The 56,005-nt window shown below is 41.9% G+C and carries 67 protein-coding genes and 1 tRNA gene (2 of these 68 only partly in view); 55 read left to right on the forward strand and 13 right to left on the reverse strand.

What is annotated here, in order from left to right; genetic code table 11:
- The 4 genes from accD to ACMHKH_RS05405 all read left to right on the forward strand — a co-directional run.
- On the forward strand, window positions 1–335 hold the final stretch of the coding sequence (gene accD / locus ACMHKH_RS05390; RefSeq protein ID WP_413519636.1) for an acetyl-CoA carboxylase, carboxyltransferase subunit beta. 583 nt of this gene lie to the left of the window's left edge; the window shows 335 of its 918 coding nt (coding positions 584–918); its start codon lies beyond the left edge, outside the window; its stop codon occupies window positions 333–335.
- Window positions 336–612: 277 nt separating this feature from the next.
- Complete coding sequence (folC, locus tag ACMHKH_RS05395) at window positions 613–1,974, forward strand: bifunctional tetrahydrofolate synthase/dihydrofolate synthase (RefSeq protein ID WP_413519637.1); 1,362 nt, start codon at window positions 613–615, stop codon at window positions 1,972–1,974.
- Between the two features lie 233 nt (window positions 1,975–2,207).
- Window positions 2,208–3,449: a LysM peptidoglycan-binding domain-containing protein gene (locus ACMHKH_RS05400; protein ID WP_413519638.1), complete on the forward strand. Its 1,242-nt coding sequence runs from the start codon at window positions 2,208–2,210 to the stop codon at window positions 3,447–3,449.
- A 304-nt stretch (window positions 3,450–3,753) separates the two neighbouring features.
- Window positions 3,754–4,284, forward strand: coding sequence for a DUF2726 domain-containing protein (locus tag ACMHKH_RS05405; protein ID WP_413519639.1), 531 nt, complete (start codon window positions 3,754–3,756; stop codon window positions 4,282–4,284).
- Window positions 4,285–4,286: 2 nt separating this feature from the next.
- Here the strand turns inward: ACMHKH_RS05405 and ACMHKH_RS05410 are convergent, their stop codons facing one another.
- From ACMHKH_RS05410 to gatC, 6 genes are all read right to left on the reverse strand, one after another.
- On the reverse strand, window positions 4,287–5,093 hold the full coding sequence (locus ACMHKH_RS05410; protein WP_413519679.1) for a DUF1853 family protein: 807 nt from the start codon (window positions 5,091–5,093) through the stop codon (window positions 4,287–4,289).
- 33 nt (window positions 5,094–5,126) lie between these two features.
- Window positions 5,127–5,252, reverse strand: coding sequence for a hypothetical protein (locus ACMHKH_RS05415; protein WP_413519640.1), 126 nt, complete (start codon window positions 5,250–5,252; stop codon window positions 5,127–5,129).
- 144 nt (window positions 5,253–5,396) lie between these two features.
- Window positions 5,397–5,473: transfer RNA gene (locus ACMHKH_RS05420), tRNA-Pro, on the reverse strand.
- Between the two features lie 114 nt (window positions 5,474–5,587).
- On the reverse strand, window positions 5,588–7,117 hold the full coding sequence (gene gatB, locus ACMHKH_RS05425) for an Asp-tRNA(Asn)/Glu-tRNA(Gln) amidotransferase subunit GatB (RefSeq protein ID WP_413519641.1): 1,530 nt from the start codon (window positions 7,115–7,117) through the stop codon (window positions 5,588–5,590).
- Window positions 7,117–8,613 (reverse strand): Asp-tRNA(Asn)/Glu-tRNA(Gln) amidotransferase subunit GatA, encoded by a 1,497-nt coding sequence (gene gatA, locus ACMHKH_RS05430; RefSeq protein WP_413519642.1) that lies wholly within the window; start codon window positions 8,611–8,613, stop codon window positions 7,117–7,119. Before gatA ends, gatB begins: the two co-directional genes overlap by 1 nt.
- A 69-nt stretch (window positions 8,614–8,682) precedes the next feature.
- Window positions 8,683–8,997 carry an Asp-tRNA(Asn)/Glu-tRNA(Gln) amidotransferase subunit GatC gene (gene gatC / locus ACMHKH_RS05435; RefSeq protein ID WP_413519643.1) on the reverse strand — a complete coding sequence of 105 codons (315 nt, stop codon included), beginning with the start codon at window positions 8,995–8,997 and terminating at the stop codon, window positions 8,683–8,685.
- A 647-nt stretch (window positions 8,998–9,644) separates the two neighbouring features.
- Here gatC and ACMHKH_RS05440 point away from each other — a divergent pair.
- From ACMHKH_RS05440 to rplQ, 33 genes are all read left to right on the forward strand, one after another.
- Window positions 9,645–10,673 carry a rod shape-determining protein gene (locus ACMHKH_RS05440; protein ID WP_079690985.1) on the forward strand — a complete coding sequence of 343 codons (1,029 nt, stop codon included), beginning with the start codon at window positions 9,645–9,647 and terminating at the stop codon, window positions 10,671–10,673.
- 304 nt (window positions 10,674–10,977) lie between these two features.
- Window positions 10,978–11,838: a rod shape-determining protein MreC gene (gene mreC / locus ACMHKH_RS05445; protein WP_413519644.1), complete on the forward strand. Its 861-nt coding sequence runs from the start codon at window positions 10,978–10,980 to the stop codon at window positions 11,836–11,838.
- 141 nt (window positions 11,839–11,979) lie between these two features.
- On the forward strand, window positions 11,980–12,465 hold the full coding sequence (mreD, locus tag ACMHKH_RS05450; protein WP_413519645.1) for a rod shape-determining protein MreD: 486 nt from the start codon (window positions 11,980–11,982) through the stop codon (window positions 12,463–12,465).
- 121 nt (window positions 12,466–12,586) lie between these two features.
- Window positions 12,587–13,267 (forward strand): Maf family protein, encoded by a 681-nt coding sequence (locus ACMHKH_RS05455; RefSeq protein WP_413519646.1) that lies wholly within the window; start codon window positions 12,587–12,589, stop codon window positions 13,265–13,267.
- A gap of 224 nt (window positions 13,268–13,491) precedes the next feature.
- The gene (locus tag ACMHKH_RS05460; protein WP_413519647.1) at window positions 13,492–15,078 is read left to right on the forward strand and encodes an Rne/Rng family ribonuclease; all 1,587 of its coding nucleotides are present in this window, start codon (window positions 13,492–13,494) and stop codon (window positions 15,076–15,078) included.
- A gap of 487 nt (window positions 15,079–15,565) precedes the next feature.
- Window positions 15,566–15,877 carry a 30S ribosomal protein S10 gene (gene rpsJ, locus ACMHKH_RS05465; RefSeq protein WP_010196670.1) on the forward strand — a complete coding sequence of 104 codons (312 nt, stop codon included), beginning with the start codon at window positions 15,566–15,568 and terminating at the stop codon, window positions 15,875–15,877.
- A 47-nt stretch (window positions 15,878–15,924) separates the two neighbouring features.
- A complete protein-coding gene (rplC, locus tag ACMHKH_RS05470) occupies window positions 15,925–16,563 on the forward strand; it encodes a 50S ribosomal protein L3 (protein WP_062533677.1) in 639 nt (212 codons plus the stop codon).
- 14 nt (window positions 16,564–16,577) lie between these two features.
- Window positions 16,578–17,180, forward strand: a complete 603-nt coding sequence (gene rplD, locus ACMHKH_RS05475; protein WP_413519648.1) for a 50S ribosomal protein L4 — start codon at window positions 16,578–16,580, stop codon at window positions 17,178–17,180.
- Complete coding sequence (gene rplW / locus ACMHKH_RS05480; RefSeq protein ID WP_011279789.1) at window positions 17,177–17,527, forward strand: 50S ribosomal protein L23; 351 nt, start codon at window positions 17,177–17,179, stop codon at window positions 17,525–17,527. Before rplD ends, rplW begins: the two co-directional genes overlap by 4 nt.
- A gap of 11 nt (window positions 17,528–17,538) precedes the next feature.
- Window positions 17,539–18,366: a 50S ribosomal protein L2 gene (rplB, locus tag ACMHKH_RS05485; protein WP_413519649.1), complete on the forward strand. Its 828-nt coding sequence runs from the start codon at window positions 17,539–17,541 to the stop codon at window positions 18,364–18,366.
- A 12-nt stretch (window positions 18,367–18,378) separates the two neighbouring features.
- Complete coding sequence (rpsS, locus tag ACMHKH_RS05490; protein ID WP_194365162.1) at window positions 18,379–18,654, forward strand: 30S ribosomal protein S19; 276 nt, start codon at window positions 18,379–18,381, stop codon at window positions 18,652–18,654.
- Window positions 18,655–18,664: 10 nt separating this feature from the next.
- Entirely contained in the window at window positions 18,665–18,994 is a 330-nt protein-coding gene (gene rplV / locus ACMHKH_RS05495) for a 50S ribosomal protein L22 (RefSeq protein ID WP_045446615.1), read from the forward strand.
- A gap of 3 nt (window positions 18,995–18,997) precedes the next feature.
- Window positions 18,998–19,726, forward strand: coding sequence for a 30S ribosomal protein S3 (gene rpsC / locus ACMHKH_RS05500; RefSeq protein WP_413519650.1), 729 nt, complete (start codon window positions 18,998–19,000; stop codon window positions 19,724–19,726).
- Between the two features lie 3 nt (window positions 19,727–19,729).
- Complete coding sequence (gene rplP, locus ACMHKH_RS05505) at window positions 19,730–20,143, forward strand: 50S ribosomal protein L16 (protein WP_079690995.1); 414 nt, start codon at window positions 19,730–19,732, stop codon at window positions 20,141–20,143.
- Window positions 20,143–20,340: a 50S ribosomal protein L29 gene (gene rpmC / locus ACMHKH_RS05510; protein ID WP_011279794.1), complete on the forward strand. Its 198-nt coding sequence runs from the start codon at window positions 20,143–20,145 to the stop codon at window positions 20,338–20,340. Before rplP ends, rpmC begins: the two co-directional genes overlap by 1 nt.
- Window positions 20,337–20,612, forward strand: a complete 276-nt coding sequence (gene rpsQ, locus ACMHKH_RS05515) for a 30S ribosomal protein S17 (protein ID WP_201546359.1) — start codon at window positions 20,337–20,339, stop codon at window positions 20,610–20,612. The genes rpmC and rpsQ overlap by 4 nt, the downstream gene beginning before the upstream one ends.
- Before the next feature lie 181 nt (window positions 20,613–20,793).
- The gene (gene rplN / locus ACMHKH_RS05520) at window positions 20,794–21,162 is read left to right on the forward strand and encodes a 50S ribosomal protein L14 (protein WP_010196702.1); all 369 of its coding nucleotides are present in this window, start codon (window positions 20,794–20,796) and stop codon (window positions 21,160–21,162) included.
- Window positions 21,163–21,170: 8 nt separating this feature from the next.
- Complete coding sequence (gene rplX, locus ACMHKH_RS05525) at window positions 21,171–21,488, forward strand: 50S ribosomal protein L24 (RefSeq protein WP_011279796.1); 318 nt, start codon at window positions 21,171–21,173, stop codon at window positions 21,486–21,488.
- A 21-nt stretch (window positions 21,489–21,509) separates the two neighbouring features.
- Window positions 21,510–22,046: a 50S ribosomal protein L5 gene (gene rplE, locus ACMHKH_RS05530; protein ID WP_062533668.1), complete on the forward strand. Its 537-nt coding sequence runs from the start codon at window positions 21,510–21,512 to the stop codon at window positions 22,044–22,046.
- 12 nt (window positions 22,047–22,058) lie between these two features.
- The gene (gene rpsN, locus ACMHKH_RS05535) at window positions 22,059–22,364 is read left to right on the forward strand and encodes a 30S ribosomal protein S14 (RefSeq protein ID WP_325243363.1); all 306 of its coding nucleotides are present in this window, start codon (window positions 22,059–22,061) and stop codon (window positions 22,362–22,364) included.
- Between the two features lie 11 nt (window positions 22,365–22,375).
- Window positions 22,376–22,774, forward strand: coding sequence for a 30S ribosomal protein S8 (gene rpsH / locus ACMHKH_RS05540; protein WP_413519651.1), 399 nt, complete (start codon window positions 22,376–22,378; stop codon window positions 22,772–22,774).
- Window positions 22,775–22,949: 175 nt separating this feature from the next.
- The gene (rplF, locus tag ACMHKH_RS05545) at window positions 22,950–23,483 is read left to right on the forward strand and encodes a 50S ribosomal protein L6 (protein WP_413519652.1); all 534 of its coding nucleotides are present in this window, start codon (window positions 22,950–22,952) and stop codon (window positions 23,481–23,483) included.
- Between the two features lie 11 nt (window positions 23,484–23,494).
- On the forward strand, window positions 23,495–23,845 hold the full coding sequence (rplR, locus tag ACMHKH_RS05550; protein ID WP_011279801.1) for a 50S ribosomal protein L18: 351 nt from the start codon (window positions 23,495–23,497) through the stop codon (window positions 23,843–23,845).
- Window positions 23,846–23,847: 2 nt separating this feature from the next.
- Complete coding sequence (rpsE, locus tag ACMHKH_RS05555; protein ID WP_010196711.1) at window positions 23,848–24,363, forward strand: 30S ribosomal protein S5; 516 nt, start codon at window positions 23,848–23,850, stop codon at window positions 24,361–24,363.
- 21 nt (window positions 24,364–24,384) lie between these two features.
- On the forward strand, window positions 24,385–24,564 hold the full coding sequence (rpmD, locus tag ACMHKH_RS05560; RefSeq protein ID WP_413519653.1) for a 50S ribosomal protein L30: 180 nt from the start codon (window positions 24,385–24,387) through the stop codon (window positions 24,562–24,564).
- Window positions 24,564–25,004, forward strand: a complete 441-nt coding sequence (gene rplO / locus ACMHKH_RS05565) for a 50S ribosomal protein L15 (RefSeq protein ID WP_413519654.1) — start codon at window positions 24,564–24,566, stop codon at window positions 25,002–25,004. The genes rpmD and rplO overlap by 1 nt, the downstream gene beginning before the upstream one ends.
- 19 nt (window positions 25,005–25,023) lie before the next feature.
- Window positions 25,024–26,355 carry a preprotein translocase subunit SecY gene (secY, locus tag ACMHKH_RS05570; RefSeq protein WP_413519680.1) on the forward strand — a complete coding sequence of 444 codons (1,332 nt, stop codon included), beginning with the start codon at window positions 25,024–25,026 and terminating at the stop codon, window positions 26,353–26,355.
- A 31-nt stretch (window positions 26,356–26,386) separates the two neighbouring features.
- A complete protein-coding gene (gene rpmJ, locus ACMHKH_RS05575) occupies window positions 26,387–26,503 on the forward strand; it encodes a 50S ribosomal protein L36 (protein ID WP_011279805.1) in 117 nt (38 codons plus the stop codon).
- 257 nt (window positions 26,504–26,760) lie between these two features.
- Window positions 26,761–27,117, forward strand: coding sequence for a 30S ribosomal protein S13 (gene rpsM / locus ACMHKH_RS05580; RefSeq protein WP_149490921.1), 357 nt, complete (start codon window positions 26,761–26,763; stop codon window positions 27,115–27,117).
- Between the two features lie 20 nt (window positions 27,118–27,137).
- The gene (rpsK, locus tag ACMHKH_RS05585; protein ID WP_010196728.1) at window positions 27,138–27,527 is read left to right on the forward strand and encodes a 30S ribosomal protein S11; all 390 of its coding nucleotides are present in this window, start codon (window positions 27,138–27,140) and stop codon (window positions 27,525–27,527) included.
- A gap of 48 nt (window positions 27,528–27,575) precedes the next feature.
- Window positions 27,576–28,217, forward strand: coding sequence for a 30S ribosomal protein S4 (gene rpsD / locus ACMHKH_RS05590; RefSeq protein WP_011512865.1), 642 nt, complete (start codon window positions 27,576–27,578; stop codon window positions 28,215–28,217).
- 81 nt (window positions 28,218–28,298) lie between these two features.
- Window positions 28,299–29,306: a DNA-directed RNA polymerase subunit alpha gene (locus ACMHKH_RS05595; RefSeq protein WP_011279808.1), complete on the forward strand. Its 1,008-nt coding sequence runs from the start codon at window positions 28,299–28,301 to the stop codon at window positions 29,304–29,306.
- 19 nt (window positions 29,307–29,325) lie between these two features.
- A complete protein-coding gene (gene rplQ / locus ACMHKH_RS05600) occupies window positions 29,326–29,685 on the forward strand; it encodes a 50S ribosomal protein L17 (RefSeq protein WP_021813387.1) in 360 nt (119 codons plus the stop codon).
- A 123-nt stretch (window positions 29,686–29,808) separates the two neighbouring features.
- Here the strand turns inward: rplQ and ACMHKH_RS05605 are convergent, their stop codons facing one another.
- Both ACMHKH_RS05605 and ACMHKH_RS05610 read right to left on the reverse strand, forming a co-directional pair.
- On the reverse strand, window positions 29,809–30,426 hold the full coding sequence (locus tag ACMHKH_RS05605; protein WP_413519655.1) for an L-threonylcarbamoyladenylate synthase: 618 nt from the start codon (window positions 30,424–30,426) through the stop codon (window positions 29,809–29,811).
- Window positions 30,427–30,618: 192 nt separating this feature from the next.
- Window positions 30,619–31,416, reverse strand: coding sequence for an elongation factor P hydroxylase (locus ACMHKH_RS05610; RefSeq protein WP_413519656.1), 798 nt, complete (start codon window positions 31,414–31,416; stop codon window positions 30,619–30,621).
- Between the two features lie 155 nt (window positions 31,417–31,571).
- On the opposite strand from ACMHKH_RS05610, the gene ACMHKH_RS05615 reads away from it, so the two are divergent.
- The 6 genes from ACMHKH_RS05615 (at window position 31,572) to lysM (ending at window position 36,229) form a co-directional block, all read left to right on the forward strand.
- On the forward strand, window positions 31,572–32,165 hold the full coding sequence (locus tag ACMHKH_RS05615; RefSeq protein ID WP_413519657.1) for a YceD family protein: 594 nt from the start codon (window positions 31,572–31,574) through the stop codon (window positions 32,163–32,165).
- Window positions 32,166–32,504: 339 nt separating this feature from the next.
- Window positions 32,505–32,687 carry a 50S ribosomal protein L32 gene (rpmF, locus tag ACMHKH_RS05620; RefSeq protein ID WP_011279813.1) on the forward strand — a complete coding sequence of 61 codons (183 nt, stop codon included), beginning with the start codon at window positions 32,505–32,507 and terminating at the stop codon, window positions 32,685–32,687.
- A 507-nt stretch (window positions 32,688–33,194) separates the two neighbouring features.
- On the forward strand, window positions 33,195–34,163 hold the full coding sequence (fabD, locus tag ACMHKH_RS05625; protein WP_413519658.1) for an ACP S-malonyltransferase: 969 nt from the start codon (window positions 33,195–33,197) through the stop codon (window positions 34,161–34,163).
- Window positions 34,154–34,888, forward strand: a complete 735-nt coding sequence (fabG, locus tag ACMHKH_RS05630; protein WP_413519681.1) for a 3-oxoacyl-ACP reductase FabG — start codon at window positions 34,154–34,156, stop codon at window positions 34,886–34,888. Before fabD ends, fabG begins: the two co-directional genes overlap by 10 nt.
- A 312-nt stretch (window positions 34,889–35,200) precedes the next feature.
- Complete coding sequence (gene acpP, locus ACMHKH_RS05635) at window positions 35,201–35,437, forward strand: acyl carrier protein (protein ID WP_011279816.1); 237 nt, start codon at window positions 35,201–35,203, stop codon at window positions 35,435–35,437.
- A gap of 285 nt (window positions 35,438–35,722) precedes the next feature.
- The gene (gene lysM / locus ACMHKH_RS05640) at window positions 35,723–36,229 is read left to right on the forward strand and encodes a peptidoglycan-binding protein LysM (protein ID WP_413519659.1); all 507 of its coding nucleotides are present in this window, start codon (window positions 35,723–35,725) and stop codon (window positions 36,227–36,229) included.
- 148 nt (window positions 36,230–36,377) lie between these two features.
- Here lysM and queG read toward each other — a convergent pair whose 3' ends face one another.
- Window positions 36,378–37,580: a tRNA epoxyqueuosine(34) reductase QueG gene (gene queG / locus ACMHKH_RS05645; RefSeq protein WP_413519660.1), complete on the reverse strand. Its 1,203-nt coding sequence runs from the start codon at window positions 37,578–37,580 to the stop codon at window positions 36,378–36,380.
- Between the two features lie 180 nt (window positions 37,581–37,760).
- On the opposite strand from queG, the gene ACMHKH_RS05650 reads away from it, so the two are divergent.
- A complete protein-coding gene (locus tag ACMHKH_RS05650; RefSeq protein ID WP_413519661.1) occupies window positions 37,761–39,539 on the forward strand; it encodes an NAD(P)H-hydrate dehydratase in 1,779 nt (592 codons plus the stop codon).
- 48 nt (window positions 39,540–39,587) lie between these two features.
- Here ACMHKH_RS05650 and ACMHKH_RS05655 read toward each other — a convergent pair whose 3' ends face one another.
- Entirely contained in the window at window positions 39,588–40,076 is a 489-nt protein-coding gene (locus ACMHKH_RS05655) for a DUF4124 domain-containing protein (protein ID WP_413519662.1), read from the reverse strand.
- A 903-nt stretch (window positions 40,077–40,979) separates the two neighbouring features.
- On the opposite strand from ACMHKH_RS05655, the gene ACMHKH_RS05660 reads away from it, so the two are divergent.
- The 8 genes from ACMHKH_RS05660 to ACMHKH_RS05695 all read left to right on the forward strand — a co-directional run bounded on the left by ACMHKH_RS05660 (window position 40,980) and on the right by ACMHKH_RS05695 (window position 49,714).
- Complete coding sequence (locus ACMHKH_RS05660) at window positions 40,980–42,692, forward strand: acetolactate synthase 3 large subunit (protein ID WP_413519682.1); 1,713 nt, start codon at window positions 40,980–40,982, stop codon at window positions 42,690–42,692.
- Entirely contained in the window at window positions 42,692–43,189 is a 498-nt protein-coding gene (gene ilvN, locus ACMHKH_RS05665) for an acetolactate synthase small subunit (protein WP_413519663.1), read from the forward strand. The genes ACMHKH_RS05660 and ilvN overlap by 1 nt, the downstream gene beginning before the upstream one ends.
- Before the next feature lie 147 nt (window positions 43,190–43,336).
- Window positions 43,337–44,353 (forward strand): ketol-acid reductoisomerase, encoded by a 1,017-nt coding sequence (ilvC, locus tag ACMHKH_RS05670; protein ID WP_413519664.1) that lies wholly within the window; start codon window positions 43,337–43,339, stop codon window positions 44,351–44,353.
- A gap of 274 nt (window positions 44,354–44,627) precedes the next feature.
- Window positions 44,628–45,053 carry a hypothetical protein gene (locus tag ACMHKH_RS05675; RefSeq protein WP_413519665.1) on the forward strand — a complete coding sequence of 142 codons (426 nt, stop codon included), beginning with the start codon at window positions 44,628–44,630 and terminating at the stop codon, window positions 45,051–45,053.
- Window positions 45,054–45,431: 378 nt separating this feature from the next.
- Complete coding sequence (locus tag ACMHKH_RS05680) at window positions 45,432–45,644, forward strand: cold-shock protein (protein ID WP_010196799.1); 213 nt, start codon at window positions 45,432–45,434, stop codon at window positions 45,642–45,644.
- 584 nt (window positions 45,645–46,228) lie between these two features.
- Window positions 46,229–46,978, forward strand: coding sequence for an electron transfer flavoprotein subunit beta/FixA family protein (locus ACMHKH_RS05685; RefSeq protein WP_413519666.1), 750 nt, complete (start codon window positions 46,229–46,231; stop codon window positions 46,976–46,978).
- 144 nt (window positions 46,979–47,122) lie between these two features.
- Window positions 47,123–48,055: an electron transfer flavoprotein subunit alpha/FixB family protein gene (locus ACMHKH_RS05690; RefSeq protein ID WP_413519667.1), complete on the forward strand. Its 933-nt coding sequence runs from the start codon at window positions 47,123–47,125 to the stop codon at window positions 48,053–48,055.
- Window positions 48,056–48,508: 453 nt separating this feature from the next.
- Window positions 48,509–49,714 (forward strand): cupin-like domain-containing protein, encoded by a 1,206-nt coding sequence (locus ACMHKH_RS05695; RefSeq protein WP_413519668.1) that lies wholly within the window; start codon window positions 48,509–48,511, stop codon window positions 49,712–49,714.
- A 201-nt stretch (window positions 49,715–49,915) separates the two neighbouring features.
- Here ACMHKH_RS05695 and ACMHKH_RS05700 read toward each other — a convergent pair whose 3' ends face one another.
- Together ACMHKH_RS05700 and ACMHKH_RS05705 are read right to left on the reverse strand one after the other, a co-directional pair.
- A complete protein-coding gene (locus ACMHKH_RS05700; protein WP_413519669.1) occupies window positions 49,916–50,710 on the reverse strand; it encodes a TrmH family RNA methyltransferase in 795 nt (264 codons plus the stop codon).
- Window positions 50,711–50,809: 99 nt separating this feature from the next.
- Window positions 50,810–51,793: a class 1 fructose-bisphosphatase gene (locus ACMHKH_RS05705; protein WP_413519670.1), complete on the reverse strand. Its 984-nt coding sequence runs from the start codon at window positions 51,791–51,793 to the stop codon at window positions 50,810–50,812.
- A 434-nt stretch (window positions 51,794–52,227) separates the two neighbouring features.
- On the opposite strand from ACMHKH_RS05705, the gene ACMHKH_RS05710 reads away from it, so the two are divergent.
- The 3 genes from ACMHKH_RS05710 to ACMHKH_RS05720 all read left to right on the forward strand — a co-directional run bounded on the left by ACMHKH_RS05710 (window position 52,228) and on the right by ACMHKH_RS05720 (window position 55,126).
- A complete protein-coding gene (locus tag ACMHKH_RS05710; protein ID WP_413519671.1) occupies window positions 52,228–53,301 on the forward strand; it encodes an aspartate carbamoyltransferase catalytic subunit in 1,074 nt (357 codons plus the stop codon).
- A 72-nt stretch (window positions 53,302–53,373) separates the two neighbouring features.
- Window positions 53,374–54,585, forward strand: coding sequence for a dihydroorotase (locus ACMHKH_RS05715; RefSeq protein WP_413519672.1), 1,212 nt, complete (start codon window positions 53,374–53,376; stop codon window positions 54,583–54,585).
- Window positions 54,578–55,126, forward strand: coding sequence for a DUF2127 domain-containing protein (locus ACMHKH_RS05720; RefSeq protein WP_413519673.1), 549 nt, complete (start codon window positions 54,578–54,580; stop codon window positions 55,124–55,126). Before ACMHKH_RS05715 ends, ACMHKH_RS05720 begins: the two co-directional genes overlap by 8 nt.
- 92 nt (window positions 55,127–55,218) lie before the next feature.
- Here the strand turns inward: ACMHKH_RS05720 and ACMHKH_RS05725 are convergent, their stop codons facing one another.
- Window positions 55,219–56,005 carry the 3' portion of a cation:proton antiporter gene (locus ACMHKH_RS05725; RefSeq protein ID WP_413519674.1) on the reverse strand. Its footprint extends 488 nt past the window's final position, so only the last 787 of its 1,275 coding nucleotides appear in the window; its start codon lies beyond the right edge, outside the window; its stop codon occupies window positions 55,219–55,221.

The raw sequence follows: 56,005 nt of genomic DNA on the forward strand, positions 1-56,005 counted from the left end.
AAATGGCAAGAACAGCCGCAGCAATCGAGCGTTTAAGAATTGCTGGCGTACCATATATTGTGGTACTGACCAATCCTGTTTATGGCGGTGTGACCGCATCTCTTGCCATGCTCGGTGATGTGCATTTAGCAGAACCGAAAGCCATGATTGGCTTTGCTGGCAAGCGCGTCATTGAGCAGACCGTACGTGAGACATTAGAAGAGCCGTTCCAGCGTGCAGAGTTTTTGCTTGAGCATGGTGTGGTCGATGAAGTGGTACATCGTCATCAAATGATTGATACCATTTATCGTTTATTGGCAAAAATGTGTAATGTGTCTAACATTAATGCTCAATAAACAATATTTGATATATTTAAATATTAGCAGCTCTTTAGTAATTTAGCCGTTTAACGATCGAGCCACGTGCTAATATCTGCCAAATATGTAAAACTAGCGAATAGCATTTATCGTGAATAACGGTAAATGCTATTTTTGCTTTATAGTAAGCCAGTTATAATGTCTTTATTTAAGCATTCATCATTTAAGCATTCATCATTTAAGCATTCATCATTTAAGCATTGATATTTATTTGCAGCGTTATCTTTTATTTCAAACTTCGATATAGGTTTTGTCCATGTCTGATTCTTTAGTGTCTCGTAGCCCTAGCAGTAGCTCTGATAACCAAGCCACCTTGACAGAATGGCTGAATTATATTCAGCAGATTCATGTCTCGGCGATAGATATGGGTCTATCACGCGTGCTGCCAGTCGCTGAAGCATTGGGAGTGGTACAATCAGCTAAAGATGACGCTTATGTATTTACGGTTGCAGGCACCAATGGTAAAGGCTCAACGACTGCGGTTATCGCCCAAATGTGCCAAGCCGCAGGATATAAAACTGCCTTATATCAATCACCGCATCTGAGTGTATTTAACGAGCGCGTGCGCATCGATGGCGAGATGGTCAGCGATGAGACATTAATTAATGCCTTTAATAAAGTAGAAGCCGCACGATTAAAGTGCGATTTAACCTTATCATTTTTTGAGATGACAACACTTGCGGCATTGTTGATATTCGCTGAAGCGGACTGCGATGTGTGGGTATTGGAAGTAGGGCTGGGCGGTCGTCTTGATGTAGTTAATATTATCGATCCTGATATAGCAGTGATTACCAATATCGCTATCGATCATGTTGATTGGTTGGGTGATAATATTGAAGCCATTGGTCGCGAGAAAGCAGGTATTTTACGTGATGGCATTAGCGTCATTTATGGTGCTACAGAGATGCCAAATAGCGTACAGCAGACGATAAATAAGTATCAAGCGGCTTGTTATCAAGTGAGCAAAGATTTCAGTTACCGTGAAAATGACGCCAGCACTTGGCAATATAGTAATGCCGCTGTGACTTTGCAATTACCACGCCCAGCACTGTCATTGACCAATACTGCCAATGCTCTGTCAGCGGTACTTACCAGTCCTTTAAAAGTGGATAGTAATGCTATCGAGCAAGCGCTACAGACGGTCAAGCTTGCCGGTCGCTTTGACTATCGTGAGATGCATGAGCGTCATTGGCTGTTTGATGTGGCACATAATGAACAAGGTGTTGAGTTTTTATTGGCGCAGTTATTACCACTATGGCAGCAGCATTTGGCAAAGCAAAATGTAGGTAGCAAAAATAGCAGTAAAACGCCAACTATCAAAATGCTGTTTTCAATGTTAGGTGATAAAGATATCAATAAAGTCGTACAGCGTTTAACGACAGCAGGTTTGCCTATTAGCGACTGGTTTATCGCTGAAATTGATTATCCACGTGCAGCCAGTACCGAGCAGTTGCAAGATATTTTGGTAAAATATATTAATAGTGACCAAGTCCATACATTTGCGCGCCTGACTGAAGCAACGAATGCTGTGATAGACGGTAGTCAGCCACAAGACTTGATTGTCGTCTGCGGTTCTTTTCATACCATAGGTGAAGCATTGGCTGCACTGAGTGAATAATCATTGAGGTGAAAGCAGAACTGTTTTAATGTTAATCTTAGCAAGCCTGTGATGGCAGACAGCACGAAAAATATGCTTTATACTCAAAGTGCTTGCAATAGACGGTATCACTGTTAAAAAAGATGAATGTCGCCGGCGTTAATGGTTTGCTGATTTAAGTTATCTATCATATAGTTTGAAATGATAACTGCGCCGCCCAATCAACCTTATTACCAACTAAGAGACGTAAACGGATGAATTTTTCGAGACAAGCCTTATTGGGCATTGGGATGATTATCGGTGGTAGTGTGATGCTATACGCCATGGTACAACAGATTGGTGATAGCAATAAATCACAGCCAGCGTCAGCCATGGTTGATAAGCCAAGTAATGAGCCGACATCTGCACAGCCATTAACGACAGATATCGAAACAGAAAAACGTATCTTGGCGCAAAAACAAAAAGAGAGGGCGGCTCGTGTTGCTGAGCAAGAGCGACGTGCTAAGCAGTTCTTAACCGAACAAGAAGCGGCAGAAGCGCAAGCGTTAGCAAAAGCACGCGCTGAAAGTGAGCAATATCTGGCGAGTAGTACAGCTAGTGCTGAAGACAATGTCAAAGACAATGTTAAAAACAGTGCTAAAGGCGCTACGACTGACAGTGTGAATAACAGCACGAATAAAGACGCGACAAAAAACACCCTTGCTACACCCACATCAAAGCCTGCTAAAGTAGAGACGTCTACTAATTCTACTGACAGCGCTGAAGCAAAGAAAAAAGTAATAGCAGAGCAGCAGGAAGCTAAAAAACAAACGGCTATTAAAGAGCAAGCCGCTGCTAAAAAATCAGCAGAAGCAAAACAACAAGCAGACGCTAAAAAACAGGCTGATGCTTTAGTGGCTGCACAAAAAAAGCGTGAGGCGGATGAAGCCGCAAAAAAAGCCACACCTAAGTCACCCTCTGACTACCAAGTCAAAAAAGGCGATGGCTTGATTAAACTGGCACGTCAGTACAATATGCCGGTAGAAGTCTTAGCTCAAGCGAATAATATCTCACCGTCGACAGCGCTACAGCTTGGTCAAAGTATTACTATCCCATCACGTAAACAGGTGCAGCGTTTAGCGCGTGAAGCCGCTAATGCTGAACAAGCGCGAGAAGCAAATCGCCAAAAAGAAGATGCGCTGGCGAAAAAATCAGCAGACGCGAAGCGTGACGCTCAGCAAAAACTTCAAGAGGCGCGTAAAGAAGTCAAAGAAACCGATGCCAAAGGTAGCTTTGGAGTACAAGTAGCGCTAGCAAACGACCAAGCCAAAGCAGATGAGATGGCAAAAAAATTCCAAGCGGCAGGTTATCAGGTCAGAACCAGCCCAACCAGTCGCGGTGTACGAGTCATTGTCGGTCCTGAGCGTGGCAAAGTTGCTGCACTCGCCCTAAAAGATAAAATTAATAGTGACCCTAAAGTGAATACCACCAGTGCTTGGGTATTATACTGGCGCTAGATATTGTTAAACTTCTAAACACATGATAACGAAATAACGCCTAAAATCTTAACAAGAGTTACTTCACTTATTATCACTTAATACCTTTATGATTAAAACACGACATGCATTGTCGTGTTTTTTGTTTTAGTGTTTGTCCATTCGCTCATATTTAGTTACCATGAGCGCCGATTTTTTGTTTCTCTGTATAAGCTATCAGCCCATAAGGGTCGATATGTTGCAGTTAAAGACAGCTCACTATATTTGCTAGGTTAGCATAATAGGCAGGCTATCTAACTGCTTTGATACTGTATAAGGTAAAACCATGTCATTTGGCGTTATATTTTTAATATTGGCAGTTGGCTTTTTGGGGCTGATAACGTTACCAAAACTATTTTCTAATAAACAAATCGTTGAACCAGATCCGCTGCCTGTACGTGGTGATGAGCTGGCTATTTGGCCGTTTGCGCCGATGCCAATCATGACCGCTACCGAAGTAATATTTTTTAATAAATTAAAAAATGCGCTGCCGGAATATCATATATTTGTGCAAGTGCAGCTATCACGTATTATCGAGGCGAATAGTAATGAGAACTCTGAGCGCAGCTTTTGGTTCAATCGAATCTGCCGTCAGAGTGTTGATTATGTGATTGTCGATGTCGATGCTCAAACTACTTTGGTTGCCATTGAGCTTGATGATTGGACGCATAGCAGCAAAGCACGGCAAAAAGCCGATGATAAAAAAGATAAAGCGCTTGCTAGTGCGGGCATAGCTATCGTGCGTTTTCATGCAGAGCGCATGCCAAGTGCTGATATGCTGAGATATGAGTTGATGCAGGTAATCGAGAGTTATTAAGATTATGATAAAATTTCAAGCTTATCTTCTACTCCGTCACGCAGCTTAGGATAAATGACGATAGGTCTATCACCTTCAAAGTATAATCCCGTTGGTATTAGATCGTTTGCCGTACAAATAAGTGACGGCTGACGCTTATCATAAAAGTCGCGTTTGCTAAACCATTCAATATAATGGGCGGCGCGCAATGCGCTTATATCAATCGTCGCAAGACTGGCACTATCAGCCTTATCACACCATTCATGTAGCGGGAAACTTGGCGTTAGCCAAGATGGATAATCAAAGTATTTAGTATTTATCGGTAAAAAGAAACGCCCTTTTATCACGCCATAGCGCTTATCAATTTTGACTTTTCCATGCTTTTCAGTGTCTACCCAAACTGTTCGAAATTGCTTGGTTTGCATATGGGTCATTTTGCGCTTTAGATTGTCATTAGAGTTAATCCCAACCCAATTTTCGGGAGCAAAAGGCGCTAAGCCCATAAAAAACTTAATCGCAAGTTCCCAATGTTCCGTTAAGCATTCTTTATGATTATACAAAATCAAATCAAGCTCGCCAGTAGTTTGTTTACCATTGTATAACTGCACATTACTAGCCAGTATCTCGTACGGATGCAACTTGCGCGCAAAGCCATCCTTTAGCCAAAATGACAGTAAGCCTTCAAAATGAAAGCCTAGACGATTCGGGCTAGGGCGCTTTAATAAATAACGGGTGAGATTTTGATAAACCTTAGTGTTATCCAGTTCTTCTAAACGCTGCTGATACGCCTCAAACTGCTTTTGCCAAAAGCTTGCGCTATGTACTGAGATAGCATGAGTGTTTTGGTGCGGTGCAACGTCTAGCTACTTGGTCAATACATTAGGGCAAGCAAGTATATACGCTAAATCACGCACATAAGGGCGCTTGTAAGTCTCCCAAGGTGCATAAGTTGCAGGAGTGGCATGGCATAGAGCGTTAAGCTCGGACATAGTTCAAACCATAGTAAAGATAAAGTATTTACCCTAATGGCTTGTTTGATAAAAGTCTATAGTTTTCATCGCTCATTTTTGATAGCAACAAGAAAAAGCCAACCATTGAAATCAATGATTGGCTTTTTCTTGTTGCTATATCTTTGGTCGGAACGGCAGGATTTGAACCTGCGACCCCTACACCCCCAGTGTAGTGCGCTACCAGACTGCGCTACGCCCCGAATGACTGACTATTTTACGCAAAATTATGTATATTGCAAGGGCTATTTATTTTAGCCAAACTCTGTAGCTCTCATTTACCTATAACAGTCAGCTTAAGCAAAGAGCGGTGAACCTTAACCCAATAATTCTTTTAAGATTTGGTTCACTTGTTGCGGGTTGGCACTACCGCGACTGGCTTTCATGACTTGCCCGACTAGACCGTTAAAGGCTTTTTCTTTACCGCCACGATACTCTTCAACCATCACTGCATTCTTAGCGATGACCTCTTCAACGATTGCTTTGATAGCACCTGTATCGGTCTCTTGTTTAAGCCCTTTTTCTTCGATGATTTTATCAGCTGCGTCATCAGTATCGCCGCCTTCGCGCTCATACAAAGCACCAAATACTTTCTTAGCTAATTTACCAGATAGCGTATCGTCTTTGATACGTTTCAACATGCCAGCCAATTGCTTAGCGCTGATAGGGGAGTCAGTAATTTCTTTGTCATCTTTATTCAGTGCGCCAAGTAAATCGCCCATAACCCAGTTAGCAGCCATTTTAGCATCTTGCTGGTCAATTTCAGCCACGACAGCTTCGAAATAATCGGCAATTTGACGGCTACCAGTCAAGATACGAGCGTCGTATTCTGAAAGACCAAGTGCTTCTTCAAAACGCGCGCGACGAGCAACCGGCAACTCAGGCATTGCTGCACGAATGCTATCAACCGTATGCTGCTCGATACGTACAGGTAGTAAGTCAGGATCAGGGAAGTAACGATAATCGTTGGCGTCTTCTTTAGTACGCATAACACGAGTTTCGTCGCGCTCCGGATCATAAAGCATGGTTGCCTGCAGAACTTTACCGCCATCTTCCAAAATATCGATTTGACGTTCGATTTCACGATTGATGGCGCGCTCGATAAAGCGGAATGAGTTTAGGTTTTTTAGCTCAGTACGAGTACCAAGTTCGGCGCCAGGCTTACGTATAGAAACGTTACAATCACAGCGGAATGAGCCTTCTGCCATAATCGCATCTGAGATACCAAGCCAAGTGACCAGCTGGTGAATGGCTTTAATATAAGCGAGCGCTTCATGAGCGGAGCGCATATCAGGCTCGGAGACGATTTCGATTAATGGTGTACCAGCACGGTTAAGATCGACGCCCGTCATACCATCGACAGCATCATGTACGGATTTGCCCGCATCTTCTTCTAAATGCGCACGAGTGATACCCATGCGTTTAGGGTATTCGTTTTTCTCGCCTTCATTAACCACAACGTCGATATAACCTTCACCAACGATAGGGTTGGCCATTTGGGTGATTTGATAGCCTTTTGGCAAATCTGGATAGAAGTAGTTTTTGCGGTCAAAGGTGTTAAATAAACCTAGCTCGGCATTGACGCCGATACCGAATTTTAGCGCACGCTCGACTACACCAGCATTTAGCACTGGCAAGACACCCGGTAGACCTAAGTCAACGATGCTGGCTTGTGTGTTTGGCTCATGACCGAAGTCAGTCGGCGCACTTGAAAATATTTTACTTTCGGTATTCAGCTGGCAGTGAATCTCAATACCGATGACTACTTCATAGCCATCAACGAACAGCTCTGGACGAACCTCATGTTTGCGAACGGCATTGTTATCAGTAGTAGTTGCTGTGTTCATTATACCGTCTCCTTCGCGATGGTAGAGTGTTGCAAATGATGATCTGTATGCTGTTGGAATAAATGCGCGGTAGTAAGCAATTGGCTCTCACACCAATGCTGACCAATCAGCTGTAAACCAATAGGTAAGCCTGCAGAGCTCAAGCCAACCGGTTGACTAAGCGCAGGTAGACCGGCTAAGTTAACACCAATGGTATAAACGTCACCCAAATACAGCGTCGCAGAGTCAAGGTCTTCACCAAGCTTATAAGCCGCTGTTGGTACGGTAGGACTAGCAATCACATCGCAATTGGCAAAAGCGTCTGCAAAGTCTTTGACGATTAGACGGCGTACTTTTTGTGCTTTGGTGTAATACGCATCAAAGTAACCCGCCGATAGTGCGTAAGTACCCGCCAAAATACGGCGCTGTACTTCAGGACCAAAACCTTCCGAGCGTGAGCGCGTATATAAGTCAATCAAGTCTTTTGAATCTTCACAGCGATAGCCAAAGCGTACACCATCGAAGCGTGATAGATTCGATGATGCTTCAGCTGGTGCCAGCATATAGTAAGTGGCAAGGGTAATCTCTGGATCAGTTATTGTCACCTCTACAATCGTCGCGCCCAGGTCTTCATATTTCTTTAACGCTGCACGAGCCGCTTGTTCGACTTCTGCATCAAGTCCTTTACCAAAATATTCTTTAGCAACGCCAATACGTAAGCCAGCAAATGGTTTTTCACCAGTGCTAGCTGCTGCGTCATTTAGGTCTTGTACATAGTTAGGCATATCGTATTTGATAGAAGTAGCGTCACGCGGGTCATGACCAATCATTGGTTGCAGCAAGTATGCGCAATCCATAGCGCTGCGACCCATACTACCTGCCTGATCAAGACTAGAAGCATAAGCAATCATGCCAAAGCGAGAGACGCGACCATAAGTCGGTTTGATACCCGTTAAGCCGCAAAATGATGCCGGCTGACGAATAGAGCCACCAGTATCACTACCAGTTGCGACTGGTACAAAGCCTGCTGCAACTGCAGCAGCACTACCACCTGATGAGCCACCAGGCACGTGGTCTAGATTCCAAGGGTTATGTACCGCACCATAGTATGAACTCTCGTTATCCGAGCCCATGGCAAACTCATCCATATTGAGTTTACCGAGGCTGATCATGCCTGCTTTATCGATGTTAGAGACAATGGTCGCATCATAAGGAGAAACAAAATTGTGCAGCATCTTAGAGCCGCAAGTAGTCAAGACGCCTTGAGTACAAAAAATATCTTTATGAGCCATCGGTACGCCAAGTAATGGGCGTGTGTCACCTTGAATGCGCATCTCATCTGCAGCTTGTGCTTGTGCTCGTGCTGTCTCAGAAGTATGAGTAATAAAACTGTTTATCTTGCCATCTAGCGCATTGATACGCTTGATATAGTGATCGGTCAGCTCAAGGCTGCTAAATTGTTTGTCTTGCAAGCCAGTAATAAGCTGCTGGGTACTTAATAGATGAAGTTCAGACATAAGGTGTCGTCCGTCAAAATGTGAATAGCATAAAATGAGAGGAGGTCAAAATAAAATAGCGACAGCGACTTATTCAATCACTTGGGGTACCAAATACAAGCCATCTTCGATAGCAGGCGCGACCGACTGATTGCGCTCACGATCGATATCATGTTTGGCAACATCAGCACGCAAGTCTTGGCAGGCTTCATGGATATTTGATAAAGGTTTAATATCGGTGGTATCGACATTACCGAGGATATCCATCATCTTTAATATTTTAGAGATATCAGCGGCGTAGCTATCGGCAGTATTTTCATCAACGCCCAAACGAGCAAGGTTGGCAACTTCTAAGATTTCTTCACGGCTGACTTGGTTGTCAGACGTTAACGGTTGCTGTGACATAGTGTCTCCAGTGACGGACAGTTTTTGTTAGAGTAAGGTAAGGCTAAAAAGATCGGCACTCAAATAAGTGCCTTAGCTCAAAATGTAAATATATAGTGATATAGTGCGGTTATTATAAAGCATCTAACCTAAGTTTACAGAGCCAAGTTTACAGAGCACGACGCGGGATTGCTGGACAATCTTTACTAAGATAAGACGTTTTGCAAATTTGACTGGCTAGTTAGGGCTTGATAAGTAATTGCTTACCATTCGCTTATGAAATACGTTACAGTGGGCAGCTGCTGAGCAAACGAGTAAGTTAGCTATTCATTAAAATCATCATATAACGCTTGCGTCTTGTTAGTTGTTGAATTAAAGGCTGTTTCATTAAAGGGCTGATATCGTCTGCCATTTCAAACTTTGTAACAACTTTTATGGCTTAAGCGCAAAATCCTAGCGTACTGATGCAAATTTCTGTGTTTTTTTTGAGCCAAGTCGGTATAATTTAGCTCAGTTTTTTCGTTTCATCATTATTGCCTCGGTTTGACTTGTTGCGATGATAAAATCTCGCGATGAGTGATACGACCTGCTCAACCCTGACGAGTCAATACTCGGTCAGCCTCATTCGCCTCATTCGCCTCATTTGTAATACGCTGGAAATATTAGTCATGAACCTGTTTGGATTTTTATCAAATAATATCGCAATCGACCTCGGTACTGCGAACACCCTTATTTTTATTCCTGGTAAAGGCGTGGTGCTCGATGAGCCTACAGTGGTTGCGCTTCGAAGTAATCGTACACAGAACCCTACCGTTGCTGCTGTTGGTGTTGATGCCAAGCAAATGCTAGGTCGTACGCCTGCCAATATTACTGCTATTCGTCCCTTAAAAGACGGCGTGATTGCTGACTTTGAAGTGACGCAAAAAATGCTTAAGCATTTTATCACTAAGGTAAAAGCCAAGCGTTTTATGGCGCAGCCTAACGTGGTAGTTTGCGTGCCTTGTAAATCTACCCTTGTTGAGCGTAAAGCGATTCGTGAAGCGGTTTCTTCAGCGGGCGCGAGCAAAGTATTGTTGTTAGAAGAACCGATGGCAGCAGCGATTGGTGCTGGCATGCCGGTTCATGAAGCCAGTGGTTCGATGGTCGTTGATATCGGTGGTGGCACCACTGAGATTGCGGTTATTGCTTTGTCAGGTTGCGTTTATGCCGAGTCGATTCGTATCGGTGGTGATATGTTTGATGATGCTATTATCACCCATGTACGCCGTACGCATGGCTGCGTGATTGGTGAAACCACGGCTGAGCGTATCAAACAAGAAGTGGGTTCTGCTTTAAATGAAGATAGTCAGTTAGAAGTAGAAGTACGCGGACGTAGCATGGCAGAAGGCGTGCCAAAAGCTTTTACTGTCAATTCAGAAGAAGTCCAAAAAGCCTTGAGCGATCCATTAAGTGGTATCGTGAGTGCGGTAAAAGCAGCACTTGAACAGACACCGCCTGAGTTGTCATCAGACATCGCTGAGCGTGGTATTGTCTTAACCGGTGGCGGCGCACTATTACGTGACCTAGATAAACTCATCTCAAGAGAGACGGGTCTACCAGTAACAGTCGCTGAAGATCCATTAACTTGTGTCAGTCGTGGCGGTGGTATTGCCCTTGATTTTATCAATAACAAAAGCTTAAACATGATTTTTGTATAATTCATGGTTTATAAAGCATTGTCATATTAGCAATGTTCAGATAAGGCTTAAGTTAAAGATAAAGTTGAATGAGAAGTCATAGATGAACAATATTAAAGGTAGCCAATAAGGTTACCTTTAATGTTATCAACAACGGCTACAATGCTTGACGATACCATTATTAATTTTTCAGTTATAAAAACTATTAATAAAATGCTGCATCAGAACATTTAATATACTTAGATATTTGCAATATTGTCACATTTATATAGCGCTATTCAGTGCCGGCTACTGCTCACATTAAAACCTCTACATTAGACCAACTATGATTCCAAGTATTTTTGCTCGCCAACCACTTGCACTGCGTATGACTGCTGTTTTATTGATAGTGGCATTAATACTGATGTGGTTTGATAGCAAAAATCCAGAATGGTTTAATCCTGTACGCTCGACCAGCCATGCCGCCATGCAGCCTATCTATGAGCTGTCATTATTACCCAGTTATGCCAAACACTGGTCAAGCGGTAGCTTGCAATCAAAAGAAGCGCTGCGCCGTGAAAATATGCAGCTCAAATCGCAACTGATCCACGCCCAAGCTAAATTACAACAGCAAGATTATATCTTGGCGCAAAATGCGCGCCTGCAAGGTATTCTATCGACCACGCGCCCTGAGCAGTTTGATTTAAATCTAGCGCAGGTAATTGGTACCGATACCAATCTTTTGCGTCAAATTGTGGTGTTGAATAAGGGGGCGCAAGATGGGGTACACGTCGGGCAAACGGTTATCGATGAAGACGGTATTTTAGGGCAGATTATTAATGTCTATCCCAATACCAGTCGTTTATTGCTGATTACTGATGAGCAGCAATCAGTTGCTGTGACCGTCAAGCGTACAGGTCAACGCGCTATTGTCACCGGTCAGGGCATACCTACCTCATTGAGCCTCGATTATGTCTTTAAAACCTCAGACGTCCGCGTCGGCGATGAGTTGGTATCATCAGGATTGGGCGGGCGTATACCAGCAGGTTATCGAGTTGGTCGTATTGCCCATATTGAAGATACGCAAGCGGATAATTTTAGAAGTATTGAAGTGACACCAGCGGCGAACTTTGTCGACAATGCTTATGTACTCGTACTACAAGATAAATTGACTAGTAAAAATAATGCTGGCATCACTGACCCTTGATAGTCATTGCTCAAAATGACAAGCATCTTATATTTAGCCGCTATCCAATCTAAGCATGCTTTTTATTCCTCTTTCTTTATTTCCTGCAATGCTGAATTCATTATTAAGTAGCTGCTAACCATTCGCTAAAGGTAAGTATTCATGGCATATCCTGATTCTGATCATGCAAACGGGCTATTGCATGCCGTGATTGTATTGAGCTTCATTATTGCCTCATCACTCAGCGTCTATCCATTAAGTCCTACTATGGCAACACTGCGTCCTATGGTCATGATCATGGTGCTTATTTTTTGGCTACTTTTTCAGCCGCGTTATGTGGGTATTTTTAGTGCCTTTGCCGTTGGTCTTATTGCTGATTTGCTGATGGATACCCATTTAGGACAACAAGCTTTTTCTGCTGTCCTAGTGGCATTAATGATAAAAGTTACCAGTATCTATATCAGACAACTAAACACCCTTAGTGCTTGGTTAGTCGCGAGTTTTGCATTGCTTGTTTTCCAGATAAGTTTATGGGTACTGCAGATGTTTATTCAAAACATCTTTGTTGCTCAATCGGCTTACTCTCTATTGATGAGTATCATTAGCTGGCCATTGGTACTATTAGCGTTACGAAAATTTACACGTTAATTAGGGTAGTTATTGCAACACCGAGTGACATCATTAATGAGTACTATATACCTACTGCAAGACTAGAAATTTTCTAACCACAACTATAAAAATCGTATTTCTATATCATAATAGGATAGTCATGGATATTATCTTAGCATCTGGCTCGCCGCGTCGTCGTGAATTACTAAGCCGAGCGCAACTAGAATTTACTATCATCAGCGTCGATATCGATGAAACACCTTATAGGGATGAATCGCCTAAAGACTACATCGTCCGTATGGTCGTCGCTAAAGCAGAGGCAGCAACTGCCAAACTAAATACACAATCAAAGAATAATGAAGCTCAAGCACCCAAGTCATTACCATCTCAGCCCATTATTTTATTGACCTCTGACACCATCGGCGTATTACCAGATGGCAAAACAGTCCTAGTCAAACCAAGCAATCGTGAAGATGCTTATCATATGTGGCAGCAGATGTCTGATAATACCCATGAAGTATGGACGGCGGTACAGGCAACTAAGCTATTATTACAGCCCAAACACCCTAATCAAGCTGATAGTGAACGAATATTAAAAGTCATTAATCAGCAGCAGATCCTTGAGCGTACAGAAGTCACCTTTGTCGCGCTTACTAAAGAGATGATGAGTGAGTATTGGGATAGCGGCGAGCCTGCAGACAAGGCAGGTGGTTATGGTATTCAAGGATTAGGTGCAGCTTGGGTTAGCCGTATCAATGGCAGCTATACCAACGTGGTCGGTTTACCACTGGCACAAACGCTGGCATTGATAAAAGATATGAATAATACTGCTACGCTTTAAGTTTCCGCTACCTAAACGATTGATGCATAAGAACGCTTAAATGGCTATCACTATAAGAGTAGGGCGCATGATTCAGCAATACTTGAAAGTGAAGTGTTATGTTGAACTATCTGCACATAATGACACGCTTGTGTCATGGGCAAAAGCAAGCTGCATTTGTTACACTATCAGGCTACCAAACTATGAATGCTTCACCAGAAAGCTGAGTGATAAGAGAAAATACTATGTCCGAAGAGCTGCTGATTAATATTAGTCCCATGGAATCGCGCGTCGCCGTATTAGATAACGGTATCTTAGGCGAGATTTATATTGAGCGTCATCATAAACTGGGTTTGGTTGGTAACATCTATCTAGGTACAGTGGTGCGCGTTCTACCGGGTATGCAAGCAGCCTTTGTTGATATTGGTCAATCACGTACTGCATTTTTACATGTCAATGATATGCAGCGCGAACCACGCCCAGCTCCCAAAAGCAGTAAAGTCGAAAAAATAGATGATGAACTTACGATTATAGAGGTAGCTGCTGAAAATTTAGTCGTCACGGCACCTCTAGTGAGCATACAGACTACAGAAGCAATCGCGGTTACTAAAACCCTTATCCAGCATCGTCTACACGAGAGCCAGCGTATTTTGGTACAGGTCACTAAGGATCAGCTAGGTAGTAAAGGCGCGCGTCTAACGACCAATATATCACTGCCATCACGTTACTTGGTCTACTTGCCATCGAGTGAGCATATCGGTATCTCGCAGCGTATTGATGGCGAAGAGGAACGTACGCGTCTCAAAACTGAGCTTACTAGTCTGATGCAGACGGTTAATCTTAAAGGTGGATTGATTGCGCGTACAGCCGCTGAGCGTGTCCCCGTTGATAAACTTGAAGAAGATATCTACTACTTATTGCAGCTATGGCGGACGATATGCGCCCGTCGCCAAGAAATGAAGTCTAATCAAAGCTCCGAGCTTATTTATCAAGAACTATCGTTACCGCTACGCTCTATTCGTGATTTGGTACACGCTGGTACCGAAAAAGTCGTTATTGATAATGCACAGATTTACGAGCAGGTGAGATACTTTGCCAAAGAATTCGTGCCGTTTGTCTATGATCGTATTGTACATTACACCGCTGAGCAATCACTGTTTGATGTGCATCGTGTCGAAGATGATTTACGTGATGCGCTCAAACGCCGCGTTGATTTAAAGTCGGGTGGCTATCTGATTATTGACCAAACCGAAGCGATGACCACCATTGACGTCAATACTGGCTCATTTGTTGGTGGACGCTCATTAGAAGATACGGTTTATAAAACTAACTTAGAGGCAACGCACGCAATAGCCCGTCAACTGCGTTTGCGTAATCTCGGCGGTATTATCATCCTAGATTTTATTGACATGCTTGAGCAGCAGCATAAGGATGATATCTTAGAGAGCTTACAGTCACAGCTCGTACAAGATTATGCCAAAACCAAAATCACTCAAGTCAGTGAGCTTGGTTTGGTTGAGATGACTCGTAAGCGCACCCGTGAGTCGCTTGGGCAACAGCTATGTGAGCCGTGTTCGACCTGTCAAGGACGTGGCTTTGTCAAAACAGCTGAAACGGTCTGCTTCGAGATATTCCGCGAAATCATGCGCTGTGCTCGTACTTATAATTCACCCAAGAAATTTACCGTCGTCGCCCATGCGGCAGTCATTGATTTATTGCTGACTTCAGAGTCTGATACCGTGGCAGATTTAGAGTATCTGCTCGGTAGGGTAATTACCTTTGATGTCGAGAATTTATATACTCAAGAACAGTATGATATTGTCTTAGATTAAAACTAAAGCTAGATTTTTAAAATGGGTTTTACAGTCAAATGTTGGAAATTAGGGAAGTTTGATAGAAGGGTTTAGCGTTGCTATTTCGTAAGCACATTTGTACTAAATAGAAATAATTGGGTTTAAAAACCACTATTTAGAGCAACTTCACTCTTTTATCATTGTAAATAAGACCCTTGCAATCATCTGATAGTTATGTATAATACACACCACTGAATTATATATGCGCAGCCAATCAAACAGCTGGCGCTATGACAGCTAGAGCATCGTTTCTAGCACTACTTCATTATGCCTTTGCTGACATCCTATAATGGAAGGGTCGGCGGGGCTTAAAACTATTTTGCTTTTAGCACGCTATAAGTTCCAATAAGGAACTCATTCTGGTTAAGAACAGAAGGCAGCTTGAAGTAAATATTTAACCAAACGGCTTTTGCTCATATCCTTGCAAAGCAAGAATGACAAAAGCACATATTAGGAGCTTGCTGGCATGGCTAACCAGAGAATCCGTATCCGTCTTAAGTCTTTTGATCATCGTTTAATTGATCAATCTGCACAAGAGATTGTTGATACTGCAAAGCGCACCGGTGCGCAAGTTTGTGGTCCTGTACCGTTGCCGACTCGCATTGAGCGCTTCAACGTTCTAACTTCACCACACGTAAACAAAGACGCTCGTGATCAGTACGAAATCCGTACTCATAAGCGTATGGTTGACATCGTTCAACCTACCGATAAAACTGTGGATGCGCTAATGAAGCTTGACTTAGCGGCGGGTGTTGACGTTCAAATTGCTTTGGGTTAATGAACAACACACCCAACCCATTAATATAAGATATAAAGAGGTCTAAAATGGCGATCGGTTTAGTCGGTAAAAAATGCGGCATGACCCGTGTCTTCACTGAAGCAGGCGCATCTATCCCTGTAACAGTGGTTGAGATCAGTGCTAACCGCATTACTCAAGTAAAAAATACTGATGTAGATGGCTATCAAGCCATCCAAGTTACTACAGGTACCCGTCGTGACAGCCGCGTAACAGCAGCTCAAAAAGGTCACTTCGCTAAAGCCGGCGTTGCCGCTGGTCGTGGTGTTTGGGAATTTCGTGCCAATGACAGCGATCTTGAAGGTCGTGAGATTGGTGGTGAGATCCTAGCTGACTTGTTTGAACAAGGTCAGATGGTTGATGTCACAGGAAACAGTAAAGGTAAAGGCTTTCAAGGCGGCGTGAAGCGTCACAACTTCAGCATGCAAGATGCCACTCATGGTAACTCAGTATCACATCGTGCCATTGGTTCAACTGGTCAAAACCAGTCACCAGGTAAAGTCTTCAAAGGCAAAAAAATGCCAGGTCAGATGGGTAACAAACGCGTTACCGTTCAGGGCCTAGAAGTGATATCGGTTGATGTTGAAAAAGGGTTACTTGTCATCAAGGGTGCTATCCCAGGTGCCACCGGTGGCGATGTCATCGTACGTCCGTCAGTCAAAGCCTAAGCAAGGGGATTAACGTGGATTTAAAAACAGTTACAGGAGCGGCAGTTGAGCTTTCTGATACGGCTTTCGGTCGTGAATTCAACGAAGCACTAGTGCATCAAGTCGTCACCGCATATCTTGCTGGTGCTCGCCAAGGTACACGCGCTCAAAAAACCCGTGCCGAAGTTTCTGGTGGTGGCATTAAGCCATGGCGCCAAAAAGGTACTGGTCGCGCTCGTGCAGGTTCTATTCGTAGCCCAATCTGGCGTGGGGGCGGTCGTGCATTCGCGGCTAAGCCACAAGATTGGTCACAGAAAGTTAACCGTAAGATGTATCGCGGTGCAATGCAGTGCATCCTAGCCGAATTGATTCGCCAAGAGCGTCTGATTTTGGTTGAAGAGATAAGCGTTTCTGGTCCTAAGACCAAAGAGCTGATCGCAAAGTTAAATGAGCTTGGTGCACCTCGTGCATTGATCGTCACCAAAGAAGTTGACGAGAACTTATACTTAGCTGCTCGCAACATCCCACATGTCAATGTACTTGATGCAAGTGAAGTGGATCCAGTGAGCTTGATTGCTTTTGATAAAGTAATCATGTCAGTTGAAGCTGCGAAACAATTTGAGGAAGCACTAGCATGAACAACGCAAGACTTTATCAGATCCTAAGAGGACCTGTATTCTCAGAGAAATCTCAAATGCTTGGCGACTCACTTGGTGTGCAGGTATTTAAAATTGACTCTAAGGCTACTAAGCTTGAAGTTAAAAAAGCAGTTGAGATGATGTTTGAAGGTGTTGAAGTTTTAAAAGTAAACACATTGAACGTTAAAGGTAAGACAAAGCGTTTTGGTAAAAGTATCGGCCGTCGTAACGACTATAAAAAAGCCTATGTTACCTTAAAAGCTGGTCAAGATGTACAAATGGCTGATGCTGGTGAAGAGGTCGCTAATACGACTGCTTCTACTAGTGAAACAGCGAATAACGAATAAGGATTACACTCATGCCTATCGTAAGAGCAAAGCCAACATCACCAGGCCGTCGTTTTGTTGAAAAAGTAGTGCATCCACACCTTTACAAAGGTCGTCCGTTTGCAGCGCTTCTAGAATCAAAAAGCAAGACCGGTGGTCGTAACAATAATGGTCGTATTACTACTCGTCATATCGGCGGTGGTCATAAGCAGCATTATCGTATAATCGATTTCAAACGTACTAAAGACAATATCCCAGCAACGGTAGAGCGTATTGAATACGATCCTAACCGTACCGCGCATATTGCTTTACTTAAGTACGCTGATGGCGAACGCCGTTATATTATCGCTGCTAAAAAGCAAGCTGTTGGCGATACTGTAATGTCAGGTGAATTATCGCCAATTCGTCCAGGTAACTGTTTACCGCTGAAAAACATCCCATTGGGTACTGTGATTCACAATATCGAACTTAAAATCGGTAAAGGTGCACAGATGGCTCGCGCTGCGGGTGCTAGCGTTCAGTTACTAGGTCGTGACGGTATTTATGCAATCCTTCGTTTACGTTCAGGTGAAACTCGCCGCGTACACGTCAATTGCCGTGCTGTTATCGGTGAAGTTTCTAACACTGAAAACAACTTGAAATCACTTGGTAAAGCCGGTGCTTCACGTTGGAGAGGTATTCGTCCTTCAGTTCGTGGTGTCGCGATGAACCCGGTTGATCACCCACATGGTGGTGGTGAAGGTCGTAACAAAGGTCGCCATCCTACTAGCCCTTGGGGTCAGAAGTCTAAAGGACTTAAAACGCGTAGTAATAAGCGTACTGACAGTATGATCATCCGCCGCCGCGCCAAGAAGAAATAAAGGAAGAATTTCATGCCTCGTTCATTGAAAAAAGGTCCATTCATAGACGCGCACTTATTTGCTAAAGTTGAGAATGCTCTTGAAACCAACTCACGCAAACCAATTAAAACTTGGTCGCGCCGCTCAATGATTCTGCCACAAATGGTTGGCCTAACTTTATCTGTTCACAACGGCCGTACTCATGTACCGGTTATCGTGAGCGAGCAGATGGTTGGTCATAAACTAGGTGAATTTGCCCCGACTCGTACATATCGTGGTCATGGCATTGACAAGAAAGCTAAGAGATAAGGTGCTTACCATGGAAGTAACTGCAAAATTACGCGGTGCCGCCATATCGGCACAAAAAGTTAGACTCGTTGCCGATGAAGTTCGTGGCAAATCTATCGAGCGTGCTTTGGATATCCTAACGTATAGTAATAAAAAGGGCGCGGTTTTTGTTAAGAAATGTCTTAACTCAGCCATCGCCAATGCCGAACACAACAACGGTTTAGATATCGATACCCTTAAAGTATCAACCATCTACGTTGATGAAGGCATTACGCTAAAACGTATCCTACCACGTGCTAAAGGTCGCGCTGATCGTATCAGCAAGCGTACCTGTCATATCACTATCAAGGTAGGGGAATAAGTTATGGGACAAAAAGTACATCCAATCGGAATTCGTCTTGGTGTTGTCAAAAAGCATAACGCAAACTGGTATGCTAGCCCAAAACAATATTCAGAATACCTGATCAAAGACATTCAAGTTCGTGAATATCTGCGCAAAAAGCTAGATAGTGCTATGATTAGCAATATCATGATTGAGCGTCCTACCGGTGCTGCTAAGATTACCATCGCCACTGCGCGTCCTGGTATCGTGATCGGTAAGAAAGGCGAAGACATTGAAAGACTTCAAAAAGAATTGACCAAAATGATGGGCGTACCTGCTCAGGTTAACATTGAAGAAATCACTTCGCCTGATCTTGATGCTCATTTGGTAGCAAAAGGTATCGCAAGTCAGCTTGAGCGTCGTGTCATGTTCCGCCGTGCAATGAAGCGTGCGGTACAGAACAGCATGCGTTCTGGTGCTAAAGGTATTAAAGTTGAGTTGTCTGGCCGTCTTGGCGGTGCTGAGATTGCTCGTACTGAATGGTACCGTGAAGGTCGTGTGCCGTTACATACACTACGCGCCGATATTGACTATTCGTCAGTACGTGCGGAAACCACTTACGGCACCATTGGTGTAAAAGTTTGGATCTTCCGTGGCGAAATCCTTGACGGTATGAACAGTGTTTATAACCCCGTTAAAGAAGAGCAGACTCGTGCGCCAAAACGCCGTGGTCGTGGAAACGGAAACCGTCGAAACACAGACAGAGGTTAAACTATGTTACAGCCAAAACGTACCAAGTTTCGTAAAATGCATAAAGGTCGTAACACAGGTCTTGCTCATCGTGGAAGCACCGTTGCATTCGGACAAATTGGTCTAAAATCTTTGACTCGTGGTCGTATGACTGCCCGTCAAATTGAAGCAGCACGTCGTACCATCACTCGTAAAATTAAGCGTGGCGGTAAAATCTGGATTCGTGTATTCCCAGACAAACCAATTACCAATAAACCACTAGAAGTACGTATGGGTAAAGGTAAAGGTCCTGTAGAATATTGGGTATGCGAAGTCAAACCTGGTAAAATGCTATATGAACTTGAAGGGGTATCAGAAGAGCTTGCTCGCGAAGCCTTAACGCTTGCAGCAGCAAAACTGCCCTTTAAAACTACCATTGTTAAGCGGACGATAATGTAATGAAGATCAGTGAATTACGTGATAAATCATTAGAAGAACTGACTCAGTTACTTGATGAAAAGCAACTTGATGCTTTCCGTATTCGTATGGCTAAAGCAACCGGTCAGTTGGGGAATACCCATGAAGTACGTGTCAATCGTCGTGCGATTGCTCAGCTTCAGACTTTGATTAACGAGAAACAACGAGGCGACTCATGAGCGATAACAATCAAGCAACGACCAATGCTAGTGTTCTGACAGGACGAGTTGTCAGTGACAAGATGGACAAGTCCATCACGGTTTTGATTGAGCGTCTGGTTCGTCATCCTTTATATGGCAAACAGCTTCGTCGTTCTACTAAAATCAAAGCACATGATGAAGACAACGTTTGCCAACAAGGCGACCTTGTCCGTATCAAAGAAACGCGTCCAATCTCAAAAACCAAGTCTTGGACTTTGGTTGAAGTGGTTGAAAAAGTAGAAAAAATCTAAGTAAATTGCATTAAAAGCCAGAAGCTGTTAAAATAGCCGCCTTTTTAAGGATGCTGATTGCGCCGAGCGTATATCACTTACATTAAGAGTAGCAGCGCTTATTAATATTAAAATGCCGACTACTCATACTGTGCTAGCGGCAGCAACTGGCTTTTATTGCTCATACGTGTGGAGTAACGCTATGATTCAGGTTGAATCGATGCTGGAAGTTGCAGATAATAGCGGTGCAAGACGAGTTCAGTGCATTAAAGTACTGGGTGGTTCTCATCGTCGTTATGCATCAGTTGGCGACATTATTAAAGTAACGGTTAAAGAAGCCATTCCTCGTGGTCGTGTTAAAAAAGGCGACGTGATGAATGCGGTAGTTGTACGTACCAAAAAAGGCGTTCGTCGTCCTGATGGTTCGGTATTACGTTTTGACGACAATGCCGCGGTATTGTTGAACCAAAACAAAGCGCCGATTGCAACTCGTATTTTTGGACCGGTAACTCGTGAACTACGTGGTGATCAGTTTATGAAAATTGTATCACTAGCACCAGAAGTATTGTGAGGTAATCCATGTCAAAATTACGTAAAGGCGATACAGTTATCGTGATTGCTGGGAAAGACAAAGGCAAGCAAGGTACTGTACAAGCTGTAAAAAACGATCGCATCAAAGTTGAAGGCATTAATATTGTCACCAAACATCAGAAGCCAAATCAGGCAACTGGCGTTGAAGGCGGCATTCTTAAGCAAGAAGCTTTTCTGCACATCTCAAATGTCGCAATTTTAAATGCGCAAACCCAAAAAGCAGACCGTATTACTTATCAATTCGGCGAAGACGGCAAGAAACAACGCGTCTATCGTTCGAACGGTGAAGTAGTGGCGACTGCGTAAGACACTAAGGGTGTAATGGTAATGGCAAGATTAAAAGCTTTATATAACAACGAACTAAAGCAGAAGATTAAAGAAGAGCTTGGTTTAGATAACGTGATGCAAGTGCCTAAAATCACTAAAATCACACTAAATATGGGTGTTGGCGGCGCGTCTCAAGACAAGAAATTGCTTGAAGGTGCAGTAGCTGATATGACCGCTATCGCTGGTCAAAAACCTGTAGTCACCAAAGCGCGTAAATCAATCGCTGGCTTTAAGATTCGTGAAGAATGGCCGATTGGTTGCAAAGTAACGCTACGCGGTGAGCAAATGTACGAATTTTTAGATCGTCTCATTGCCGTTGCAATTCCTCGTGTTCGTGACTTCCGTGGTTTTTCACCTAAAGCCTTTGACGGTCGTGGTAACTACTCACTGGGTATCAAAGAGCAAATCGTATTCCCAGAAGTAGACTTCGACAAGATCGATCGTATCCGTGGTATGGATGTGACTATCACTACGTCAGCTGCTACTGATGATGAAGGTCGTGCGTTGCTTAAAGCATTCGGCTTCCCATTTAAATAAGGTAAAGACGTTATGGCAAAGAAGAGCATGATTAACCGCGAATTAAAGCGCGAGAAAATGGTAGCTAAATACGCTGATAAGCGTGTGAAGCTAAAAGAAACTATCAGTGATATGACTGCAAGTGACGAAACTCGTATGGAAGCGATGCTAGAGCTACAAGCTTTACCACGCAACTCATCACCAGTACGTCTGCGCAATCGTTGTGCTATCACGGGTCGTCCTCACGGTTACTTCCGCAAGTTTGGCTTATCACGTAATATGCTACGTGAACGTGTCATGCAAGGCGATGTGCCTGGTGTTCGTAAAGCAAGCTGGTAAGGGGTAACTATATGAGTATGCAAGATACCGTTGGGGATATGCTAACCCGTATTCGTAACGCACAAATGGCTAATAAAGTATCGGTAGCAATGCCGAGCTCTAAGCTACGCAAATCTATTGCTGATTTGTTGGTTAACGAAGGTTATGTTGCTAGCGCTGTTGTCACTGAAGAAAACAACAACAAAGCAACTTTGACTATCGTATTAAAATACTTCGAAGGCAAAGCTGTCATCGAAACGATTCAACGTTTTAGCCGTCCTGGTTTACGCCAGCATCGCGGTAAAGACGCTATCCCTACTGTTAAGCAGGGTATGGGTGTTGCAATCGTATCTACTAGCCAAGGTATCATGAGCGATCGTGCTGCACGCGCTGCTGGTATCGGTGGTGAAGTCGTCGCATTTGTAGCGTAAGCTATACGACGACAAAGTCTATTTGACGTCTGTTAGATGTCTATCAGTTTAATAATTATAAATTATTTTACATTGGTAGGTGTCTAACGCAGTCAACTATGCTAAACTAACACGCTTTTTAGCCTGTTAGTTTTTTCGCTAATAAAAGCAAGTTAATTTTTTAAGGAATATTCCTATGTCTCGTGTGGCTAAAGCCCCAGTGACGCTGCCAAACGGCGTAAGCGTTACTTTGAACGATCGGCAGGTCGAAGTTAAAGGCAAGAATGGCAATATGTCTTTACGCCTGCATGAATTGGTCGAGCTGAAACAGGAAGATGATGCAATCATTTTCTCACCTACAGTCGATTCAAAAGAAGCCATGATGCATACTGGCACCATGCGCTCTTTACTAAATAACTTAGTAATAGGCGTTAACGAAGGCTTTGAAAGACGTCTTCAGTTAATTGGTGTTGGTTACCGTGCTCAAGCTGCTGGTAATAAAGTAACGCTAAACGTTGGTTACTCACATCCAGTAGAATATACGTTACCTGAAGGTGTATCAGCTGAAACCCCAACGCAAACTGAAATCGTTTTAAAATCAAATGATAAGCAGCAGCTTGGTCAAGCAGCAGCTGATATCCGCGGTTTCCGCCCACCTGAGCCTTACAAAGGTAAAGGTATTCGTTATAGTGACGAGCATGTGATTCGCAAAGAAGCCAAGAAAAAATAAGGTGAGTTGAAATGTTTGATAAAAAAGCAGCTCGTCTACGTCGAGCTAAGAAAACCCGTGCACATATCCGTTTTTTGGGCGTTCATCGTCTAACGGTTAATCGTACACCAAGACACATCTATGCCCAGATTATCTCTCCTAACGGTGGCGAAGTGATTGCTCAGGCATCTACCTTAGACAGCAGCTTGCGTTCAGGCGCGACTGGTAACGCTGATGCAGCGACGTCTGTAGGCCAAATGATCGCAGAACGCGCAAAAGCAGCTGGTATCACTAAAGTTGCCTTTGACCGTAGTGGTTTTAAATATCATGGTCGAGTTAAAGCTTTAGCTGAAGCTGCTCGCGAAAACGGATTGGAGTTTTAATCATGGCTAGAAATGATAAAAATGATAAAAATGAACAGACTGACGGTCTAGTAGAACGCTTAGTTACCGTTGATCGCGTTGCAAAAGTAGTTAAAGGTGGTCGTATTTTCTCTTTCACTGCGTTGACCGTAGTGGGCGATGGCAATGGTCGTGTTGGTTTTGGTCGCGGTAAAGCACGTGAAGTGCCAGCTGCTATTCAAAAAGCACTAGAAGCTGCTAAACGTAATATGATTACTGTTGAGCTAAATGATGCAACTTTGTATCATCCGATCAAAGCACGTCATGGTGCTAGTAAAGTCTATATGCAACCTGCATCTGAAGGTACTGGCGTAATCGCTGGTGGCGCAATGCGTGCTGTATTAGAAGTTGCTGGTGTCAAAGATGTTTTGACTAAATGTTATGGTTCTACCAACACTGCTAACGTGGTTCGCGCTACGTTTAACGGTTTACGTGATATGTCAACTCCAGAAAAGATGGCAGCGAAACGTGGTAAATCTGTAGACGAAATCTTGGGTTAACTTAGAACTAGGTGAGTTACAATGAAAACAATGAAAGTCACTCAATTCAAATCGGGTGCCCATCGCCTCAAGAGCCACAAAGCGAGCTTGAAAGGATTGGGTTTACGCCGTATTAATCACACTGTTGAAGTAGAAGATACTCCTTCAAACCGTGGTATGGTTAATCGCGTTAACTACATGGTAAAAGTGGAGGAAGCGTAATGGGTCTTAGATTAAATGAATTATCACCAGGTGTTGGCGCAAAGAAGACTGCCCAACGTCGTGGTCGTGGTATCGGTTCAGGCCTTGGCAAAACCGGTGGTCGTGGTGTAAAAGGTCAGAAGTCTCGTTCAGGTTCTAGCATTCGCTCAGGATTTGAAGGTGGTCAAATGCCTTTATATCGCCGTCTACCAAAATTCGGTTTTACCAGTAAAATGGCTATGACAACTGCTGAAGTTCGTCTGTCTGAATTGAATAAAATTGAAGGCGATGTGGTTAGCATTGCAACTTTGAAAGCTGCCAACCTTATCCGTCATGACATGAAGCGTGCGCGTATTATGTTATCAGGTGAAGTCACTAAAGCTTATACCTTTAAAGGTATCAAAGTGACTAAAGGCGCTAAGCTAGCAATCGAAGCTGCTGGTGGTAGCATCGAGGAGTAGTAACGTGTCAAAGCAATCAATGTCATCGACTGGTGTACCGCTCAATCCATTTGCCTTTATACGTAAGTATGATGAGCTTTGGTCGCGTTTATTATTCTTAATCGGCGCATTGATTGTTTATCGTTTTGGGTCACATATTCCAGTACCGGGTATCAATCCGGTTAACTTGGCTGATCTGTTTTCGCGCAACGAAAATACCATTCTGAGCATGTTTAATATGTTTTCAGGTGGTGCACTAGAGCGTATGTCCATAATGGCACTTGGTATCATGCCATATATCTCAGCATCGATTATTGTACAAATGATGTCTGCGGTATTGCCATCGCTTGAAGCCCTCAAAAAAGAAGGTGAAGCGGGACGACGCAAGTTAAACAAGTATACCCGTCAGGGGACGCTTGGTTTGGCACTAGTACAGTCATTAGGGATGTGTGCTGGTTTAATCAGCCAAAATCTTACTTTATCTTCTGGTTTAACTTTTTATATTCCAGCGGTTACCTCATTGGTAGCTGGTGCTATGTTCTTAATGTGGCTTGGTGAGCAGATTACAGAGCGCGGCGTAGGTAACGGTATCTCAATGCTCATTTTTGCGAGTATTGTGGCTGGTACGCCAGGTATGATTTCGCAGTCTATTGAACAGGTCAACCAAGGTCAAATGAACTTGATTGTCCTCTTTATCTTTGCACTGTTAGGTGTCGCGGTTACTGCCGGTATCGTTTATATTGAACGTGCTCAGCGCCGTGTTCCTGTCAACTACGCGCAAAAACAACAGCAGGGTCGCAAAATTTATGCTCAGCAGCAATCACATTTGCCGTTGAAACTAAATATGGCAGGGGTTATCCCCGCTATTTTTGCAAGCTCGCTATTGTTGTTTCCTGCAAGTTTAGGGCAGTGGGTTGGTCAATCGACGGATCCTACCTTGATGCAAAAAATATTGCAAAATATGGCATTGGTGTTGTCCCCAGGACAGCCGCTGTATCTGGTTCTATTTGGCGCAATGATTATCTTTTTCTGTTACTTTTATACGGCATTGGTATTTAGTCCGCGTGAAGTTGCTGAAAACCTTAAACGTAGTGGTGCGTATATCCCAGGTATTCGCCCAGGACAACAAACTCAGCGTTACCTCGATCATGTATTAAACCGATTGACCTTTATTGGCGCGATGTATATGACGGTTATTTGTTTAATGCCAATGGTCGTTCAGTCATCGTTTGGTGTGCCGTTTCAACTTGGTGGTACGTCGTTACTGATTATGGTGGTTGTGGTGATGGACTTCATCTCGCAGATTCAAGCGCATTTGATGACCCATCAATATCATGATCAGACGTTAATTCAATCGCCCACTCAATCTTAAATGAGCGGTACGATATCTCAAGGAGTATGCTATGAAAGTTCAAGCATCAGTTAAGAAAATTTGTGGTAGCTGTAAAGTTGTGCGCCGTAAAGGCCGTGTACATGTAATTTGTACCGCAGAACCTCGCCACAAGCAACGTCAAGGTTAATAATTTAAGCAAGTCAAACTTAACAGTTTGGCTTGCTAATTAAATTAACACTTGAAAAATGACGGCGGATGGGATATCATCCGCCACTTGCCGTAGTTTATGCAAAACCTTTTATAAAATGTTCAATGAATAGATTGGTTTACCAACTCGAAGCAGTGATAATAATTATAAAAGCTTTAGTATTGACAGCAACAAATCTGAAAAATATCACCTTGTTTTAACGAATGAGTGTGTTTTTCTTTAATGGAGAGAAATCAATGGCTCGTATTGCCGGCGTAAACATTCCGGATAATAAGCATGCTGTTATTTCACTAACTTACATCTTTGGTGTCGGTCGTACCACTGCTCAGAAAATCTTAGAAGCAGTTGGCATTGCCCCTACTACTAAAGTCAGTCAGTTAGATGATACACAGTTAGATGCTATCCGTGCACAAGTTGCAGAATACATGACTGAAGGTGATCTTCGTCGTGAAGTGTCAATGAATATCAAGCGCTTGGTCGATCTTGGTTGTTACCGTGGCATCCGCCATCGTCGTAACTTACCAGTTAGAGGTCAAAACACCAAGAACAACGCTCGTACTCGTAAGGGTCCGACACGCCCTCTCAAAAGATAATTAACTTAGGAAGCTAAAAGATGGCAAAAGACACTCGCAGTCGCAAAAAGGTGGCTCGTCGTTCAGTATCGGAGGGCATTGCCCATATCCATGCGTCTTTTAATAACACCATTGTTACGATTACCGATCGTCAGGGTAATGCATTGGCTTGGGCCACTTCAGGTGGACAAGGCTTCCGTGGTTCACGTAAATCTACACCATTTGCAGCTCAGGTTGCAGCTGAGGTCGCTGGTAAAGCGGCTCAAGAATATGGTGTTAAGAATATCGATGTTTTGGTCAAAGGACCAGGACCGGGTCGTGAGTCTGCGGTAAGAGCACTAGGTGCATTGGGTTATAAAGTTAACAGCATCTCTGATGTAACCCCAATCCCACACAATGGTTGCCGTGCGCCGAAAAAGCGCCGCGTCTAATATTAAAGACGAAGCTTTTTATAATAGAAGCTTATAGGAGACATAACAATGGCCCGTTATATTGGACCGAAACTCAAATTATCACGTCGTGAAGGCACTGACTTAGGTCTTAAGTCTGGTGTTAAACCATACGACGTAAAAACGAAAAAATCGGCTCGTCCACCTGGTCAACATGGTGTTAGCCGTAACAAAAGCTCAGAATACTCTTTACAGTTACGTGAAAAACAAAAAGTTAAGCGTATCTACGGTGTATTAGAGCGTCAGTTTGCAAACTACTACAAAGAAGCTGCTCGTAAGCGTGGCGCTACTGGTGAAAACTTGTTAGCAATGCTTGAGAGTCGTCTTGATAACGTAGTATATCGTATGGGCTTTGGCTCTACGCGCGCTGAAGCACGTCAGTTAGTTAGCCATCGTACTGTTATGGTGAAAAAAGCTGGCCGTGATGAGTTTATTCGTGTGAATATTCCATCAATTCAGTTGCAAGATGGTGATGTCATCGCTATCCAAGAGAAATCTCGCGAGCAATTACGTATTAAAAACGCAATTGAGCTGGCTACCCAACGTGGTATTCCAGAATGGCTAGATGTTGATCACAGCAAACTACAAGGCACGTTCAAAAAAGCGCCTGATCGTATTGATCTACCTGCTGAAATCAACGAAAGTTTAATCGTTGAGCTATACTCTAAGTAAGTAACGTCCTGCTTAATGCTATATACATGGCATTAAGCAATCAACGTTAACCAAACCAGTTTAATAAATCGAGGTGACATCATGATGCTAAATGCAACTGAGTTTCTAACGCCGAACGCCATCAACGTGGATACGGTTAACGAAACGATTGCGAAAGTCACGCTCGAACCGTTAGAACGCGGCTTTGGGCATACTTTAGGTAATGCCTTACGTCGCATCTTGTTATCTTCATTACCTGGTGCTGCAGTCATTGAAGCTGAGATTGATGGTGTTGACCATGAATATTCAACGCTTGAAGGACTACAAGAAGATGTGCTTGATTTGCTTTTGAACCTAAAAGGCTTAGCAATCACTCTTCATGACCAAAATGAAGTATTTTTGACCTTGGATAAACAAGGTCCAGGCACTATTACTGCTGCAGACATCACGTTACCGCACAATGTAGACATCATCAATCCAGAATTGGTATTGGGTACATTGAGTGACCGTGGTCATCTAAAGATGCGTTTGCGCGTAGTGATGGGTCGTGGATATGAGCCAGCAAACCAACGCCGTGAAGATGGTGATACTAAAGCAATTGGACGCTTAAAGCTTGATGCAAGTTTTAGTCCTGTGCTTCGTGTTGCTTATCAGGTTGAGAACGCACGTGTAGAACAACGTACTGATCTTGATCGTCTTATCATTGAGCTTGAAACTAATGGCACTATCGATCCAGAAGAAGCAATTCGTAAAGCAGCCACTATTTTACAACAACAGATTTCTATCTTTGTTGACCTAGAAGCTGAAGAAGCGCCTGAGCCTGTGAAAGAAAAAGAAGAGGTTGATCCAGTGCTATTACGCCCTGTGGACGATCTTGAACTAACGGTTCGCTCAGCCAACTGCTTAAAAGCTGAAAACATTTACTATATCGGTGATTTGGTACAGCGTTCAGAGACTGAACTTCTAAAAACCCCAAATCTTGGTAAGAAATCATTAACAGAAATCAAAGACGTACTAGCGTCTAAAGATTTGGAGCTTGGTATGCGCCTAGATAACTGGCCACCAGCTGATTTACGTGTTGATGATCGCTTTTCTTATCGTAGCCGTTAAACTTTAAGGATTTTTGACTATGCGCCATCGTAAGAGTGGAGTCAAGCTGGGTCGTACCGGCAGTCATCGTAAGGCAATGTTTCAGAACATGACCAACTCATTATTTGAGCATGAACTGATCAAAACAACTTTACCAAAAGCAAAAGAGTTACGCCGTGTTGCTGAGCCATTAATCACTATGGCTAAAGAAGACAGCGTTGCTAACCGTCGTTTGGCATTCAGCCGTATGCGTAGCAAAGCTATGGTAGGCAAATTGTTTGGCACGCTTGGTCCTCGTTACCAAACTCGTCCAGGTGGTTATTTGCGTATCGTAAAATGCGGTTACCGTGATGGTGACAATGCGCCGATGGCTTATGTAGAACTAGTTGATCGTGACTAATTTTATAATGACCAAAATATGTATATAAAAAAGCTCCAATTAAATTGGAGCTTTTTTTCGTCTAAAGTATTTGTAAAAATCACGATTAAGTTAAATATTTAAAAGATTGCAGTAAATCTCTATTTATAATAATGAACTCACATCAGCCGCACCTTGTCTAATGACTTCTGGCTGGCTACTGGTCATATCAACGACAGTAGTGAGCTTAGTGGTTTTAATTCCAGCGTTAATTAGTCCATCTATCTGATTACCTAATAGCTCTTCAATCTCGAAAGGGTCATCTAGAATGTCATCGCGATTCGGCAGTATTAATGAGCTGGTCAAAATAGGCTCATCCATTGCCTCTAACAGCGCTTGAGCAATAGCGTTGCTTGGTACCCGAATACCAATGGTTTTTTTCTTCGCATGCGCCAGCTTCTTAGGTACATCTTTAGTTGCGTTTAAAATGAAGGTAATGGGCGCGGGTGTATGCGCTTTAAGCTGTTTAAACTGTACATTGTCTACTGCGGCATAATTGGCAATCTCACTCAAATCACGACAAAGTAAGGTAAATTGATGTTTATCATCAAGCTCACGGATACGTTTAAGCTTCTCTAACGCATCTTTTGCGCCCAAGCGACAGCCAAAAGCATAGCTAGTATCCGTTGGGTAAATGATTAATTGATCCTTACGTAATAATTCTGCGACTTGTTCAATCAGCCGTGGCTGCGGATTTTCTGGGTGAATGTAGAATACTTGCATAATTATTCCTTATTTTATAGTTATTAGATTTTGGTTATTAAAGGGATGATGATAAAAATTGCTTAATATGAATTGTGCTTATTTTGCTGGTGTTTAAAATTATGCTTTATTGGATAGTATAGCGCAAAGCAAATATAAGTTTATGGTCAAGGCGTTACTATGAGTAGAGAATCGTTAATATTGGCAGATAGCCTAAGAAGTTTTGCAAACTTTTAATAAAGCATGTAGCAAGGTTTTAGCGTCAGGTGGTAGGGTATCTGGTTTAGCGAGATAGGTTTGAGCTTGCTTATAAACATCCTGAGCAAAAGTGCTAGCGCTGGTATCAAAATCTGCAAATAGATTGTCTTGTGATACCTGAAAAGGGCGTCTACACGCTAGTGTAAATAAACATTCTAGCGCTTGTGGTTTAATTTCAACACGCTCAAATGCGTGTTGCTGAGCTGCTGAACGACCATCTGCTGCATACCAGTAGCCAAAATCAGGAAGCAGTCTGCGCTGTTGACCTGCCACGCAAAAATGGCTTAATTCATGCAGCGCGCTGGCAAAAAAGCCATGAGCAAACTCAATTCTCGCAGGTTGATTGTTTTGTGCTGGGAAGTATTCTGGCTCGCTCATACCGCGAACCAATATTACCTGCTTATTGATAAATAAATAATTAAATAACGCGATTAGCCAGTCCGTCATTGCTTGTTCGATATCTTCAGCTGAAGATTTATCGTTTATAACAACTTCAGCTAAGCTCTGTTGAGCTGCGCCATATTTTTTGTCGTTTTTAACAAATTCTTTCGAGATTTGAGTAGATTGCTGATTAACCAAATATTGCCACTGTAACGACAACTTTTTTAATTGGGCGTCGGTTTCAACATTAATGCTCCCATCCGTAAAGTTGGCTTCTTTACTTTGGCGTTCCTCTAGATACGATAATAAATTTTTGCGCTCAATAGTAGATAGTAAGTTTGAGAAGTCAGGCTGAGCGATAGACGATATCATAAGTAATAATTTAACCAATAAAGAATAATCGAGCAAAGTGTTCTATATATTTAAGTAGCAAAAAAATATTAACATACTAGCGCTAGCGCAATAAGGCGCTTTCCGTTAGTATGGCAGGCAATATTATACATCGTTTTTGATCAATGAGGCTGCGTATGTCGAGTACCCAAGATAACAAGTCATTAGCGCTTCAGGCTAGTAAACTACCAGTGCCTGCGTCAAATATTATGCCTGACACTATCTCCTTGAATAAATGGGAAGACACAGGTTTTGAGTGGGCAGGTGAGATAATCCCTAAAGCTTTTGAGCGTCTTGTTAGTGTGTTGAACACCGAGCATGAGCAAGCGAATATTTTGCTAGATGCCAAATTATATCGCCTTAATAATGTATTGCATCTGGCTTTTACCTTAAAGGGCGAAGTCTGGTTGACTTGTCAGCGCTGTTTGCAACCGATTGCCGTCGATTTGGGTGATGAGTATGATATCGCGCTGCTTGATAACGAAAGCCAAATTCATTTGATTCGTGAAGAGCAAGATTACTTATTGCTTGAAGAGATTGTCACTGAACAGTCGCCAGAGCGTTTACTACCGTTTAAGAAATTGATTGAAGATGAAATCTTACTTAAAACGCCAATGGCACCTAAGCATGATGACTGTGAAATGAGCGTTGAGCAGTTTGGTGAAATACCTGAGGAAGAAGAAACAGAAAATCCTTTTGCTGCCTTAGCGTCTTTAAAAGGTAAGTTATAACCTTATAACCTTATAAACTGTATTAATGATGAATATGATGGAAGTTTTAGACCATCTTTTTATCAGCTTTATACAGAAGAGTGAAAAGCAGGGCTTTATTAATCTGCTAAACATGCGTATAATGTCCCGTTTATTGCATTCTAGCAATCTGCTACTGGCAGATAGGCACTGACCTTGCAAACTAACTATAGATTTTAGACGTTATCAGCACTTTAATACGTGGCAATCTATTTAACTAATGATGCGTAAGACTTAGGTTGTTGTGATTATATAGCCTCTGTCAGTGTCGATTAAAGCTGAATTTCAAGCTTATCCCCTTTTAAGTATAGGAGCTATATCATGGCCGTTCAAAAAAGTCGTAAAAGTCGTTCACGTCGTGACATGCGCCGTTCACATCATCGTATGGAAATTGCTGAAATAAGCATCGATGCTACTACTGGTGAAAAACATCGTCGTCATCACATGACTAAAGATGGTTTTTATCGTGGTCGTCAGTTGTTTAAAGTAAGTCAAGACGCTTAATTTATTGTTATTTGATGGCGGCTAAAGATTATGATGGTTCTTCTGACTATCTATACTCTTTATAATGCTATTATTAAGCAATTGGTTTGAGCTAAAGAAAGCCAAGTTATTTCGCTATCATATATTATGTGGCTGGATAACTTGGCTTTTTGCTATGATTTTTTTAATAGTTGGTTTTCAGTGCCAATTTTCAGTGATAATTTTCAATACTGCTTATTGAATGATAATTTTTGATAAATCTTTTTAATGTTTTATATGTCAAAGTAAGCATATACTTTGCATTTATCCTAAAATAGGTAATCAGACTTATAGCTGTAAGACGCATAATTAAGTCTCACGCAGCTATGCTAATGGTCGTTGTCAGTGTATAGTTTCATAAGCGCATATTGTCTTAAAGGACTAGTGATAATGAGCGCTTTATAAAATAAATATCCGCTATAGTCTCTAACTCTACAATCAACCCCACTTACGCTAGGGGTGTTTCCAATCAAATAAGGAATATTGGTTATGGGCTCTGTACCCGATATGATTAAAAAACAACCAACCCGTATTGCTATCTTGTTTCCTGGACAAGGATCACAAGTCGTGGGTATGACAAGTGAGCTTGCTGAAGCTTATCCTGAAATCCTTGAGACTTTTACTGAAGCGAGTGCCGCATTAGGTGAAGATTTGTGGGCAATCTGTCAAGATGAAGATAAGCTTAATCAAACACAATATACGCAGCCTGCATTATTGACCGCTAGTATCGCTATTTGGCGCATCTTACAACAAAAAATAAAAGACAAACCTTGTTACCTTGCTGGTCACTCTCTGGGTGAATATAGTGCCCTTTGCGCTGCTAACGTACTGTCACTTGCTGATGCCGTCAAACTGGTACATAAGCGTGGTCAATTGATGCAAGACGCTGTCGTGGGTATTGATACCGCAATGGCTGCAGTACTGGGTTTGGAAGATCATCGAGTTGAAAATTTGTGTGAGCAAGCAACTGAGCATGTAGATGATGCGATTGTTGGCGCCGCAAATTTTAATAGCCCAGGGCAGGTTGTGGTTTCTGGTAATGCCGCAGGCGTCAATGCGGTCATCGATAAAGTACAAAATACTGGTAAAAAAGCCATTCCATTAAAGGTAAGTGTGCCATCACATTGCGCTTTGATGGAGCCCGCTAGTAAGGCGTTAGTCGCAGAACTTGCTGCTATTCAGTTCGATCAAGCGACGATTCCTGTCATTCAAAACCGCCATGCGCGGGTTGAAACCAGTGCTGTCGGTATCAAAGACGCATTAACCGAACAATTAAGTCAGCCGGTATTATGGTCAAAAACCATGCAAGAGCTGGCAGATAAACAAATTAATATTTTAATCGAGTGTGGTAGTGGTAACGTTTTGAGTAATTTGGCGAAGCGTCAAGCGCATCCCATTACAAGCTACCCGACTGACAAGCCTGCTCGTCTAGATAAATTGCTGGAGGTATTATTATGAGCCGTACGATCACATTAGTCACAGGCGCAAGCCGCGGTATCGGCAAAGCCGTTGCCAAACGTTTTGCTAAAGAAGGACACTTCGTCATTGGTACTGCTACTACCGAAAAAGGCGCAGCACAAATTGATGAATATCTAAACGATAGCGGCGGTATTGGTCGCGTGTTAGATGTACGCGATACGGCGCAAATTGATAAGCTATTTGAAGAGATAGAAAGCGTTTATGGCGCGGTTCAAGTATTGGTCAACAATGCTGGTATTACCCAAGACGGCTTATTGATGCGTATGAAAGATGTAGATTGGGACAATGTCATTGATACCAACCTGACGTCTGTTTATCGTATGAGTAAACGTGCTATCCGCGGCATGATGAAAGCACGCCGTGGTCGTATCATCAATATCACCTCTGTGGTTGCGCAAATGGGCAATGCTGGTCAATCTAACTATGCAGCTACTAAAGCTGGTGTAGAAGGTTTTAGCCGTACGCTCGCTCGCGAAATTGGCTCACGCCAAGTAACCATTAACTGTGTGGCACCCGGTTTGATCGAAACCGATATGACGGATGAGCTTGATGAGCGCTTATTGAATTCAATGTTAGATGCCGTGCCTATCAGCCGTCTTGGTCAGCCAGAAGATATCGCTGCTGCTGTACTGTTTTTAGCAAGTGATGAAGCCAGTTATATCACAGGTGCAGTGCTGCCTGTCAATGGCGGCATGTATATGTAATAGTTCGATATTGGGTTTTGCTTAAATGACATATAGTTCATCGGTACGTTTCAAGCGTTACATACTTATAATAAAAAACTGTGTGAACGAGTGTAAACTATAATAAAGGGTGCTATAATGTCGAATACTTTTGAGTCAAAGCGCTGTATGATAGCAAGGCTTTACTAAATATTAGTCAAAAAGTATGACTTGTTATAGTACACTCAGATGGCCATATGGATCTGAAAATCCCATTTATATACAATGCTGTAGTCACTAATCAGGTTACTATGGTAATTTGTCAAAATAATAGATCAAAAAGGAGAAATCTACATGAGTAATGATACCGAGCAAAGAGTTAAAGCAGCAGTAGCTGAGCAACTAGGTATGAATGTTGAAGACATCAACAACGATGCTTCATTCATGGAAGACTTAGGCGCTGATTCACTGGATTTAGTTGAGTTGGTTATGTCATTTGAAAGCGATTTTGGCATCACGATTCCTGACGAAGATTCAGCAGAATTAACGACTGTACAAAAAGCAATCGATTACGTACAAGCACAGCTATAATTAGCGACTTGCTCAACTGGTTTAATATGACCGCTTGTCTTAATAGATAGGCGGTTTTTTTATGGCTATTATTTTTCTCGAAATCGTACAAATCTATTTAGTTAATTACTACGTTAACATTAGCTACGCCAAATCAACATTACTCAACATACTATTACTATTTATGTGGCAAGCCTTTGCCTATACTAATAATGGTAAGCAAAAAAGATGGTAGCCAGCATGAGCTATAATCGTAATAAATAATAACCAAGCATAATAAGTAATAATATCTCAAGGAGCAGTTATATGGGTATGTTCAGTTTTGCAAAAGACATTGGTGATAAGATTTTTAATCGTGATGACGCCAAGCATGATGCTAAAGTAGAAACAAAAGCAGATGCCAATACGCCAGTACAGAGCACTGAGCCTTCAGCTCAATCAGTAGCCAATATTCTACTTCGTCGTATTCAACAGCAAAATCTCAATATTACTGATTTGAAAGTTAAGTATAATGGTACAACGGATACTGCAGAGATTAGTGGTAAAGCTAAGACACAAGCGGATCGCGAGAAAGCAATTATTGCTATTGGTAACGTACAAAACGTAGCCAAAGTCATTGATAATATCGATATTGAAGAGCAGTCACCTGAATCTACTATGTATACGGTAAAATCTGGTGACAATCTATCTAAGATTGCGCAGAGTGTTTATGGATCAGCAGGCGATTATATGAAAATATTTGAAGCTAACAAACCAATGTTAACTAGCCCTGATAAAATTTATCCAGGTCAAGTATTACGTATTCCAAAATAGTAATGTTTATAATGACGTTTTAAGTATTAAAATATCATGTCATTAAAGTATGACTCAGTGAAAAACACCTCTTATCAAGAGGTGTTTTTTTATTTAAAAAAATGAATTAAATATGGGGTTAATAATTGGCCTAATTTTTACTGAAAAATTAGATGTTTAATTTATTGCACTGTTCGGCGATTGCCCAATTGATATGTTCGTCAAGCATTTCGTTATGCAGTCCAATTTTTGATTGTAATGTTTCGATAACTTTTTGACTGCCAATAGCATTGCCAAGACCGATAGCGATATTGCGCAGAAAATTCACATAACCGGTACGTCTAAGTGGGCTACCTTCGGTCTTTTCCATAAACTCTGCTTCTTGCCATTGCCATAACTCAAGCAAACTGCTGCTGTCAAGGCGATGTCTGGGCGCGAAATCCTCTACGGGTGTAAGATTGGCATAGCGGTTCCATGGGCAAATCAGCTGGCAGTCGTCACAACCAAAGATACGATTGCCAATAGCGCGGCGGTATTTTTCATCAATAATGCCATCATGTTCAATCGTTAGATAAGAGATGCAGGCTGATGCATTAAGCTCATAAGGCGCGACAATGGCTTGAGTGGGGCAAATATCAATACAGGCGCTGCAACTGCCACAATGCTCTTTAACGGGCTCATCATCAGGTAATTCAAGGCTCATAAACAGCTCACCGAGCACAAAGAACGAGCCGGCTTGCTTATTTATCAGTAATGTATGCTTGCCAGTCCAGCCAAGACCCGCAGCATCGGCAATCGGTCTCTCAAAAATAGGCGCTGAGTCACTAAAAGGTCTAAAAATAAAATCAGTATCAGCGCCAACATCTAGATGTCGCCACTCAGGAAGCATCGTCTCAATTTTTAATGCCAATTGCTTCAGACGACTGCGCATGGTTTTATGATAGTCGCGCCCTCTAGCATAACGGGCAATGATGCCTTGGTTAGGATAGTTATTATCAGTCACAGTGCGCGCTGCTGGTGTTTGAGTGAGATAGTCCATGCGCACACTGATAATGGTTTTTGCGCCTTCTACTAGCTGCTCAGGATGCGCACGCAGATGATGATTGCTGTGCATAAACTGTAATTGCGCTTCATAGCCTTTCGCTAACCACTGCTTTAACTGTTCAGTCTGCTTAACAAATAACGGATGATGCACGGATAAAAAGCCACAATCTGCAAACCCTAGAGCTTGTGCTTCTTTTTTAATCCAATGTTTGATATCTGCTGTCGTAGCAAAATCATGTGTGTTATGAACAGCAATATTATTAGCAGAGTCGCTAGTAGGTACTGATGATAGCTGCGTTGGTGAGGTTGCTTGAGAGTTATTGCTCATATCTGATTATCAATGCTAAGGTGAATATAGATATGATAAGCCAGTGAGCGAAGAGCGCAAGTATCAAAGTGAATAAATCTATGTTTATATAGGTTTATATTTAATAGATATGTTCACTTTGATAGATAGCCGACTATTTAAAAGCTCAGCCAAATCTTATAAGACAATCGAGGAGCAGCCATGCCAGTGTCAAATGAATTTCTATCGAAGAATACTATGCCTACTATGCCTATCGCGCTATATAGTAGTGAGCAGCTCTATGCGATGGAGCAAGCATGGTTCGCTCAAGGTAATAGCAGCTTTGCTCTAATGCAACAAGCTGCTTGGCAAATGGTGCAGCATATTGAATTACTGTATGAAGATAAATACCTTAGCAAGCATGTGTCCGATAAGGGGGTAGTATCTCGCTCTAATATTAGTCTGCGCCGTGCCAGTATTTGGGTCGGAACAGGTAATAATGGCGGCGATGGTTGGCTTATCGCTTACTATTTACAGCGAAAGGGCTGGCAAGTGCAAGTTACAGCTATTGGTTTTGAGGAACATGATTTTTTTATAAAAGACAATTCACAATCTTCCCATGATAATGAAAATAAAAAATCAATTACTGATGCGACAAAGGCGCTACAGTTGGCACTCTCTGCTGATTGTGAATATCACTGTTTTGAAAATAGTGATAATAATGCGAGCGAGACAAGTATTAAAGCCTTGCAAGCAGAGATTTATATTGATGCGATATTTGGTATTGGATTTAATCGTGCGCCGAGCGATATTTATCAGCAAGCAATTTGCGCTTTTAACGAAGCAGCACAGGAGGCACAAGCATTGGTTATCGCCGTTGATATTCCAAGTGGCTTGGTCGCTTCCACAGGTCAAGTATTTGATCGTATCGCGATACAAGCCGACGTGACCTTATGTTTGATTGCGCGTAAATTTGGCCTGCATACCAAAGATGGGCTCGATTATAGCGTTGCTGTGATTGATATACCGCTGATACCCCATCTGGCAGGTGAGAAAACGCTACTACCTATCGCTACTCTCATTAACGCGCCTTATCAATTAAAGCCACGCCGACAAAACAGCCATAAAGGCAGCTATGGACATGTATTAATTATTGGTGGTAACCGCATTGACGGCTCACAAGGTATGGGCGGCGCTGCCATATTATCAGCATCAAGTGCAATGGCAGCGGGCACTGGTAAAATCACGGTCGCCTGCCACAAGGCATTCCATGGGGCATTATTAACCTCGTTGCCAGATGCCATGAGTATAGATCTGCATGATACCGAAGGAGTCAAGCGCCTCGTTAAAGATGCCAGTGTGATTGCTATTGGCATGGGGCTAGGTCGTGATGCCAAAGCAAAGTTGTTATTTATTGAATATCTGCAAGCGGCTATAGTAGAAGGTAAGCCAATAGTCATTGATGCCGACGGTCTGTATCATTTAGCGTCATTATATAGAGAAAACCATAAGCTTATAACCGCGTTGAAATCACACAGTTTGAATTATCAGGTATGTTTAACACCGCATAGTGGGGAAGCCGCTAGATTATTAAATAAAAAGGTAGACGAGATAGAAAATGACAGATTGGCTGCGATAAGAGAGTGTTCAGCAGTTTATGGCGGTGATTGGGTTTTAAAAGGAGCAGGGTCGTTAATTCTGGAACAACAATTAGTACAGACGCATATTTATGTGTGTGGCGTAGGTAATGCTGGCATGGCGAGCGCGGGCATGGGCGATGTACTGGCAGGCGTGATTGCTGGGTTATTAGCACAGGAAGACTTAGAACAGATGCAGCGCAGCTTAAAGCAAGCAGTTATGATTCATGGGTTAGCAGGTGATGTTTTAGTCAATCAGACAACAAACAATCATGCGTTCATCATAGGGCAGCGAGGTCTACAAGCTCAAGACATGCCAACAGCTATCCGTCATGTGATGCAGCTTATAACAGATAGCCTTTAACTATTCGACTTGACTTTAAATCAAATAATTTTATTTAATAAATAGAGATTAGCTACAATACTGGGTAATGGCTTGTTGAACACGTTCGCGCTTAAGCTCAATCTCACGACCATCTAGATATTGACGTTTGCCATTGGCATCCATCTCATAGATACGTCCGCCAACATTGAGGTTGGTTAAGTTATTGCGTAAAGACTGACAACGCTGCGCATTCGCCTGCGCTTCTTGTTCTTTGATACGCGCCTCTAACTGTGCAACACGCTGCTCTTCTGCACTTTGCGGCGCGCTTTGATTGGCTTCCGTTTTACCGGCAAGCTGTCCAGTACTGGTCTGTCTACCATCGCTACGAAACTCAATAACTTCGACATTTCCACCGTTTTGCGGTGCATATTGGCTGTACTTGACTTCGCCATGCTTGCCAATGGATTTGTACACCTGAACGGCATGACTGGCGCTCATTGGCAGCATAAACATACAGGCAGTGCTGACACTGATAAGTAGTTTGGCAGCGGTGCTTATCGTAGACGCTTGTGCCATGGTAACAACCCTCTTAATGGATAAAAAATGCGAGTATCGATAAGTTAAGGATAATGGTTAATAGACTCGATAACAATATAAATACATAATTGTTTGATTCTAGCAAATAATGCTTATGAATGTACATTGTTTAATAACCAATAGTTGGGGATAGGGTTTATAAGTTTTTCTTGACAATACTTCCCAAACCGTTGAATATAATAGCAGTTGATTGGTCAGTGAGCGGCTTTTATGATATTGCCGTGGCACTTGAAAATAAGGACGACGGGTTGCTTATCAGTAGCTCGCCCCGTATTATTTTCTTTGTGACAATGATATGGATTTAGAGTGATTTCAAGCATCGCTGCTACGTTTGTATTGATTGTCTCCGGACTTATCCGTCTACAATGACTAAGATAAACTTATTATTAATATATTTTGTTAGGTTTTGCTGATATAAAAATGAAAGGTGAATTAGATTGTTATATCTATTTACTAGAATTTTTTAAGAATGAAATGAGGAGTTATGTAGTTATAAACCTTTGCAATCAGATAACCTGTTTCTGGTTTTAAGATGTGTTTTATAACGTTAATTCTTTCTATTTATAATCAGCGTAAGCTCCATACTCATAGTAAATAATAAGCTTCTTTTATAGATGCGCTCGCATCTTGTCATTTGTATATCGATAAACTGTTGCCACAAAGCTGACCTTAAATATAGTGCTATGTTTGAGTCGTATGCTGTTTTATAAAACCGCGTCACTTAGATATAGCGGGCACATATTCTTGCCACAAAAAAAGGTGACGACAGTGACGCAAACCACGCAAAGTCCGAATATGACGGGACATACCCAAACGGGTCATGCTGCCAAAAATTTCAAAGAAAAGCAGCAACAGCTTGCTGAAGGCAGCAATAAGCCTGTAATGCTATCTGGTGCTGAGATGTTGGTGCAATCACTAACAGATGAAGGCGTCAAATATATCTTTGGCTATCCAGGCGGCGCCGTACTGCATATTTATGATGCCTTATTCCAACAAGATAATGTTGAGCACATTTTGGTCCGTCATGAGCAAGCAGCGGGTCACATGGCAGATGCTTATTCGCGTGTGACTGGCAATACGGGTGTGGTGCTAGCGACTTCAGGTCCTGGGGCAACCAATACCGTGACTGCTATCGCAACTGCCTTTATGGACTCTGTGCCGATGGTAATCATCGCAGGTCAGGTACCTAGTAGCCTGATCGGTGAAGACGCGTTCCAAGAAACGGACATGATTGGCGTATCGCGCCCTATCGTGAAGCACAGTTTCCAAGTTCGCCATGCCAGCGAAATTCCAATGATTGTCAAAAAAGCTTTTTACATCGCCCAGTCTGGACGTCCCGGTCCGGTGGTTATTGATATACCAAAAGATATGACAGCGCCGAGCGAAAAATTTGCTTATGAGTACCCAGAAGAAGTATTTATACGCTCATATCAGCCATCATTAAAAGGTCATAGCGGTCAGATCAAGAAAGCCGTTGAGACTTTACTCGCAGCTAAACGTCCTGTGATATATGCAGGCGGTGGAGTTATCTGGAGCAAAGCACATACTGAGCTGACTACTCTTGCTCATCGTTTGAATTTACCAGTGACTAATACTTTGATGGGTCTTGGAACGTTCCCAGGCTCGGATGAGCAGTTCTTGGGTATGCTTGGTATGCATGGTACTTATGAAGCCAATATGAGCATGCATCACGCAGACGTTATTTTGGCAATTGGTGCACGTTTTGATGACCGCGTGACTAATAACGTCAAAAAATTCTGTCCGAATGCGACTATTATCCATATTGATATTGATCCTACTTCTATCTCAAAAACTGTTTTTGCCCATATACCTATCGTAGGTGATGTGAAGTCAGTATTGACGGATATGCTAGATATTATCGGTACCGATAAAGAACTTGAGCAACATGCATTGCTTGACTGGTGGTCACAGATTAATGAGTGGCGTAAGCGTCATGGTTTACGTTATGACACCAGTACTGATAATGGTATTAAGCCGCAAGCAGTGGTACAAGCTTTAGATAAAGTCACCAATAGTAACGCTATCATCACCAGTGACGTCGGTCAGCATCAGATGTTTGCCGCACTTTATTATACTTATAATGAGCCGGGTCAATGGCTGAACTCAGGTGGTCTAGGCACGATGGGTGTTGGTCTACCTTATGCGATGGCGGCTAAACTTGCCAATCCTGATCGCGACGTTGTTTGTATTACCGGTGAAGGCTCTATTCAGATGAATATCCAAGAGCTGTCAACCTGTTTACAATACAATCTGCCTGTTAAAATTCTAAACTTAAACAATGCACAGTTGGGCATGGTCAAGCAGTGGCAAGATATGTTGTATGAAGGTCGTCATGCGCATTCTTATATGAATTCATTGCCAGACTTTGTCAAACTTGCTGAAAGTTACGGTCATGTAGGTATCAAGATTACTGATCCTGAGACCATGGAAGCACAATTGGCAGAAGCGATGGCAATAAAAGACAGACTGGTATTTATTGACGTTTATATCGACCGTGATGAGCATGTATATCCGATGCAAATTGCTGGGCAAACGATGCGTGATATGTGGTTATCAAAAGGGGAGCGTACCTAATGCAACAACAACATCTGATTTCGGTATTAATGGAAAACGAAGCCGGTTCGTTGTCGCGGTTGGTCGGACTGTTTTCTCAACGCGGTTATAACATCGAAACCTTAAACGTTGCGCCAACCGATGACCCAAGCATTTCACGTTTGACGCTTACGACCTTTACTTCACCTGAAAGAATCGAGCAAATCACCAAACAATTGCATAAATTGATTGAAGTGGTTAAAGTGCTTAATCTGTCAGATAACGTCCACGTTGAGCGTGAGCTGATGCTGATTAAAGTACGTGCCAATGGTGCCGTACGTGAAGAGATCAAACGCAGTGCTGATATTTTCCGTGCACAAATCGTGGATATTAATTCCAATCTTTATACGATTCAGATCGTCGGCGATAAAGCCAAACTTGATGGTTTTATTGACGTGATTGGTCGTGAACGCATCATGGAAGTGGTGCGCTCGGGCGTGATTGGTATTGCACGTGGTGAAAAAACACTCAGTTTGTAATGAGCGTTTATTACACCTATTATAAGTCAAATTATTTACTCAAACATTAACATAGCGCTTATCTCACCCATCACTTCGATTAGGTGATTATAATTTAAGTGTTTATTTATCCATGGCACGCCATGATTTAGGAAAAGGACTCTGTTTATGAACGTTTATTATGATAAAGATTGTGATCTATCAATCATCCAAGGTAAAAAAGTTGCCATTATTGGTTATGGTTCACAAGGTCATGCGCACGCGCTTAACCTACAAGAATCAGATGTCGATGTGACCGTTGGTCTACGTGCAGACTCAAGCTCATGGAAAAAAGCAGAAAATGCTGGCTTGAAAGTTGCTGAAGTTGCCGATGCGGTAAAAGCGGCTGACGTTGTCATGATTTTGACGCCTGATGAGTTCCAAAAAGAGCTATATCAAAACGAGATTGAACCAAACATCAAGCAGGGTGCAACGCTTGCCTTTGCTCATGGTTTTGCCATTCATTACAACCAAGTAGAGCCGCGTAGCGATCTTGATGTCATTATGGTTGCTCCTAAAGCACCCGGTCATACCGTACGTAATGAATTTGTAAAAGGTGGTGGTATCCCAGATCTTATCGCTATCTATCAAGATGCTTCTGGTCAAGCCAAACAGTTAGCGCTATCTTATGCTGCTGGTGTTGGTGGTGGTCGCTCAGGTATCATCGAAACCACATTTAAAGATGAAACTGAAACTGACCTATTTGGTGAGCAAGCGGTTCTTTGTGGCGGCGCAGTTGAGCTAGTAAAAATGGGCTTTGAAACCCTAACTGAAGCCGGCTATGCACCAGAAATGGCATATTTTGAGTGCTTACATGAGCTAAAACTTATTGTAGACCTCATGTATGAAGGCGGTATTGCTGACATGAACTATTCAATCAGTAACAACGCTGAATATGGCGAATATGTTACTGGTCCTGAAGTGATCAATGAGCAATCACGTGAAGCCATGCGTAATGCGCTAAAACGCATTCAATCTGGTGAGTATGCGAAGATGTTTATCTCTGAAGGCGCAACGAACTATCCATCAATGACCGCTCGTCGTCGTAACAATGCTGAGCATCAAATCGAAATTACAGGTGCCAAGCTACGCGGTATGATGCCTTGGATCGGTGGCAACAAAATCATCGATAAAGACAAAAACTAATTCGATATGCAATGCTATAAGATTTAATTGATTTCAAACAAGCCCGTGTTATCACTCGATAACATGGGCTTTTTAATAAGCGCTATTTTATAAATATTTTTATAGTAGCCTGTGTTTGCTGGTTGAAAATCTGGCAGAGCTACCTAATATAGGCAAGCGTCATCATATCTATTAATGGCTTACTCGGTTAGACGAGTGTTGTTATTTTTATCCTTGAGCTATCAATGCAAGGATTCTTTCATGCTTCTTTTGTATAGATTATAGGTTGTCTGTTGTGCAAATATCTTATCCTGACTGGCTAACGCCGCAATTCGTATATATTACTCTTAGCGCTGTGGTTGCCGTTTTAATTTGGATAGAGGGGGAGATGCTTAAAAAGACAGATGGCAAACTACCTGAGTCTAAGTTTTTTCATATCAGCTCTTTATTAGATACCTCATGGTTCTTCATATCAGTAATAATGCTATATGCTATTGATTTAACACCATTAGCAGTTGCTGTACCAGCGGCTTATGGTCTATACACCACCTTTGGCTGGATATATGGCACCCGACTGTTAAGACGTAAAGGTATTCCTGATTCTCCTAAAGACCTAGTAATACCTGCTAAATATATCGCCTATAGCCAGTCATTTTCGCTGATATTCTTTGCGCTGTGTTTATTGGTACTAAGCTCACCATGGTTGCCCATTGCTCAATAATCGTTATTTAATATATTGCCAGCTATAAATACGTTTCATCTTGTTTATTTGAAGATATTATTTTACTTTGCTCAGAATATAAAACAGCGATAATAAAAATATGTTTTATATCAATGCATTAAGCATAAGGGTGATGCTGGTTAATATTACTCATAATTAATTTGAATAGATTACAAAAATCATCAATTTAAGCTGTTGCGCTTAGAAAAAGCTGTTATAATCAGCTTGTACTCAAAGGATTTTGGGTGAAAATATTAAGACCTCTTCTAGATGTTTTAATCAACTTTACCTACGCATTCTGCAAAAAATACTTGGGTATATATCAATTAATCGGTGATGACATACGTCTCGCCAACAGTTAAAGAGTTAGGAAAATTTATGTCAGATAAAGTTGAAGGCACTGTAAAGTGGTTTAATGAAGCTAAAGGTTTTGGTTTTATCGCTCAAGACAATGGCGGACAAGACGTATTCGCTCACTACAGCGCTATCCAAGGCGGTGGTTTCAAAACTCTAGCCGAAGGCCAAAAAGTGTCTTTCATCTTAGGTGATGGCAAGAAAGGCCCACAAGCTGAGCAAATCGAAGCTATCTAATAATCTCATTTGACATTGAGTGAGCTGAATCTTCAGCAAGCCTAATGACAGTAAGATTATCAATACGCATTGATGCCTTTGTTTGTTAAAACAATAAAAATACTGTTTAGACTTTAAAAAAGAGCAACCTCTGATCAGGTTGCTTTTTTTATGATATTTTTTTGAGTTGCTTTAAGAACAATAATAAGGTTCTGGCTTAGAGTGGCGAGTATATATATCGGCAATGTTATAGAATTTAGAAAATAGATAGAATAACGATAAGAAAATAGCACTATCACGCGCTTATAAACGATTTATTATAAAATAGTGACAAATTTATGACGCATTATTCACGGCGTTGTCTTGACCTTATGACTGTGCTCACGCAAGATACATAGGTCTGATAATAACGGTTGGCTTAGCTTTGGCGTATTTTATCAATAGGGGATGTAATGCTGATAGAATTTTTGCTAAGGTAGTAACAACCTTTAGTACCATTTTGAACGACAATTTGAAGCACAGTTTAAAAGATTTTTTGAAAGACAATGAACCTTTGGTTCTTAACTGGCAATTTTTAATTCATAACATTAATAAACGAGGAACGTATGAAAGCATTAGTAGCGGTCAAGCGTGTCATTGATTACAACGTAAAAGTTCGTGTAAAAGCTGATAATTCTGGCGTAGATTTATCTAACACTAAAATGTCAATCAACCCTTTTGATGAAATTGCAGTAGAAGAAGCGGTTCGTCTTAAAGAAGCGGGTGTGATTGATGAAATCATCGTTGCCTCAATTGGTCCAAAAGAGTCACAAGAGCAGATTCGTGCAGCCTTAGCATTGGGTGCTGATCGTGGTATTTTAGTAGTGACTGATGCAAAACCTTATCCTTTACAAATTGCTAAAATCTTGAAAAATATCGCAGAATCTGAAGCTACGGATATTATTCTTTTAGGTAAGCAAGCGATTGATGATGATAATAACCAAACTGGTCAAATGCTAGCAGCATTGATGGGCATTGGTCAGGGTACGTTTGCATCAGAAGTGAAAGTTGAAGGCGATAAAGTCAATGTAACGCGTGAAATCGATGGTGGTTCGCAAACGGTAGCGCTTGCTTTGCCAGCAGTTATTACCACTGACTTGCGTTTGAATGAGCCACGTTATGCAAAATTGCCTAACATCATGAAAGCGAAGAAAAAGCAGCTTGATGAAAAAACACCTGCTGATTTTGGTGTTGATATGGCATCAAAGCAAGAGATTATTAAAGTCGTACCACCTGCTGAGCGTAAAGCTGGCATCAAGGTGGGTTCAGTTGACGAGTTGATCGATAAGCTAAGAAACGAAGCAAAAGTAATCTAATACTTTGTTAGCGCCTATCTAGTACAAAGTCATGATGCCATAAATAATTGGTCTTAAATATTGAACATGAAGTTAGACTTAAAATGGCTTTGTAAACCAACAATCGCATGAATAAAAGATACGAATAAATAAAGGATAAGAGTAATGGCAATTTTAGTATATGCAGAACACGACAATGCCAGTCTAAAAAAGGCAACTTTGAACACAATCGCTGCTGCTCAGCAAATCGGCGGTGATATCCATGTATTGGTCGCTGGTAGTGGCGCACAAGCAGTAGCTGATGAAGCTGCTAAAGCAGCAGGCGTCAGTAAAGTATTATTAGCAGACAACGCCGCTTATGAGCATCAATTAGCAGGTAATTTAGCATTATTGGTTGCTGATATTGCTGGCGATTACAGTCATATTCTCGCACCTGCTACGACGACTGGTAAAAACTTTTTGCCACGTGTTGCCGCATTACTTGATGTGAGCATGCTGTCAGAAATCTCAGCAGTTATAGATGCACAAACGTTTGAGCGTCCTATCTATGCTGGTAACGCAACAGCAACGGTTAAGACCACAGAAGATAAAGTGGTATTAACCGTACGTACTACTGCTTTTGATCCAGTAGCAAGTGAAGGTGGTTCAGCGACTGTTGAAACTCTTGATAATGTGCAAGAGCTTGGCAAAGCAAGCTTCGTCAATGAAGAAATGGCTAAATCTGACCGTCCAGAATTGACATCAGCAAGCATCGTCGTTTCTGGTGGTCGTGCCTTAGCAAATGGCGAGAACTTCACCAAATATATCGAACCATTGGCTGATAAACTTGGTGCTGCCGTTGGCGCATCACGTGCTGCCGTTGACGCAGGTTATGTACCGAACGATATGCAAGTTGGTCAAACGGGTAAAATCGTTGCTCCTGATTTGTATATTGCCGCTGGTATCTCAGGCGCGATTCAGCATTTAGCGGGCATGAAAGATTCTAAAGTTATTGTTGCTATCAATAATGATCCAGAATCACCTATTGCAAGCGTTGCTGATTACTTCTTGGAAGCGGATTTGTTCCAAGCATTGCCTGAGCTAACTAGCAAAATCTAAGTAATTGTTAGTAAAAGTGAAATAAAAAACCTGCTATTATTGATGTTTTATTTTTAAAGTGAATCCTAAAGCCTTCTTCCTATTGGTTGGAGGCTTTTTCGCTTTCTTGTTGGAAGTTGAATGAAACTTACTTCATGTAAGTTTGCTATTCTATAGAATACTATTCTATAGTAGACTAAAATATTGCTTGGCTATCACGTATATATATCATGCTAAATATATACGTATGATAGAAATGGCTTTATGGCTTTTTTAAATGTGAAACTAAAATCTCATCTCTATGTAGTCTAGTCACTTTAAAAGCTATACAGTGCTACTATGGTTTTTTTGCAGTATCTATTTATCACTAAGCAAAGAAAATTTATAACAGTAGTACGTGGCTATTAACGTATAGATTTTATGAAGAAATCACTATAGTATCTTTTTACTCTGTTAAAGGATTAGGAGAAAAGAATGAATATAACGATGGATTTTACAGAAAAATTACCTAAAGAGTGGAGTGACTGGGCCACGACAAATATAATGCGTGGTAGTTCAAAAGAGACAATCATACATACATTAAAGGCGAATAATTTTTCAGATGCCCAAATTACAGCGACTTTAAATACCATTTTAAATATATATACTAATGAAAGTAAAAAGGATATTAGAAAGTTACCAAATAACTTGAAAGAATGGGTAGGGATTAATTTATTGCAAGGGGTAAGTAAAGATGATATAGCGCAAGTATTACTGCAAAATGGTTACACTCATGCAGAGGTTTTACTGGAACTAGAAACCGCATGTAAAAGTCCTTATTTACAAGCAGGATTTAAACCTACTAAAATGCTAAGTAAACGGGAATGGCTCTTACAAACTTGTGATGACCTAGCTAAATTGGATCCTAGTTATAATCAGAAGATTGATGTAATTGACACACCGCCTTTTGATGTGTTTATTAGAGACTACTACAGTAAAAATAAACCTGTTGTGCTCAAAAAAGGAATTGACCATTGGCCAGCATTGAAAAAGTGGAGCCCAAAGTATTTTTCAGATACTTTAGGGGATGCAGAAGTCCAGATTCAGTTTAATCGTGAAAGTGATGCACTTTTTGAGCGCAATTCTGAGCAACATCGTAAGTCTATGCGTATATCTGAGTTTGTCGACATGATTGAAACTAATGGCGATAGCAATGACTATTATATGACAGCCAATAATACTCAACAAAATATTGAGGCCATAAAGCCGGTACTTGAAGATATTGGAGATTTTGGTGAAGGTTATCGAAAGCTAATGGATGATCCTTCTTTTAGTACTTTTTTTTGGATGGGTCCAAAAGGAGTTTTTACACCATTACATCATGATTTAACTAATAACATGTTGGTTCAAGTTTACGGCGCCAAGAAAGTAACATTGATCCCGGCATGGCAAGTACCTTTTTTATATAACGACTTACACGTATATAGTGAAGTAGATTTCCCTAACTTTGACTTGAAAAAGCACCCACTGATGGAGCATGTGACCCCAGTTGAAGTAACTATCGAAGCTGGCGATGCGCTATTTATTCCTATTGCTTGGTGGCATTGCGTGCATGGACTAGATAAATCCATTAGTATTAGCTTTACAAACTTTAATGCACCCAATCATTATTCTGCGAGTTTCATGAAAGCACAAGGTTAACTCTAAAAATGGCTCAATAAAACTGAACTTATTAAATTAGAGTGGACTCAATAAGATCTTAATCAATGACTGAATAATAATACATCATTATTCAGTCATTTTTTATTTGAGAAAATTTAAAAATATTTTGAACCTATGAACCTTATGGCAGTTATAAATGGCATTGCTTAAAGTCCTCATGTTTAAGTTATAAATAACTTTTTAACTATAACTTCTTTGTCGTAGAGTCTCATATAAGCATAGCGAGCCTGCAATTGCTACATTAAGGCTTTCTTGCCCATTAGGCTGTGGCAGGGCGATAGGGGTCGCACATTGCATCAGCTCGTCGCAAACTCCTTGACCTTCATGTCCCATAATCCAAGCAATTGGTTTTTTTAAGTCATGCTGATAAATAACGGTATCGGTGTGTGAGCTCGTGGCAAATAACGGCGTTTCTACATTATCCAAAATATTTTGTATGCTTAAACCTTCATAAATCGTCAGCGCAAACTGCGCACCCATGCCAGCGCGTAGTGTCTTTGGTGACCAAGCTTGCGCTGTAGCACTGCTGCAGAGGATGTTTTTAATACCAACGGCAGCTGCGGTACGGAGTAAAGTTCCGACATTGCCGCTGTCTTGCACATCATTGAGAATCAAGCAATCATTATTAATGATCGATAAGCTTGGCATCGGAATATTGATAACCGCCATAATATCAATCCCAGTGCCTAGGCTACGAATACTCTCGTAGAGCGCATCTGACAAGATCAAAATAGGCGTATAAGTGGGCAGACGGGTGAGAACTTGCTGCACTTCAAGATGCTGCTGTGCGGCTTCAGAAACCAGTATTTGAACAAACGGATAATCACTACGAAGCGCAGCATCAATAAGATGAACGCCCTCAATCACAGTTTGACCGTGTTTCTTACGTTGGCGAGCTTGTGTCAACAACGCCTTTACTAGCTTAACCGTCGTATTCTTATCTGAGTAAATAAGCTCGGTGGGATTTGCTACCATAATAGCTCGCTTAGAGAAAAATATAGAAAATATGAATGAATCGTATAAAGTCGCTATTGATTTGGCTTTATACGATTCATCTAATGTGGATTAGATTATTTATTTTTCAACATAATTTAAATGTAGGTTTTTTACATAATCAACTTCATTTTTGCTACCAAGTACCACAGGTACACGCTGATGAATGTCCGTTGGTTCTATATCTAAGATGCGATTGACAGCATCAGTTGCGCCGCCGCCAGCACGCTCAATGAGCAAACTCATAGGATTGGCTTCATACATGAGACGTAATTTACCGGCTTTATTGGCATATTTCGTATCAAATGGGTAGGTGAACAAACCACCGCGACATAGAATACGGTGAACATCACCAACCATGGCGGCAACCCAGCGCGTATTAAAGTCGCGACCACGTACGCCACTCTCGCCAGCGATAAGCTCATCGATGTATTGTTGCATCGGTTCGCGCCAATAGCGATAGTTTGACGCATTGATGGCATATTCACTGGTATCGACATTGATTGTGACATTTTCTTCTATCAGTACATAATCATTGGTATCTGGGTCTAAGCTAAACATCACTACCTTATCTGTGATCGTTAGCGCAAGAACGGTAGAGGTGCCATAGAGTAAGTAACCGGCTGCTAGCTGCTGATTGCCCGCTTGTAGGAAATCGCTATTTTCACTAACTTGACCTTGGCGTTGATACGGTAGAATAGAAAAAATAGTCCCAACCGCCATATTGATATCGATATTGGACGAGCCATCAAGTGGATCAAATAATACTAATAAACTGCCATCCGCATTGGCAGGGGTCGCATCGTCAAGTTCTTCTGAAGCAACACCGGCACAATGGGTATTTTTTGCCAAAGCATCTAACAATAAATCATTGGATAGCACGTCTAGCTTTTTCTGATCTTCACCTTGAACGTTTTGATTACCCGCTTCGCCTAAGATATCTGCTAATGCGCCTTTTCTAAGCAGTTGTGAGATGGTTTTACCGACATCAGTGACTGTCGTAATAACGTCATTGAGGGCAGGACTGCCAGCGCTAGTGTTCAGATACTGTGCTAAGGTTGTCATAATATTTCCTAATAAGTAATTCTGATAAAGAATGCTACAAGCTAAAGAGGCTGCAGAAAAAGTGAGTGCTTAAGATGTGGTTATTTAAGATTTGCTTATATTTATTTATCTGGTATCAATATGGGGTAAATTTTTAAATACTGGCTAAGGCATCTTTGTCCTGACCTCAAAATCAGCTACACTAACACTATTATTATTCAATTATGGTTTAAAGGGCTAGCGTTTGATGCGGATACCAAATGATGCGCTATTATTAATAATCACGACATCATCTATTTTTAGCGGCTTATATCTTTGCGGTAAATTGTAGCAAATAAGCAGCAAAATGTCCTTGTCTCTATGCGTGTCTGCCATATTATCAAGCTCAAAGCGTTAAAAAAATGCATGAAAACGTATTATCAAATCATATAAACCCTCAATAAAGACGTGTCCTTATGTCAAATTCGATCGATAGCCAATCAATACCTAATATCTCACCAACAGATTATGCAAAATTTGATCCTAATACTATTCATAAGAAACTTGATGCGTCGTTAAGTCGTCCACAGCTCAATACTGATGGTAGTATTCGTCACTTTTTGGGTGTAGAAGGTCTGAATAAAGCCCAGTTGCAGGCGATTATCGCCAAAGCTGAGACATTCTTTGATGAAAAGGGACAGCTGATTAACCGTCCTGAGCTTGAAGGTTATACAGTGATGAATCTGTTTTTTGAGCCGTCAACGCGTACCCGTACCACCTTTGAAGTAGCAGAAAAACGCTTGGGTGCCAATGTACTCAATATCGATATCGAACGCTCTAGTACCAAGAAGGGAGAGAGTTTACGCGATACGTTATGGAATCTGCAAGCGATGACCGCAGATATATTTGTGGTACGTCACTCAGCGTCTGGCGCGGCGCATTTTATGGCGACAGAAGTGACACCAGATATTGCCATTATTAATGGTGGTGATGGCTGGCACGCCCATCCGACGCAAGGCATGCTTGATATGCTAACCATTCATCGCGAGGCACCACGTCCCTTTGAAGAGCTATCGATAGCAATCATTGGTGATATTAAGCACTCTCGAGTAGCACGCTCTGATATCAGTGCATTACAAACATTAGGTGTAAAGGACATTCGCGTCTGTGCACCTCGTACGTTATTGCCTAAAGGGATTGAGCGTTTTGGCGTGCAAGTGTATGAAAACATGAATGAGTGTGTGACCGACTGTGATGTCATTATGGGCTTAAGAATCCAAAACGAGCGTATCGGCTCGCCGCTACTGGCATCATCAAATGAGTATTATAAGCATTATGGTATTACTCCTGAGCGTGTTGCACTGGCTAAGCCTGATGCTTTAGTTATGCACCCAGGACCAATGAACCGCGGTGTTGAGATTGCTTCAAGCGTTGCGGATGGTGCGCAATCTGTAATTTTGAAACAGGTAAATAACGGTATTGCTATTCGTATGGCGGTATTGTCACTGGCTATGGAAGGTCAACGCGCGCATCAAGCGGCTGGTAATTAGTATCTGACCTAATATTTTGCTAGTCTATTTTATTCTGATTTATCCCATTTTATTAATACGGTAATAACGCTCATGTCTCATACGATAAACACTGACGCCACGATACTTAACCAGCTGCCACAAAATTTTCAAAATGCACTGCCAAATGTAGTAGCTGACAAAATAGCCAATCTTGAAGCAGGAAACGAGATGTGGTTGCTGCCACCGCTGGTAGATTTATGCGCCCGCTTACGTGAGCCGGGGCAACAACAGCATGGTACGTTGGAGTCGGAAGGGCGAGCAGCTCGCGCCAATGGTTTTTTACATGTGGTGATTCCGCCTGATACCAATCCTATTTTAGAGAACGGTTCATTGTTAAAAGGATTACGTGAGCGTGCGCTTGAAGATGGCGGCATCTATTTGCATATTTTGGGCGCATTGACCGCTGGCTTAGAAGGCGAACGCCCGTCTAATATTGCAGGGCTTAAAAAAGGCGGCTGTATTGCCGTTTCTAATGCTCGTAGACCCTTTCAAAATGACTTAGTGCTTTTACGTACACTCGAGTATGCGGCGACTTTTGGCATGAAAGTATTCTTTTATCCTGATGAGCCTAGTCTATCTGGAGATGGCGTTGCACATGAAGGTTATATTGCTTCTTATCATGGTTTGCAGGGTATTCCATGGATTGCAGAAACCGTTGCTTTATCAACGCAGTTACTCATGGTGGAAGAAACGGGTATTGCCGCTCATTTTAGCCAATTATCCTGTAAATCTTCAATCGAGCTGATGCGTTGGGCAAAAAGTAAAAAACTGCCAGTAACTTGTGATGTGGCGATGCATCAGTTGTATTTAACCGATGATAATTTAGAGGGCTTTAATTCTATGGCCTATGTACTGCCACCATTGCGTAGTAATACCGATCAAAAAGCACTACTTCGTGGCTTAAGAGACGGCACTATCGATGCGATTTGTAGCCATCACGAGCCATTAAATAGCACTGCGAAAAAAGCACCGTTTGCTGAAAGTACACCCGGTATCTCGAACTTTGATACCTTTATGGCACTAGCGTGTCAGCTGGTAAAAGATGAGGTATTAACGCTTGAGCAACTGGTTGATAAAATTTGTCTGAATCCTGCAAAAATTGCCGGTATCAGTGAACAGTATCAAAATATCGGCGGTGCCGTAGTTGTTGATCCAAATCTCGAGTGGCAAGTAACTAGCGAATCCATGCTATCAAACGGTAAAAATACGCCATTCTTTAATCAAACACTAAAAGGGCGTGTTGTGGAGACTTTCTTTGGCTAATCTGCCCAGACAAGATGATAATCTGCAATCATCTTCGAAGGGTAACCATCAAGGCTTAACTACAAAACAAGGTAAGCCGCGCAGTACGTCTAGCGAGTCTATTAAAGCGGTGGCAATCTATGAGGTAGTCAAAGGGGTAGGTGCGCTATTAGTGGCAACAGCTTTATGGTCATGGCATACTGACCTCGAGCGCTGGCTTGCTACCGCTACCGCTTCTTGGCAGAAAATATTTGGTCATTTCATGGCGCCGCAAGTCGATAGTGCGGTAGATATTGCCCAGCAGGCGAGCAAAAATTGGCTACTGTTTTTATTATTAATTTTTGCTTATGCCAGTTTACGTTTTATTGAAGCGTATGGCTTGTGGCAAGATAAAACGTGGGCGTATTGGTTTGGCGTGCTTGGTTATGGAATCTATATTCCTATCGAAGTTTATTATCTAGTAACGACCCCGTTTGATTGGTTTAAACTTGCTATTTTACTATCGAATATTACTATTATGCTTGTGGTTTATCACAATATGAAGCGCAAAGGTTTAATATAATCAGATTTTCTTGAACTTAGGTATATATGTAAAAAGCCAGTATAAGAATACTCTCTTATACTGGCTTTTATCTTATTCACATGGTTGAACACTTATATATCAGCTGGTTTCTCATCAGTGCGAATGCTTTTAGCGACTTTACCCACACTTAAGCCTTGTACTAATATAGAGAATATGACGACCGCGTAAGTCAGTGCTAATAAGATATCGCGCTCTGATCCTGTTGGCAGTTGCAGTACTAAAGCGACCGAAATACCGCCTCTTAGTCCACCCCATGTCAGAACTTTCCAAGCGCCTGTTGGCAAGTCAAGTTGACGATGAAAGGTTTTGGTCGTCATGCCGACTACAATGAATCGGGCAATTAGGGCAATGATAATTGTCAAAGCGCCAGCAATAAATAAATTGGCTGAATAAGCAATCATCACCACTTCAAGACCGATTAACACAAATAAGATAGCGTTTAAAATCTCATCGATCAATTCCCAAAATAAATCAACATAATGTCGTGTTTTATCGCTCATCGCTAGCGCTCGCCCGCGATTGCCCACCATCAGCCCCATCATTACCATTGCTAAAGGTCCTGATAGATGCCAATGGCTGGCAAGTGCATAGCCGCCTATAACACCTGCTAAGGTTAATAGTACTTCTTCTTGATAGCTGTCGATACTTTTGAGCATGTAATACAAAACCGCCCCAAGTACTAAACCAAAGACAATACCGCCGCCGGCTTCAACCGCCAAGGCATGTGCCACATAATTAGCCGTAGGAATATCACCACTAGATAAAATACCTAACAGCAATACAAAGATGACGACGCCGATACCATCGTTAAATAGTGATTCACCCGCGATGACAGTTTCTATACTTTTTGGTGCGCCA

This window comes from Psychrobacter glacincola (genome assembly GCF_965118485.1).
GTDB classification, from domain to species: Bacteria; Pseudomonadota; Gammaproteobacteria; order Pseudomonadales; family Moraxellaceae; genus Psychrobacter; species Psychrobacter glacincola_D.

Bases quoted from the DNA above. Each gene is read 5' to 3' on its own strand.
- rpmF (WP_011279813.1), top strand. From the start codon at position 32,505: ATGGCCGTTCAAAAAAGTCGTAAAAGTCGTTCACGTCGTGACATGCGC.
- rplC (WP_062533677.1), top strand. From the start codon at position 15,925: ATGGCGATCGGTTTAGTCGGTAAAAAATGCGGCATGACCCGTGTCTTC.
- ACMHKH_RS05650 (WP_413519661.1), top strand. From the start codon at position 37,761: ATGCCAGTGTCAAATGAATTTCTATCGAAGAATACTATGCCTACTATG.
- ACMHKH_RS05655 (WP_413519662.1), bottom strand. From the start codon at position 40,076: ATGGCACAAGCGTCTACGATAAGCACCGCTGCCAAACTACTTATCAGT.
- ACMHKH_RS05710 (WP_413519671.1), top strand. From the start codon at position 52,228: ATGTCAAATTCGATCGATAGCCAATCAATACCTAATATCTCACCAACA.
- rplP (WP_079690995.1), top strand. From the start codon at position 19,730: ATGTTACAGCCAAAACGTACCAAGTTTCGTAAAATGCATAAAGGTCGT.
- rpsQ (WP_201546359.1), top strand. From the start codon at position 20,337: ATGAGCGATAACAATCAAGCAACGACCAATGCTAGTGTTCTGACAGGA.
- ACMHKH_RS05455 (WP_413519646.1), top strand. From the start codon at position 12,587: ATGGATATTATCTTAGCATCTGGCTCGCCGCGTCGTCGTGAATTACTA.
- rplE (WP_062533668.1), top strand. From the start codon at position 21,510: ATGGCAAGATTAAAAGCTTTATATAACAACGAACTAAAGCAGAAGATT.
- ACMHKH_RS05400 (WP_413519638.1), top strand. From the start codon at position 2,208: ATGAATTTTTCGAGACAAGCCTTATTGGGCATTGGGATGATTATCGGT.
- rplO (WP_413519654.1), top strand. From the start codon at position 24,564: ATGGGTCTTAGATTAAATGAATTATCACCAGGTGTTGGCGCAAAGAAG.
- secY (WP_413519680.1), top strand. From the start codon at position 25,024: ATGTCATCGACTGGTGTACCGCTCAATCCATTTGCCTTTATACGTAAG.
- rplX (WP_011279796.1), top strand. From the start codon at position 21,171: ATGTCAAAATTACGTAAAGGCGATACAGTTATCGTGATTGCTGGGAAA.
- folC (WP_413519637.1), top strand. From the start codon at position 613: ATGTCTGATTCTTTAGTGTCTCGTAGCCCTAGCAGTAGCTCTGATAAC.
- ACMHKH_RS05680 (WP_010196799.1), top strand. From the start codon at position 45,432: ATGTCAGATAAAGTTGAAGGCACTGTAAAGTGGTTTAATGAAGCTAAA.
- rplF (WP_413519652.1), top strand. From the start codon at position 22,950: ATGTCTCGTGTGGCTAAAGCCCCAGTGACGCTGCCAAACGGCGTAAGC.
- rpsE (WP_010196711.1), top strand. From the start codon at position 23,848: ATGGCTAGAAATGATAAAAATGATAAAAATGAACAGACTGACGGTCTA.
- rpmC (WP_011279794.1), top strand. From the start codon at position 20,143: ATGAAGATCAGTGAATTACGTGATAAATCATTAGAAGAACTGACTCAG.
- rpsC (WP_413519650.1), top strand. From the start codon at position 18,998: ATGGGACAAAAAGTACATCCAATCGGAATTCGTCTTGGTGTTGTCAAA.
- rplV (WP_045446615.1), top strand. From the start codon at position 18,665: ATGGAAGTAACTGCAAAATTACGCGGTGCCGCCATATCGGCACAAAAA.
- ilvN (WP_413519663.1), top strand. From the start codon at position 42,692: ATGCAACAACAACATCTGATTTCGGTATTAATGGAAAACGAAGCCGGT.
- ACMHKH_RS05700 (WP_413519669.1), bottom strand. From the start codon at position 50,710: ATGGTAGCAAATCCCACCGAGCTTATTTACTCAGATAAGAATACGACG.
- acpP (WP_011279816.1), top strand. From the start codon at position 35,201: ATGAGTAATGATACCGAGCAAAGAGTTAAAGCAGCAGTAGCTGAGCAA.
- rplN (WP_010196702.1), top strand. From the start codon at position 20,794: ATGATTCAGGTTGAATCGATGCTGGAAGTTGCAGATAATAGCGGTGCA.
- rpmJ (WP_011279805.1), top strand. From the start codon at position 26,387: ATGAAAGTTCAAGCATCAGTTAAGAAAATTTGTGGTAGCTGTAAAGTT.
- gatA (WP_413519642.1), bottom strand. From the start codon at position 8,613: ATGTCTGAACTTCATCTATTAAGTACCCAGCAGCTTATTACTGGCTTG.
- gatB (WP_413519641.1), bottom strand. From the start codon at position 7,117: ATGAACACAGCAACTACTACTGATAACAATGCCGTTCGCAAACATGAG.
- rpsH (WP_413519651.1), top strand. From the start codon at position 22,376: ATGAGTATGCAAGATACCGTTGGGGATATGCTAACCCGTATTCGTAAC.
- ACMHKH_RS05705 (WP_413519670.1), bottom strand. From the start codon at position 51,793: ATGACAACCTTAGCACAGTATCTGAACACTAGCGCTGGCAGTCCTGCC.
- ACMHKH_RS05660 (WP_413519682.1), top strand. From the start codon at position 40,980: ATGCTATCTGGTGCTGAGATGTTGGTGCAATCACTAACAGATGAAGGC.
- rpsS (WP_194365162.1), top strand. From the start codon at position 18,379: ATGCCTCGTTCATTGAAAAAAGGTCCATTCATAGACGCGCACTTATTT.
- rpsD (WP_011512865.1), top strand. From the start codon at position 27,576: ATGGCCCGTTATATTGGACCGAAACTCAAATTATCACGTCGTGAAGGC.
- gatC (WP_413519643.1), bottom strand. From the start codon at position 8,997: ATGTCACAGCAACCGTTAACGTCTGACAACCAAGTCAGCCGTGAAGAA.
- rpsN (WP_325243363.1), top strand. From the start codon at position 22,059: ATGGCAAAGAAGAGCATGATTAACCGCGAATTAAAGCGCGAGAAAATG.
- rplR (WP_011279801.1), top strand. From the start codon at position 23,495: ATGTTTGATAAAAAAGCAGCTCGTCTACGTCGAGCTAAGAAAACCCGT.
- ACMHKH_RS05595 (WP_011279808.1), top strand. From the start codon at position 28,299: ATGATGCTAAATGCAACTGAGTTTCTAACGCCGAACGCCATCAACGTG.
- ACMHKH_RS05610 (WP_413519656.1), bottom strand. From the start codon at position 31,416: ATGATATCGTCTATCGCTCAGCCTGACTTCTCAAACTTACTATCTACT.
- ACMHKH_RS05405 (WP_413519639.1), top strand. From the start codon at position 3,754: ATGTCATTTGGCGTTATATTTTTAATATTGGCAGTTGGCTTTTTGGGG.
- ACMHKH_RS05460 (WP_413519647.1), top strand. From the start codon at position 13,492: ATGTCCGAAGAGCTGCTGATTAATATTAGTCCCATGGAATCGCGCGTC.
- mreD (WP_413519645.1), top strand. From the start codon at position 11,980: ATGGCATATCCTGATTCTGATCATGCAAACGGGCTATTGCATGCCGTG.
- lysM (WP_413519659.1), top strand. From the start codon at position 35,723: ATGGGTATGTTCAGTTTTGCAAAAGACATTGGTGATAAGATTTTTAAT.
- mreC (WP_413519644.1), top strand. From the start codon at position 10,978: ATGATTCCAAGTATTTTTGCTCGCCAACCACTTGCACTGCGTATGACT.
- rpmD (WP_413519653.1), top strand. From the start codon at position 24,385: ATGAAAACAATGAAAGTCACTCAATTCAAATCGGGTGCCCATCGCCTC.
- ACMHKH_RS05695 (WP_413519668.1), top strand. From the start codon at position 48,509: ATGAATATAACGATGGATTTTACAGAAAAATTACCTAAAGAGTGGAGT.
- ACMHKH_RS05605 (WP_413519655.1), bottom strand. From the start codon at position 30,426: ATGCAAGTATTCTACATTCACCCAGAAAATCCGCAGCCACGGCTGATT.
- ACMHKH_RS05690 (WP_413519667.1), top strand. From the start codon at position 47,123: ATGGCAATTTTAGTATATGCAGAACACGACAATGCCAGTCTAAAAAAG.
- rpsM (WP_149490921.1), top strand. From the start codon at position 26,761: ATGGCTCGTATTGCCGGCGTAAACATTCCGGATAATAAGCATGCTGTT.
- ACMHKH_RS05415 (WP_413519640.1), bottom strand. From the start codon at position 5,252: ATGTCCGAGCTTAACGCTCTATGCCATGCCACTCCTGCAACTTATGCA.
- rplQ (WP_021813387.1), top strand. From the start codon at position 29,326: ATGCGCCATCGTAAGAGTGGAGTCAAGCTGGGTCGTACCGGCAGTCAT.
- queG (WP_413519660.1), bottom strand. From the start codon at position 37,580: ATGAGCAATAACTCTCAAGCAACCTCACCAACGCAGCTATCATCAGTA.
- rplW (WP_011279789.1), top strand. From the start codon at position 17,177: ATGAACAACGCAAGACTTTATCAGATCCTAAGAGGACCTGTATTCTCA.
- ACMHKH_RS05685 (WP_413519666.1), top strand. From the start codon at position 46,229: ATGAAAGCATTAGTAGCGGTCAAGCGTGTCATTGATTACAACGTAAAA.
- ACMHKH_RS05615 (WP_413519657.1), top strand. From the start codon at position 31,572: ATGTCGAGTACCCAAGATAACAAGTCATTAGCGCTTCAGGCTAGTAAA.
- ACMHKH_RS05440 (WP_079690985.1), top strand. From the start codon at position 9,645: ATGAACCTGTTTGGATTTTTATCAAATAATATCGCAATCGACCTCGGT.
- rpsJ (WP_010196670.1), top strand. From the start codon at position 15,566: ATGGCTAACCAGAGAATCCGTATCCGTCTTAAGTCTTTTGATCATCGT.
- ilvC (WP_413519664.1), top strand. From the start codon at position 43,337: ATGAACGTTTATTATGATAAAGATTGTGATCTATCAATCATCCAAGGT.
- rplB (WP_413519649.1), top strand. From the start codon at position 17,539: ATGCCTATCGTAAGAGCAAAGCCAACATCACCAGGCCGTCGTTTTGTT.
- rpsK (WP_010196728.1), top strand. From the start codon at position 27,138: ATGGCAAAAGACACTCGCAGTCGCAAAAAGGTGGCTCGTCGTTCAGTA.
- ACMHKH_RS05715 (WP_413519672.1), top strand. From the start codon at position 53,374: ATGTCTCATACGATAAACACTGACGCCACGATACTTAACCAGCTGCCA.
- fabD (WP_413519658.1), top strand. From the start codon at position 33,195: ATGGGCTCTGTACCCGATATGATTAAAAAACAACCAACCCGTATTGCT.